This window comes from Xenorhabdus sp. SGI240, from assembly GCF_040081915.1.
Lineage (GTDB): Bacteria > Pseudomonadota > Gammaproteobacteria > Enterobacterales > Enterobacteriaceae > Xenorhabdus > Xenorhabdus bakwenae.
In genome coordinates this window covers 1-57,671 of the sequence record NZ_JBEBMB010000006.1, presented here as the reverse complement: position 1 = coordinate 57,671, position 57,671 = coordinate 1, and the positions used below count along the sequence as shown (strand labels likewise).

Sequence of the window (57,671 nt, the reverse complement as noted above, 5' to 3'; positions counted from 1 at the left end):
TTATGACATGACCGGTAGCAGCATAGTTGAAATTAGGTGTTGCATTTTGTTCATCTTTATAACGGGAAATTGTTGCGCCTAATAGTAAATTATTCGTCAGTTGATAATCGCTGCCCAATGAGAGGGTATTATTGCGATTGCCTGTATAACCCCCGAATATGCCAACTTTACCTTTGGCCTGATGATGATTGCGAAGTTGTTGCAGGTGACCATCAAGTGAGCTTAGTGCGGTAGTCGTTGGGACTCGGTTAATATGATTCAATGCCATCACTTGTAAAGGTGCGTTGTAGATAGACGTGATGTACTGGCCGATGACTTTGTGTGCGTAAGGGGTCGGGTGGAAGCTATCGGAAAATAAATAGGGTTGGCTTTTATCAAAGCCGGGATCGGAAGAAGAACAAACAAGCGCCATCTCACCTTGTGGACAGGCATAACCAAGGGTATTAGAAACACCATAAATGGTCGGGTTATCAATGACTTCATGTAAGAGATGCTTGACGTCGGCAAACAGGATATTGCCGTCAATGAGTTGATTTTCTTCGTTTTGGTTAAATTTGTTGGAAAATTGGGAAGCAGTTTTGCTGGTATTATTATAAGCATCAAGCAATTGATGATAAATTTCGTTTGCTTTGTCTGGATCCTGGGGAGAAGCACCTTCAGCAATTTTTTTAAACACCCCCTGAATGATTCCATTTCTGATTTTCGTATTCGGTGTCGGGTACTTGTTGATAGCTTCATGAGCCTGTTTCAGAATGTTGTCGATTTCGTCCTTGGGTATTTTGCTTTTTTCTAATGCGCCTTTAAGCACGGCTTCCATAATTTTAGGGGTCGCACCAATATCGGGAACATTAGGTACAATAATTAACCCCGCTCCAGCCTTAATGAGTCGATTAATCTGCGCTGCGGCGGATGCAGAACTGTCATTGATACGCTGTTGTGCTGTTTTTTCGTCACCTTGCGCCGAATCTTGCAGAGCCTGAGCTATATCATTGCCTCCCACCCAATGTATGTATAAACCGTTCGGATCAGCCCGTCCTGAGTGCGCTTGCAAATAGTCATCAAGCTGTTGTTGTGTTGAGTGGATAAAAAATATATCAGAATCGTTAGCTTTTGCTCCTCCATACGCATAATTGGTCCCGCCATTTTCAGAGGGGGTCAGTTTTTTGCCAGTGAGATTTCGGGCTATATATTCATCATAGAGTTCAGCGTCTTTTCCATCGGTTGTAAATCTTCCAATATTCCCGCCATCACTCAAACTATCCCCAAAAACATACACATTGTTATAGGCGTAAGCATTTGTGATGAGGTTAACTAGCAGTGTGGTCGTGGCTGATACTAAAAAGAGTGCTTTTTTCATATCGTTCTCCTGAAAAAACAGCGCATTATTTTCATGCCAGCCAAAACACATTGATTTAAAAGGGTATTTACCCATTTTACTCCGATTGATGGCTGATTTTCTGATTGTTTCAGTCCGATACTACTTCCCTTTGCATATACGAAAATTAAATGAAATGTTAACTAAGGTATGCAAATGTTGAACGATAATGAAATAAAAACGCGGGGCCATAATATTTATAGCCCTGCGCCCCTGAGTCAGTACTTTCTTAGAAACTCGCGTTGATACCTAAGCTGAAATGGTAGCTAGGATCTTGGCTATTGCCGTCATTACGGGTGACGGAAGCAAATCCGCGCAGGTTCTTGTTCAGGTTTGCGTTCAAACCCACCGTATATTGACGCCAGTTAGTACTCTGTTTGCCACCTTCCTGTACAAAAGACGTTTTGGTGGAATTAATGGCACTGCTCAGTTTGTAGCGTGTATCACTAAATTGGTGATTAAACTGAACAGAAGCGTAAGGATTGAAATGGCCCAGTTTAGTATCTACGCGCCAACCCAGGGTGCCAACGTTAGAGGTATAATCCTGATCACTAAAATGCATGGAAGTACTATTGTTGCCGGATTCACGGTAGCCATCAACTTCACCTTTATCCCAGGCATACTGGATGATTGGGCTGGTGGTCAGATAGTGAGTAACAGGAATATCCCAACCAGCGGTAATGCGTGCTCCCCATTGTTTACCCGTGGTAGAACCGGTTTCCCTGCGTGTCGCTTCTCCAAGCTGGATGGCACGGGTCAGGCTGTCATAATCGGTGCGCGAATAATGGAAGTCACCGCTTAACCAACCATTGTTGTAATAGTTCCACAATGTATACGCTGTCAAAACATGACCACGGCCTGCATAAGAAAAGTCGGCAATAGGTGAGCGCTCCTCTTTATAGTTAGAGTACATGGCACCCAACAGCAGGTTATCTATCAGCTGATAATCGCTACCCAGTGTAAAGGTTTTATCCCGGTTGCCCGTGTAGCCGCCAAAGACACCGACTTTGCCCTGTTCGTTGCCACCGTTACGCAGTTGTTGCAGGTGACCATCAAGGGAGGAGAGGGCGCTTTTAACGGAGGTACGGTTAACTTGCGTCAGGATCATTACCTGTGATGGGGCAATATAGATAGAGGTTATGTATTGGCCCATTATTTTATGTCCCAACGGAGTTGGGTGGAAAGAATCAGAGAATAAAAATTCTTTGTCTTTAGTAAACCCTGGATCGTTGACGGAGCATTTATTGGCACCTACATTTAATGCGCAGGAATAACCTAATGTATTTTGGATGCCATAAATCAGAGGATTGGCAATGACTTCATTCAGCAAGCCATTGATATCGGCACGCAAGATATTGGCCTTTTTTTGGCTGATCTTCTCATCTATGAGTTTGTTATAGAGATTTGTGGAGTCTGTGGCATCCTTGCTGGCTTTTTCATATTTCTCCGTAAGCTCTTTTTCAATTTGTTCCGCAGAAGCCCCTGGAATTATTTCTGTACCTTTTTGTGCTAAGGTGTGAAACACTGTTTTTAGGGCAATATCACGAGCCTGATCATTGGGAATTTCATGTTTATTAAGTCCTACATGAACATCTTGTAAAATAGCATTACTGGTGTTTTCGGAAACGCCTTTCTCTTCCAACCCTGTTTTTATTAAGCCACCCAAAAGAGTAGGCGTCGTTCCTATATCAGGGACTGTGGGTGCGACAATCAGCCCTGCACCTGCATCGATGAGTTCATCAATTTGATTAGCGGCTTCGGTAGCACTGGTATTGATCATTTTATAAGCCTCAGAAGGATTTTTCAGTCCAACAACTAAGGCTTCGGCGAGATCGTTACCACCTACCCAATGAATGAATATGCCATTGGAATCTGCCTGATTATTGTTTTGACTGAGATAATCGCTAACCTGTTTTTTTGTAGTAGGATTTAAGGCATTCAATCGAGGATCTTGACGATGAATTTCAAGAGCGGTTGCGCCTCCCTGAGCATAATTAGTTCCTTTACGGTTGGAAGGCATCAATGTCTTGCCGATTATTTGCTGGGTAAAGTATTCATCATACAATACGCTATTCTTGCCATCACTGGTAAAACGGCCCAAATTCCCGCTATCACTCAAACTATCACCAAAAACATAAACTTGGCTATAAGCATGAGCATTAGAAATAGCATTGATTGAAAGCGCTAGCAGTGCAGGTGTAAATAAAAATGCCTTTTTCATTGGCACTCTCCTTAAAAAGGTCGTTTTTGCTATTAATCAACATCTTGTCTTTGGAAAAGCTTGTTTTTGGACAAAAAGCATCCTGCAACTCTTCCTCAGCAGGTTAGAGATGTTGATATGTTTAATATTGAAATAACCCCATATAAGACAGCTGACTTATTAATAACGGCTGCCTACGATTAATTATGGTTTCTGGTTATTGAACTGCCATGTTGCTTTGCATTTTTTATGGATAATGTGAGCTTAAAAATTTCCGCTCTTAAACATGAATATAAAATAACCAGTCAAAAATTATTCTTTTCGCTTCTGGATATTGATAGCTTATATATTAAGATAATTTATTTTTTTAGATAAGAAATAATACCTGTTTTTCAATACTATTGTGTGATGCAAGGAAATAAAACCCCCGCCATTAAGCGTGCGACAGGTTAGCAGCAACTATCCAGTGACACCAGTATTGTTAGAGCATTTGGAACTGGACGTACCAGATGAGTTGGAATAATTGTGGGATATTAATATTAGATTGTATGTCAATTTAATCGTTTTATTTTATTGAATGAAATTTACAACAGCCAGGTAACTTTTTGAAAAAATTAATTATTTTCAAATAAAAACTATTGATATTGATAATTAATTCAAGACGAAAACATTAGCTAAATATATCAAATAAACAGAAAACCCCGCTGCTGCAAATGCAACAACGGGGTTTTTCAGGCAATGATTTATTTAATCACTTGAATAAGTTTTAGCTCAACATTTAAGCTAAAAACTTAAACATTAGTGCTCAAACATCGCAGAGATTGACTCTTCATTACTGATACGGCGGATAGCTTCAGCAAGCATGCCAGACAGTGTCAAAGTGCGAACTTTGTTCAACGTCTTAATCTCATCAGACAGAGGAATGGTGTCACAGACCACAAATTCATCGATCACTGAGTTCTTGATGTTTTCCACTGCATTGCCAGAGAAAATAGGGTGGGTTGCATAAGCAAATACCCGTTTCGCTCCGCGCTCTTTCAATGCTTCAGCTGCTTTGCACAGTGTGCCACCTGTATCGATCATGTCATCAACCAGAACGCAATCACGGCCAGCAACGTCACCAATAATATGCATGACCTGAGAAACGTTTGCTCGTGGGCGACGTTTATCGATGATAGCCATATCTGTATCATTCAGTAGCTTGGCAATCGCACGGGCGCGAACAACACCGCCGATATCTGGGGAGACAACAATTGGGTTTTCCAGCTCTTTCTGGAGCATATCTTCCAGAAGGATTGGGCTACCAAATACATTATCAACTGGAACATCAAAGAAACCTTGGATCTGCTCGGCGTGTAGGTCAACAGTGAGAACACGGTCTACACCAACGCTGGACAGAAAATCAGCAACAACTTTTGCAGTGATAGGTACACGTGCCGAACGGACACGGCGATCCTGACGGGCATAACCGAAGTAAGGAATAACAGCGGTAATACGACCAGCAGAAGCACGACGTAGCGCATCGACCATAACAACTAATTCCATCAGGTTATCATTGGTCGGTGCACAGGTGGACTGAATGATGAAAACATCACCACCACGTACATTTTCATTGATTTGAACACTGACTTCACCGTCGCTGAAACGACCGACAGCAGCGTCTCCCAGATTAGTGTACAGGCGGTTGGCAACACGTTGTGCTAGTTCAGGTGTGGCATTACCAGCAAAAAGCTTCATATCGGGCACGAGAAAAACCTCAGGCTTGCGTCCAGAGAGATATTGTTGACCAATCAAACAAACTCATTGGTTCAATAACACGGGTATCCCAGAGCGGAATGTATGCAATGGCGAAATGTTAACGCCACGCGCAACAAAACCCTGCATCCACTCTGGAGTTTCATTTAACACCTTACGGGCCGATGCTTCTGATTCGAACTCGCCGAAAACACATGCACCGGTTCCGGTCAGGCGTGACGGTGCGTATTCTAACAGCCATAAAAGAAGCTGTTCAACCTCACGAAAACGTTTTCTTGCGATTGGTTCACAATCATTGGCAAATGGTGCCTGTAATAATGCGGGTAGAGAGCGAATCGGAGAATTTCTTTTTAATTCAGGATCTGTGAAGATTGTCGGAGTCGATATTTCAATTCCAGGGTGGGCAATCAAAAACCATTTTTCTTCCGGTGAAGCAGGCTGGAGTTTTTCTCCAATACCTTCGGCAAAAGCGGCATGGCCTTTGACAAATACGGGAACGTCTGCCCCAAGGCAGACGCCAAGCTGCGCCAATTCATCATCGGGCAGATTGGCTTGCCAATGGTAATTCAGGGCAATCAATATCGTTGCAGCATTGGAAGAGCCGCCGCCTAAACCTCCGCCCATTGGCAGGCATTTATCAACGCAGATATCGGCGCCCAAATGTTCGGTGACAGATTGCCCGGTGCCGAATTGAGTGTTTGCATGGTGATGCTGTAATGTGCGTTTTTGTAATAGATGGTTCTGCAATAATCGGGCTGCCCGTACGATCAGGTTGTCATCATGGGCTACACCCGCAACCGGCGTCAGTAAGCGGATTTGATTATCTTGGCGCGGTGAAATAGTGATTTCATCGCCATAATCTAAAAATTGAAACAGTGTTTGCAGTTCGTGGTAGCCGTCAGGCCGCTGCCCGGTGATATACAAAAATAAATTCAATTTTGCCGGAGAAGGCCAGGTTAACGTCATTATTGAATTGTCCAGTTATCCATCTTTAATTTTATGCGGTTGTTTCCTTGTGTCAGCTCCAGTCGGGTGGGTAAGGCTGGCGTGATCGAGGTATCGTATCCTTGATAATTCACTCGCCAAACTTCACCATCATTTTTGTCACTAACGGATTTAAGCAGGTAATTTGCATCCAACTGAAAAACGTTGGCACTACCAGGCAGTCCGATGATCCAGCTTCGTAGATTATCCAGAGGAATATTCATATTGGTCAGTTGGTAAATTAAAGATTCGGGTTTATCACTGAGATATTTTTTACCATTATTATCCGTGACCTGAATCATATTCGGTTTAACGAATAATTCCAACTCTGTTGTACCCAGTGGATTGAGCAGCAATAATTTATAATTGTCAGGCGAATATTGTTGCCAGAAAAATCGGGCGTACACTTTTTTTTCATCTGCCAGATAAGCGAAAGAACCTCGGGTTTGGTAATGCCCTAATTTTTGCAATTGCTGTTCACGGGCGTGCCATTGTGGTGTATCCGCTGATCCCGTGCCCATAGGGGGTTGCGTGACTGTACAGGCAGTCAGTAAAACGCCGGAGAGAGGAAGTAAGCGAAAAAAAACAGACATTTTCATACGGTAACCCTTGGTAGTAAGAGAGCGTGGTATTTTATCGATTATAAATATGGCAATATTTATATAACAACTTAAAGTATGCTCCCCAAGCCTATAATCATATAACGTAATTTAGCGAAAGTTCGCTGAGAATTCTCAAATAAAATTATCGCATAATCACCTGATTGACTTTTATTGCACTGATGCATCAAGTAGAATGCTCGACCAATGAGAGTCCTTATGAAGGGTGTGAGTTTATGAGAATAATTATCGATATCATCATAACCTTGCCTCCTATGATAACTCAATGCAGTTAAGATGACTTTATTAGCACTCGGTATTAACCATAAAACAGCGCCTGTTTCTTTACGTGAGCGGGTGGCCTTTTCTCCTGACACGATAGGATTAGCGCTTGATGACTTGCTCCAGCAACCGCTGGTGCGAGGCGGCGTTGTGCTGTCCACCTGCAACCGTACAGAGCTTTACCTCAGTGTTGAACAACAGGGTAATTTTGAAGAACAGCTGATTAATTGGCTATGTCGATATCATCAACTTAACCCTGATGATTTGACAGGAAGCCTCTACTGGTATTCAGACAATGCGGCCGTCAGCCATTTAATGCGGGTTGCGAGTGGCCTGGATTCCCTTGTATTGGGGGAACCGCAGATTTTGGGACAGGTGAAAAAGGCTTTCGCCGAGTCGCAAAATTATCAATCTCTGTCGAGTGAACTGGAACGTTTATTCCAAAAATCTTTCTCGGTGGCGAAGCGGATCAGAACAGAAACAGAAATTGGCGCCAATGCCGTTTCCGTAGCATTTGCGGCCTGTACACTTGCGCGGCAAATTTTCGAATCTCTTTCCCAACTGAATATCCTGCTGGTGGGCGCGGGGGAAACGATCGAACTGGTTGCCCGTCATCTAAAAGAGCATGGTGTGAATCGCATGATGATCGCCAACCGGACAAAAGAACGGGCACAGATGCTTGCCAGTGAAGTCAATGCAGAAGTTATTTCCCTGCCAGATATCGATACCCGATTGGCTGAAGCGGATATTGTTATTAGCTCCACCGCCAGCCCCTTGCCGATCATCGGCAAAGGCATGGTCGAAAGAGCGTTGAAATTACGTCGTAACCAACCCATGTTGCTGATTGACATTGCCGTTCCTCGTGATATTGAACAGGATGTGGAAAAATTGAGTGATGTTTATCTGTACAGCGTGGATGATTTACAGGCTATCATTCAGCAAAATCTTGCCCAACGTAAAGCGGCGGCAGTGGTTGCGGAAGGGATTGTGCAACAAGAAAGCAGCTATTTCATGGATTGGTTGCGTTCTCAAGGCGCGGTTAATACAATTCGCGAATATCGAGAACAGGCAGAGAAAATCAGGGCTGAGATGACGGCAAAGGCATTGATGTCCATACGGCAGGGTGCTGATGCCGAACAGATCATTAACCAATTGACCCACCAATTGACGAATCGTCTGATCCATACACCGACTAAATCTCTCCAACAGGCTGCCAGTGATGGCGATTTGGAACGCCTGAATCTATTACGGGACAGCCTTGGGCTGGATCATAACTAACCTAACCCTATTCTAAATAAGGTCTGATATTACGAATGAAGCCTTCTATTGTCGCTAAATTGGAAGCATTACAAGAACGCCATGAAGAAGTTTTGGCTCACCTCGGTGATGCAGAAGTCATTTCTGATCAAGAACGTTTTCGCGCGTTATCAAAGGAATATGCCCAGCTGACCGATGTGACTAACTGTTTTAAAGCCTGGAAAAGCGTTCAGGATGATATTGAAACAGCTGAAATGATGCTTAATGATCCCGAAATGCGGGAAATGGCACAGGAAGAACTCAAAAGCGCAAAAATTCGTAATGAAGAGCTGGAACAGCAACTGCAACTGCTGTTATTGCCGAAAGATCCGGATGATGAGCGTAACTGTTTCCTTGAAGTCCGTGCCGGAACCGGTGGTGATGAAGCGGCGATATTTGCGGGCGATTTATTCCGTATGTATAGCCGTTATGCAGAATCCCGTCGTTGGAAAGTGGAGCTTATGAGTGCTAATGAGGGTGAGCATGGTGGATATAAGGAAGTGATTGCTAAAATTTCGGGCGAGCAAGTTTATGGTCACCTGAAATTTGAGTCTGGTGGTCATCGTGTTCAGCGGGTGCCGGAAACAGAGTCACAGGGGCGTATTCACACTTCTGCGTGTACCGTGGCTGTTCTGCCAGAAATTCCAGAAGCAGAATTACCGGAAATCAATCCGGGCGACCTGAAAATTGACACTTTTCGTTCTTCCGGTGCGGGTGGACAGCACGTCAACACCACGGATTCTGCAATTCGAATTACCCACTTACCAACGGGAATTGTCGTCGAGTGCCAGGATGAGCGCTCCCAGCATAAGAACAAAGCAAAAGCAATGTCGGTGCTTGGTGCGCGTATTCGTGCCGCTGAGATGCGGAAGCGTCAAGAAGCTGAAGCTTGCGAACGGCGTAATTTGCTCGGCTCCGGTGACCGTTCAGATCGCAACCGTACCTATAACTTCCCACAAGGGCGGGTTACTGATCACCGTATCAACCTGACGTTATACCGTCTTGAGGAAGTGATGGAAGGCAAACTGGATATGCTTATCCAGCCTATTGTTACTGAATATCAGGCAGACCAACTGTCTGCATTGTCAGAGCAGGATTGATGAATTATCAACACTGGCTCCAGCATGCGGCTGCGCAGTTGATTACAAGTGATAGCCCGAAGCGTGATGCAGAAATCCTGTTGCAACATGTAACAGGGCGTTCCCGTACTTATTTAATTGCATTCAATGAAACGCCTGTTTCCCCAGAGGAAGCGAGCCAGCTTGATATTTTGCTGGCTCGTCGCATTCAGGGAGAGCCGATTGCTTATATTGTGGGGGAGCGTGAATTTTGGTCGCTGCCTCTTACGGTATCACCCGCAACGTTAATCCCACGTCCTGATACGGAATGCCTGGTTGAAAAAGCCTTGGAACTATTGCCTGAATCATCGGCACAGATCCTGGATCTCGGCACGGGAACCGGAGCCATTGCACTGGCGCTGGCAAGTGAACGGCAGGATTGCGGTGTCACTGGCGTGGATATCAATTCTGATGCCGTCGCATTGGCAAAACATAATGCGGCAAGAAACACGGGAAAATTGCCTGTTCACAATGTGAATTTTCTGCAAAGTGAGTGGTTTTCTGCGGTTGGGGAAAGACAATTTGATATGATTGTCAGTAATCCTCCCTATATTGATGAGCTTGACCCTCATCTGCGCGAAGGAGATGTCAGGTTTGAACCAGCCGCTGCATTGATCGCTGCACAAAATGGTATAGCAGATTTGCAGACAATTATAGAGCAGGCTCGCCACTTCCTGTTACCAAACGGATGGCTATTATTGGAACATGGCTGGAAACAGGGAATCGTTGTCAGAAACCTATTTTTGGAAAAAGGTTATCAACAGATAGCAACTTTTCAGGATTATGGTGGTAACGAACGTATCACGGTAGGTCGATGGAATAAAGATGAAAACCATAGTTAATTATGAATTCAATAATGCTTCCCTGATAGAGGGTATTATTCTGGTAACGCGGGCCATTCGTCCTGATTTCCACCACGCAATGGTGACTGAGCAGTTAATTGTATTGATTGAAGAAGCGCGCCAAAAACTTTCCTCTATTACTGATACCAAAGCAAAATTACAAGCACTATTGACACTTTTCTATCGAGAATGGAAATTTGGCGGCGCGAATGGGGTGTATTGTTTATCTGATACCCTGTGGTTGGATAATGTATTGCGTTCACGCCAAGGCGCTCCCGTAACATTGGGAACGATATTTACCCATATTGCTCAGGCGCTGGCATTGCCCGTACAGCCTGTTATATTCCCGACACAGTTAATCTTGCGACTTGATTTGGCTGATGAGCCGACATGGTTTATTAACCCGATGAATGGCGATACGCTCAACGAACATATCCTTGATGTCTGGTTGAAAGGTAATATTGGCCCGATGATCCGTTTGGAAAATAAGGATTTACAGGAAGCCGATAATAACAGCATTGTGCGAAAAGTTACCGATATTATCAAAATTTCCTTAATGGAAGAGAAAAAGATGGAGTTGGCGTTAAAAGCCAGCGAAATCGTGCTGATGTTCGATCCCGATGATCCGTATGAAATCCGCGACCGAGGGTTGATTTATGCGCAGCTCGATTGTAATCACATTGCTGTTTCAGATTTGAGTTATTTCGTGGAGCATTGTCCTGAAGACCCTATCTCAGAAATGATAAAAATGCAGATTAACTCTATTGATCAGAGAACGCTCATCCTCCATTAAAGGCGTTATAAGGCAGCATTTCTTTGCCCTTTATTTATTTTTATAGATACAAATTTATTTGCCCTTAACAAGAGAAGGTATAAACATGCAACAGAAAGTGGTTAATATTGGTGACATCAAGGTCGCAAATGATCTGCCTTTTGTACTGTTTGGTGGTATGAATGTCCTTGAGTCACGGGATTTGGCCATGCGCATTTGTGAACACTATGTGACCGTAACGCAAAAACTGGGCATTCCTTATGTTTTTAAGGCGTCTTTTGATAAGGCTAACCGTTCTTCTATTCATTCCTATCGCGGGCCTGGTTTGGAAGAGGGCCTGAGAATTTTTCAGGATCTGAAACAGATTTTTGGCGTGAAAATCATCACTGATATACATGAACCCGCGCAAGCCCAGCCTGTTGCAGATGTGGTGGATGTTATCCAGCTTCCCGCTTTCCTTGCCCGCCAGACTGATCTGGTTGAAGCGATGGCAAAAACGGGTGCAGTGATCAATGTCAAAAAACCTCAGTTTGTTAGCCCGGGCCAGATGGGGAATATCGTTGACAAATTTCAAGAAGGCGGCAACGATCAGGTAATATTGTGTGACCGTGGCAGTAATTTTGGTTACGACAATCTGGTTGTCGATATGTTGGGCTTTGGTGTCATGAAACAGGCAACCAATGGCTCACCCGTGATTTTTGATGTCACTCACTCATTGCAATGCCGTGATCCCTTTGGTGCAGCTTCCGGGGGGCGTCGTGCGCAAGTGTCAGAACTGGCCCGTGCGGGTATGGCGGTAGGAATTGCCGGTTTGTTCCTTGAAGCCCATCCTGATCCAGAAAATGCAAAATGTGATGGTCCGTCAGCACTGCCGCTGGCAAAACTGGCGCCATTCCTGATGCAGATAAAAGCCATTGATGATGTGGTGAAAAATTTCCCAGAGCTGGATACCAGCAAATAATCATTTGAGCTTTCGAATTTTTTGAGAATGCGGTTACAGATACTTGACTCTGTAACCGCTGATTTTTTACGTATTATTTTTAATAAATAATCTCTTGCCAGGAAAATCAATTAATACTGCATATTGATTGAAGAAGTTATTGCCAATGAGTCCATCAGCATTTAACTGATTAAACTCCCCATCAACCAGTAATGAATTCAGTTTTATGGCGTTAGCGCCTGCCTCATCAAGTTGAAATGCCGATACAGTACATTCTTCATTGGCCAGATCTTCTCTTAACGCCCCGCAGGGAAGGATAACGGGAGGTGATTGCAGCCTTGTTCTCCAAAAAACCGAAGCTGACGCACCAGTATCCAGGATCATGTTGTAACTCTTGGCGTTTTGTGAAACTTTGACAGCAATGCCTTCTTGCGTGAGCCTCAGCGGTAATTCGTTCCAACCATCAGATATATTGACGCTCAATGCTTGTAAATGGTCAGAAACTGACAATCGTTGTTTTTTGTAATCAATAAGAATAACTTTGTCTTCGAATAAACCAAGGCCTATTACCATCGAAGTGGGAAGTTTCTTTTCTTTACCTAATAAGGTCACTCCCCATGGTTTTAGCGAAACGCCGGTAATATCTTTAAATATCATCCCGTTTATTGAAAGTTTTGGAATGTTAAATTGGTCATTAAAATAAACTTTGCCTGTAACGTCGGTAGAGCGTGCTTTTTCAGGATCTATCTCTAAGCCTGGTATTTCCGACATAAACTCTTTAGTTAAATGGAATCCTCGAGATGATCCCGTATCGAACATTAAATTTTGCTTTTTTCCATCAATTTCGAGATTTGCTATTGGTATAGAAAATTCATCAAACTGAAAATCTATATGTATGACTTCTTCAGCAGCCATGGAGTCTGTGACAAACCCTGGCGTAACGGAAGAGAAAACAATTAATATAATTGCCGTAAGATGTTTATTGAGTGAAAAAAGCATGAAAATTCTCCCTATCTGCATTCATAGTTATGTCAAATTCGGGGTGAAAAGTGAGTTTATTTTGAGACTGACAAGAAGAATATTAGACCAAAAAAATCATCTAATATTCTTATTCGGAGATTTAGGTTAATTTATTTCTTTCAGCGCGTTGGATAAAGTGGCATAAAAACTCAATTGCCCTTTGATCGGTTCGACTTTGGCGCGTGCCAACGTTTTCAAGGGCTGGAAGGTGATATCGCACACAACGAGATGTTTCTCTTTTCCCATCTCCCGAACAAACCCTTGAAAGGCATGTAACCCGCCTGCATCCAGAACCGGAACCGCATCCCACTGCATAATAATGGTGTGATAATCGGTTCCTTGTTCTTTCAGTTCAGCAAAAATGCGCTCCGCAGCTGCGAAAAACAGAGGACCATTAACTCGCACAACCAACAAACCCGTATCCTGATTTGTGACAGGAGAAATGCTGATTCGGGTCATATTGGCAATTTTGCGCATAAACAGCAGTGAAGCCAGCACAATGCCTATCGTGATTGCCACTACCATATCAAACAGAACAGTTAATGACATACACAGCAACATCACGATGATATCGTCTTTGGGAGCACGGCGGATGAGATCCACCACCTTATGGGTTTCGCTCATATTCCACGCCACAATCAACAAAATGGCTGACATGGCGGCAAGCGGTAAATAAGAAAGCATTGGGGCAAGAACCAGCAGCGCCAATAATACCAGTAGGGAGTGAACAACAGCGGCAATGGGTGAGGTTGCGCCTGCCCGCACATTGGCGGCTGAACGCGCAATAGCCGCAGTTGCGGTGATCCCGCCAAAGAAAGGGGCGACAATATTACCCATTCCCTGACCGATTAATTCACTGTTGGAATGATGTTTTTTTCCGGTCATGCCATCCAAAATAACAGCGCACAACAGGGATTCAATTGCCCCTAACATTGCCATCGAAAATGCAGCGGGTAGTAATGCTGATACTGTATTCCAATTCATATCAAACGGATGAGTATCAGGTAATTGCCACGGCAGGACAAATTGAGGAAGAATAGGGGGAATCCCTTGGCCTTGTGTACCTTCTTCCAGCGTATAGCTAAATGATGAACCAATCGTTGCCACATCGTGGCCTAGCAGATGCATGATCCCCATAATACCCGTACCTGCCATCAAAGCCGGTAAGTGACCCGGTAACTTTAACCCAAGCTTTGGCCAGAAAATCAATACCAGCAGGGTTGTTAAACCAATAAGGGTATCGCTGAGTTGTAATGAAGGAAACGCTTGGGAGAGGGCAATCACCTTATTAATATAATTTTCCGGCACAGGGTCTAATTTCAGGCCGAAGAAATTCTGCACTTGCATGGTAGCGATGGTAATAGCAATACCAGAAGTGAATCCAAGCGTAACAGACAGTGGAATGTACTCAATCAGTCGGCCTAATCGCGCTAATCCCATGATAAGCAGAATGATGCCTGACATGAGGGTGGCAATAAGCAAGCCACTGAGGCCAAATTGCTGTGATACAGGATAGAGTATCACCACAAAAGCCGCAGTAGGGCCGGAAACGCTATAGCGTGATCCTCCGGTCACAGCAATAATCATGCTGGCAATGGCCGCAGTATACAGGCCGTATTGTGGTGCAACACCACTGCCGATTGCCAACGCCATCGCCAGTGGGATAGCAATGATTCCCACGGTGATCCCGGCAATCAGGTCTTTAATAAAACGGTGGAAAGAGTAAGTTTCTTTCCAACAAGCGTCAATAAGCGCACTAAATGGACGTATTCCCTTAATTTTACGAGTATTCATTTAATTGAGAACCAAAAAATAAGATAGCAAATGATGAGCTGATAAAAGTGATATTAGCATATCGCTTTTATCAGCTCAGAAAAGTGTTGTATGTCAAAAAGTTAACTAATAGATTAGTGCTTGTTTTTAGTAACGTAGATAAATTCTGAGTTTGATGTTCACTTCATTAAAATAAATAGCACAAATAATCCTAATTGTAAGATCAAAAACAAAATTGCTTTTTTTAACAACATTATTACACCTTTGATGCGTTCATTCATTGTTTGTGAGCGAGGTGATTTATTAAAAATCAGTAATAACGTTTGATCGAAATCTGCATGTTTTTCGGGATATAAATTGAGAATATGAAAATAGTGGTAATCTAGCCACGTACGCCAACAATAATATTGACTGAGTAAGGCAAGGAATAACAAGATACAATAAATTATATGATTGTTTGGGTTTGTTATAAATATAGCGGTTGCTATAAGAGCTGTTAAGGCAGATATACCAGAAATAAAGCGCCAGCTTTTTAATGTGGCAATAACGATTTTACTTGTCAGGTTTTCTGGTTGCATATCATGTTCTCCTATACCGATAGATGCTTTCCCATCGTGCAAGAGCATCCCAATGTTCCTGCCTGAAAATCACTCGTGGTCTGGCCTTACGCAGGATATTTATTGCTCTGGCGATATTATATTCAGGATGTTGTTTCAATAGCCATGCTGCTACAACCATGGCACTGCGGGACAATCCGAGTGTGCAATGAATGAATACGCTTCCTTTTTGGTGTAATTTGTCCAATGTACTAACAGCGGATTGCAGTGCTTCTGGTGTTAGCGGTAATAAATCTATTTGGGGTTGGCATATATAATGTTTTTTCTGGTTATCAGGTTTTCTGTGCCACTCAGCAGTCAGATCAAACACACAGGTTATATTGGTTAACTTAATAGTGGATTGACGTGGCAAGTAACCGAGAATAATTCCTTCTGTGATCTGGTCATAAGGAGAGTTTTGGCGCCTGAACCAAAGATAAGAAAGCCAGGCTCCCAATTGGTATGGTGCCAGTAGCCAGCGTGCAGACAGTGACATGCGTCCATCAGATTGTTTTTGGAACACTGAACTACCCAATCCAGCATAACCAAGAGCGATCATCAATAATGATATAGCAGGCCATAACAGTATCCAGAAAATTTCCCCTAATCCATATGCCATCAGAGTAAAAAAGAGACTTCCCATTACATAACAGCCAAAGAGTTTTCGGGCGTGGCGATCTTGGCTTGGTTGCCATTGCCAATGATGTGAAATTGGTAACAAGTAACTAATGATTACCCCTACGGCAAAGCCTGTGATCACGTCGATAAAATGGTGCTGCCAAGTTGTAAAAACGGAGAGGGCAATGAGGATAGACCAGACATGAAGCAATCCACGCCAATAGCCTTGAACATGTGTGGAGTAACGCAGCCAGAGTAACCATAACAAGATAATATGTAAGGAAGGTGCTTGATTATAGGGCAAATCAAACAGTTCTAGTTGAGTGAATAACCATCCGAAAAGCCCTTCCGTTGCAGGGCGGGAAAACGAAAATTTCAAAGGGAGTAACAAAAATCCGATACAGGCAATCAGTGACGCTGTCACTAATCTACAGCTATGAAGCCATTGCTCACGGCGGTTGGTACAGATAAATAATGATATCCCGTAAAACAAATCAATGCTCCAGTAAGGAATAATTGTCCATGACCAAAAAGGGAGACTCCGTTCCCAACTGAAAACGACGACTTCTATATCATCTCTCTGTGAAGTGAACTGATTAATTTGCCCGTATGTCATAAAGAAAAAGGGTGCCAGAAATAAGAGCCATACACAGGCTGTCAGCCATAAATGTTGGCGACTTTCAGGGGAAAGTTGTATTGGGTATTTCATAGGCTTATTCTCGGTGCCGAATGCGTTTGGCAATCGATACAGTAAAAATCCCCCAGTTATCTGTTATTTGATACTGTTTTTCAAACCCCGCTGTTTCTACCAATGCGTCTATTTCGCCTTGGGTACGTCGTCGCATGATCCACGGCTGATTTTCGCGATGACTGGAAAGAACGCGGGCGATCATTTCAAGTTGTGGATGCCAAGGTTGTCCGGTATATATCAGATACCCATTTTCGGCGATTGCATCAGCAAGACCACGCAGGGAATTTTTAATTAGCGTATTGTCAGAAAACAGTTCATAAAGACCGGAAACTATGCCCAGAGTTGGTGTGGGGAAAATGGCTGTCATGCTTTCAGCATCAAAAGCGTCACCGATGACAAAACGGATTTTATCGGTAAGATTACGTTCTTCAATATAAGCCTGGCCTTGATTAACATTAATCTCGCTGTAATCCCTTAACAAAATCGAGTCAATTTTGCTGAAATCGTTGATCGCATCAAAAATATAGCGTCCATGTCCGGCCGCGATATCTACAATATGAATCGGTTGGTTTTGTTGATGTAGCTGGTGAATTGCTTGACGGATTAAGGTTTCCATATTGATTTTGCGCTGTCGTATGCCGCGCCAGCCAATATTGCCCCTGAGATATTGCTGATCGACTAACTGTCCCCAAATTCCTTGACCTTGTGGTTGATTGCGATAAACATAATCCAGCGTGGAACCGGAATCAAAACCTGTCTCAAGGCCGATACGGAGACCTTCAGAAGCTTTGCCCCAGCGTGTATTCATTGCGTTACGCATTAATTTATAGCTAAGATTTTTAGGGCACCAGCGGGGTAATGGATGAGATAGAGTACGAAACTCATCAGCTGTATGGCTCCAGATATCTTCATTGCTGTAATCATGTTGGTAACGTGGGATAGAAAAAATACGATCAATAAAAGTACGTATTTTGTCGAAGACCAAATGGCGATTTTTTTCGCCCAGCGTATCGTGGTAAAACCCCGCCATAACATATTTCTCTTTAATCGGGGTATTCAATTGTTGGTAGAATTGGTGTTGGGGTTTATGGTTCACCACATAATCATTACCAGAAATAAACAGTTGTGTCGGTAATGTAATGGCGCTGGCATCTTTCACCACCCGTTTTGCAGTTTGATAAAGCTCTAGCAGGATATTGACGGCAATTTCGCGGGTAATCAGGGGATCACGGTCATAAGATGCGATACGAGCTTCATCGTGAGTCAGGAATTTCGCTTTTACATAAGAATTGACGAAGAAAACTCCCCGTACTTTTTGCATCAATCGCAACCCTTGTACTGCAAAGGGAACGTATAATTTGATATCAAATGCAGGAGCGGCAAGTATCATAGCGCGGATTTTGGGCGCATAATCATGTACCCAGGCAGACACTAACACTGCACCGACACTCTGGCCAATAACCACGATATTTTCCATTGCGATGTGGTAACTGGTGGCAATAAACCTGACAAATTCATCAACATCTCGAATAGATCTACTCATTGATGGACTATAACCGCGCAGTCCTACTGTTTTTCCATGTCCACGAGCATCCCATGCAAACATTGGCACATCAGGAAGATTGAGTTCATCAACAACATGCTGAATTCTCCCCGAATGTTCATGGCCTCGGTGAAAAATAATAATCGCTTTTTCTGCCTTATCCTGCTCTTGGGGCCAATAACGATAAAACAGGGAAGCCTGATCTGATGTGGTGAAATCATGTTCTTCGGCAATGCGTTGATTTAATGCTTGCGTTTTTGAAGCTGGTGTTTTTGCCAAGAGTGTCATGTTAATGCCTTATTTGGATTATGCTGTTCAGTCGGTTTGATGTCATGCAAGGCTTTGACAACGCGCTGGTAGCAAGTTATCAGGAGTAAAGGAATCATGATGGGGAACAAATAATGGCTCCAGCTTAAGGTTGATGGAAAAAGTGCGATAATTAATCCATAAATACCGAAAATAAAAGCCCGGTCACTTTTTCCCATTGGGCCATCATAACGCCGTGATGCGCCAATCGTTAGTGCCAGAACACCGATAAACTCTGTTAGGATAGTCAGGAATAAGCACACCAATAGACTGACATTGTTGACATTCGGTAAAAAACAGAAAGGGAGATAGAGTGCAACATCGGAAATCACATCTCCAAGTTCATTATAAATAGCCCCCAAATGAGATTTCTGATGATATTCTCGTGCCAACATACCATCAATGGCATTGAGTGCCATACGAATGAAAAGAAAAATAGGCAGTAGCCAATAGAAACGGGTAGAAGGAAACAGGCTCAACAATAGGCCAACGACGATTGACAGGAACATCGCACTTAATGTGACCTGGTTGGCAGTGATCCCATATTTTTGTAGACAAATGACGAGAGGGCGTAATAGGTTTTGGAAAAGTGGTTTTAGATTATAGAGGGTCATCTTACCTAAGTCCTTTATAGGCCAAACTGATATCAATAGAATAAATAACAGAAAAGAGTGAACAAATAAAATAGATTTTGTTTAGGTGATTAATAATTTATTGAAGTAGATGATGTGTTATTGATTTTTATCCATAATTAAATGTTTTAATTATTCAATAACAGAAATTATTACGGAGATATGATGATTTCTGTTACAAATTTTAGATGAATCAATGGCTTAATTTAAGGATATGATAAATTGTCTAGGGCACAACGTTTGTTAACTCTGATGGAAATATTGCGGAGTTATCACTTTCCCGTACAGGGCAAGGTATTGGCGCAAAAGTTGAATATTAGTTTAAGAACTCTCTATCGGGATATTGTGACTTTGCAGGATCAAGGGGCAAATATCGAGGGAGAAGCGGGTATCGGTTATGTCTTACGGCCGGGATTTGTCTTACCGCCATTAATGTTGACGCAAAGTGAGATAGAAGCCCTGGCATTAGGGGCTGGTTGGGTGGCTAGACGCGCTGATTCACAATTAAAAGCCTCTGCCAATAGTGCAATCAATAAAATTGCCTCAGTTATCCCAACAGAACTCAGACAATATCTTGAGACGAACGCATTATTAATTGGGCCTGCGGCTGCGAAAATTGAACCTTCCGTTGATATTCCGCAAATACGGCAAGCGATCAGTCATCGGCATAAAATCACTTTCACTTATTTAGATCTGAAAAACAATCAATCGACAAGAACAATATGGCCATTTGCATTGGGATATTTTGAGAATATCAGTATTGTTATTGGCTGGTGTGAATTAAGAAAATCATTTCGCCATTTCAGATCGGATAGAATGAGCCATTTGAAGATAGAACAACAGTGTTATCCCCGTTCAAGGCAGTCTTTACTTAAAGAATGGCGGGAAATGGAAAAAATATCGCGTTAACTACTGACAAAAATTGTCATACGGGTTTGTTACCTTGAAGGTTCTTAATGTACTAGCCCGCTATCTGACTGTTGGAGTTTTTTTATGTTAACCCTCACTTTTTCTACATCGGTAAATGCAAAGCCATCTCATATTTGGTCCCATTATGTCGATTTTGACTTACGAAAAAAATGGGAAGTGGATCTTGAATATTTTGAATTTGAAAGTGAAGTGAAAACAGGACAATACGGCAAAATGGTATTGAGTGGTATGCCGGAAATTCGTTTCTATCTTGCAAATATTGAAATCAATAAAGAATTCACTGACCAGGTCAATCTGCCACAGATGGGAGAGTTAACTTTCTGTCACCAAATTTTGACCGACGAAAGTAACAGGGCAAATGGCATTCAGGTGCGTGTTTCTTTTGAGCCTGAAAAGCATCTTCCTGATTCCCAGGCAGTCAGTTTTTTTAAGCAAGTGACGCAAGACTTGGTAGAAACACTTTCAAGGCTTAAAGCTGTGGTTGAAAAAACCGAGACAGAAAAACTCATTTCTGTTGTTAAACCCAATCTCCAGCTGATTTATGTCTCTGATATCGAACGTTCTACGGCCTTTTATTCAACTATTTTTAATGCGGAACCGGTTTTTTCCAGCCCGCGTTATGTCGCATTTACTGTAGGTAAAGAAGCTATTTTTGCTATTTGGAGTGGAGGAGCAAAGCCAGACAACACAATGCCACGGTTTTCAGAAATTGGTATTATGTTACCCACTTGCGAAGAGGTTGATCAACTCTTTGACAAATGGCAACGAAATCCAAATATTGACATTCAGCAGGAACCCTATACTGACGTTTTTGGTCGCACTTTTCTCGCGAAAGATCCGGATGGTCATATGATTCGGGTTTGTCTTTTGGATTAAGGGAAATGAAGATACGTTGGGTGAAAATCTTTCCGACGAGGTATCCAGGCATACCTCAACCCGCTTGGCACACGCGGTAGGCGTATTCTTATATTCTTTACTATTGGCTATTCCTAAAAATGTCACCGCTTATCCTTATGTTGTGGTTAAAAGTAGAAGGTGATTATTGGGTAAGTTTTTGTTTGTCATAAGGTTACTGATAATGTAAATCAAAGTGTAATTGGTTTATATTTGATATTGTTTCCATTTGTTACTATTAGCCTTGAGTGTTATCAGTAACTGATACTGACATAACGATTTTGTCCATATCATATTAAGAATTAACCGTTTAATGATGAATAAATATGACGAATGGACTATTTTATTTAAAATGTAAAGGGCTTAATGCTCAATGTAAGAAGGGTAATTGACATGTCAATTTTAGCCATTATTAAAGGTACGCCTATCTGGGTTTGGATTTTATTTGTTTTTCTGATTAAACGGGGTATCGATGCGTTATATGACAGAGAAATGCGTATTGATAGACTGTTTTTTATGCCGGTTTTGTTTTTAATATGGGCTGTTTACAGTGTATTAAATGAAACGACATTTCCAAATTCGGCATTCCTGGCGCTTATTGCAGGTATTGTTGTGGGAGGGGGTGTCGGATGGGGCTTATGGCATAGTCAACCAAGGTTAAGAAAGGGTAATGAAGATGGCTCAATCATTCGTTCAGGAACCCCTTTGAGTTTGAGTCTGATTCTTACTGTTTTTATAGTGAAGTTTATTATTTCTGCCATGATGAGTATTAACTCTAATTTGTTATATTCTTTCAATTTTAATTTACTGTTCGGTTTTATCTGTGGACTATCGGATGGTGTCTTTTGGGGAGGAACGCTTAATTTATTTATTCCTTATTATAAAAATAATAAAAAGGAATAAGTTGAATATATTTTATATTTCATTTTAATAAAAATGGCTGTCCGATAGTAACACTCATATGATCGAATAAGGAGAAATAAATCAAGCGCCTAATAGACGTGGTGCCAATGTGATGGTTGATCTTATGGCTGGTGGTATAGGCGATTTTATTGGGTATTGGGAATGAAAAAGAGCCTGAACGGATACTCAGGCTCTTTCATAGAAAATGGCGGTGAGGGAGGGATTCGAACCCTCGATACGTTTTCACGTATACACACTTTCCAGGCGTGCTCCTTCAGCCTCTCGGACACCTCACCGAATTTTGCTTTGTTGCATTCAATAAGAATGCACTATCGTAATTGTATTACTAATGAACCCAACTAATTATGGTTAATTTGTCAGGCATTAAAAAAGCCTGACCATTCTGTTCAGGCTCTTTCGTAGAATATGGCGGTGAGGGAGGGATTCGAACCCTCGATACGTTTTCACGTATACACACTTTCCAGGCGTGCTCCTTCAGCCTCTCGGACACCTCACCATATTTATATTGCAGTGATTTCTCTTGAGTTCATCGCTGCAACGGGGCGTTACTATAGGGAAAAGCAGGGCAGGCGTCAACAGGCTTATGACGATTTTTTCAGGCTTTTTGACCGATTAGACAAATAAAAAACAATTTGTGTGGCTGGTAGCCAATTACGGGAGTAAAAATGCTTTTTTGTTGCAACGCGTCATGGCAAATTTGTTAACCAGATAACATTATCAATATTTTCATTCCTATCTTCCTAATCGGAGGCTTGCAACCTTTCAGCAATAAGTTAACCCTATTAGAAAAACAAAAAGGAATGAGATTTTATGAACATCATTTTCTTTCACTCTTCTGCTCCTCATTTTAATTGCGATAAATGGTTTCAGGGCATACAAGCTAGGCTACCTGAGGCTAACATCCGGCAATGGGTGAGGGGTGATAATGCTCCTGCTGATTATGCTTTAGTTTGGTTGCCTCCCCATGAAATGTTATCTAGCCGCCAGGATATCAAAGGGATATTTTCGCTTGGAGCTGGAGTGGATGCCATCCTTCAAAAAGAGCTAGAAAACCCGGGAACATTACCTAAAGGGATCCCGCTAATACGTCTTGAAGATACAGGTATGGCACAGCAAATGCAGGAATATGCGGTTTCCTCAGTGTTATATTATTTCCGTCGCATGGATGAATATAAACAATATCAAGCACAGCGTCTCTGGAATCCCATGCCTGCCTATAATCGAAAAGAGTTTGTTATTGGCGTCTTGGGGGCAGGCATTTTGGGGCGTAGCGTTATTGAAAAATTGAAAGAATTTGGTTTCAACGTTCGTTGCTGGAGCCGAACGCCAAAACAAATTGATCATGTCGAGAATTTCTATGGGAAAGCACAGCTAGATGACTTTCTTTCTGAATGTAAGGTATTGATTAATATCCTGCCGGATACGCCAGAAACTCGTGGTCTCTTAAATCTTTCATTATTCAGGCAGTTAAAATCTGGCTCATATGTGATCAATATTGCACGAGGTGCCCAATTGGTAGAGCAAGATCTGCTGACAGCCATTGATAAAGGTTATGTGGCTGGTGCGACCCTTGATGTATTTGTTGACGAACCACTATCAAAATTTCACCCTTTCTGGACTCACCCACGCATTAATATCACTCCACATATCGCGGCTAAGACTATTCCTGATGAAGCTATGGATATGATTTGTGACAATATCAGACGAATGGAAAAAGGCGAATCACCCATTGGTCTCGTTGATATGCGCCGTGGTTATTAACAAGTCGCTTTACAGCAAGGCAGACGATTAGGGACAATAACAGATATCTATTATTTAGGTAAGTTATTGGGAGGTAAATTAAACCATGAACGAATTTTCTATTGTCTGCCGCATATTGGGAACATTGTTTAACCGGGCACCACAAGATCCTGTTTTGCAACCTATAATCACCCTGATTGCTGAGGGAAAATTGAAACCATTGTGGCCTTTGGAACAGGATGAGTTATTGGATAGGTTACAGAAAAACAGTGAGTTATCGGTAATTGAAGTCGATTATCATGCCTTGTTTACCGGAGCGTCTGCGGGCGTTGCAGTCTGCCGTTCTGATTATACTGATCAGGATGAAAGTGAAGTACGCCAGTTTTTGGTGGAACGAGGCATGCCTTTGTCTGATACTCCTGCCGATCAATTTGGCTCCTTATTGTTGGCTGCATCATGGCTGGAAGATCAGGCCGCAGAGGATGAAGTCCAGGCCCAGATTAAGTTGTTTGATGAATATTTGTTGCCTTGGTGTGGGCAATTTCTTGGTAAAGTTGAAGCCCATGCGACCAGCGGTTTTTATCGAACACTGGCGATGATGACCCGAGAGGCATTGCAAGCGTTACGTGAAGAGCTGGAAGTAGAGTGATCACTCACACAGATAAGTCAATCTAGCGACAATAAGTAAGGACGGGTTGTTAAATGACCCGCCTTTACTATTTTATCGATAATGAAAATTATTTATCACCCAAATCAATAACCAATTTACCGGGTTGAATTTTCAAGCCCTTGGCTAATTTTAAAGCAGCGGCTTCAGACTTGCTTTTTTCTGGATTTAAGACATAAACCGGATGAGCATCAAAAAACTCACTTAAAGACACATTCAAATAAGGGAGTAACATTTTAATTGGCGTGGCGACTTTTTCTGGTGTGGTTTGGTAATCTACGATTTCCAATTCCTTAATGAAAATAGCGCCTTTTTTCGCATCGAATAGCGGTTTAGCCCTGATAGTCAGTTTCATATCAGCATGAACCGTTCCCAGCAAGGTCACTAATTGAACTTTTGCCAGAGTTGATAATTCAATTTTTTCTGGATCCTGGCGGCCGATTTGACTGGTCAATTCTCCCAGTGTGATATTGGCTTTGGTCGCTGCGGGCAGGCTAATTTGCTTTTGATAATGAACTCTTTTTAATAAATAATCATTCAGCAAACCTTCGTTAATACTGACTTCCTTGAATTGATCACAGCCACTGATTAATCCTGCCAATACCAATACAGTCCCTAAGAAAAATAGTCTCATTGTTATCTCCTTTCGTTTTCAATGGGCAGATCTTACACTAATTATGACGTAATTAGCTCATCATATGATTAATGCTTGCCAATAATGATAGGTTCAATTTTCTTCTGGTTGAATTGAGGGGGGCAGGGCATAAGTGGTAACTAAGTCCACTAATTTTAAGTAGTAAGGTAGAGGGATATATATGATATTTTTTTATCGGCGGATGGTGATTAAAAATGCCGTAATCGCTAAATTACTTGATAAATTTTCCAAGGTAAATATCAGGAGAAAACATGTTTGGTTATCGTTCTGCATCTCCCAAGATTCGTTTTATTACGCATAGAATAGTTGTTCGTGTGGTGTATGAACGGGATACCTATAAATTGGCTGAATATTATGCAGAAAATAAAGATTTTCTTAAGCCATGGGAGCCAACAAGAGAGAGTAGTTTTTATCGACCTTCTGGATGGACAAATAGGCTGAATTATATTGCGGAATTACAGCGGCAGGGATCGGCATTTAATTTTTTGTTATTAGATCTTAATGAAAATGAAGTCATGGGGATTGCTAATTTCACTAATGTTGTACGGGGAGCGTTCCATTCCTGTTATCTGGGTTATTCTTTAGGCGAAAAATGGCAAGGTCAAGGGTTAATGTATGAAGCCTTGCAACCGACAATCCGTTATATGCAACGCCACCAAAAAATGCACCGGATTATGGCTAATTACATGCCACATAATCATCGCAGTGGAAATTTACTTAAGAGGTTAGGTTTTGAACGAGAAGGTTATGCCAGGAACTATTTAATGATTGACGGAGTTTGGCAGGATCATGTGTTGACATCACTGATTGATGATTCATGGGGATAAATTTGTTGAAAAAAGAGCAATGAATTCGGATATAGACAGTGGCCGTCTTGAGGGGTTTATTGCCAGGGCAGAGTCAATGGCATGCAGAAACGGTAAGGAATATCCCGCTGGACGCAGTTTGACCAGCGGCTGATAATTATCGTCAAGATTGCGCACGATACTGACCGGAGGGGATTTACCCACAATCAAAGTATAGAGTACGGCCCCCAACGCATAGAGATCTGTCCAGGGACCATGTTGGTTTTCTTCATTGGCAGTATATTGCTCAACGGGCGTAAAGCCGGAGCGGATGGTTATTTCTGTATCATCAGACAAGCGTGTTGTTGTTTGGCGGGTAGATCCTAAATCCAGCAATATGGGTGATTGATTCTCTTGGATCAAAATATTGTCCAAGGAAATATCACAATGTAAATAATTTCTTTGATGGAGCGTATCAAGGACATTTAACAAGGGAAACAGTATCTGACGCAGCCAATGTTCATTGATGAAATGTGGATGTTTTATCCTCAATTTATTTAATGTCATTCCCTTATAGAAGGAAGCTGCTATATATGCTGTGCAGTTTTGTTGCCAAAAGCGCAGAAAACGGGGAAGACAGGGGTGTTGGAAACAGGACATCAAATGGGCTTCACGGATAAAGTCTTGCAACCCAGCACAAAATCGTTCTTCTAATTTTTTTCCTCGTAAGTTGAGTTTCATATCTTGACGACGTATAGCAAAAGAGTGGGGCGTATATTCTTTGATAGCAATAGATTGCTTGAGATGGTGATCCCAAACACGATACACAATACTGCCGCCGCTTTTGCCAATGACTTCTTCGATTTCGAATTCATTGAGGCAGTATCCGATTGGAAGAGGGGGAGTAAAGCCAATGCTACCACCGATATGTGTCCTGTGAAAATTTTGCAAATGGATGGCCTCTTGGTTATTTCTGGACACCTGCTGATAATGACATCTCAAATAACTTCATCATTCAATGGATAGTAAGGAATGACTAGTCGTATATTGAGTTAAGCATAATGTTTATTATTTGTGATCTGTGGATGTGACTCTGTTTATGGAATATATATCTGATAGGATATGAACGAGGATTTTGTGTTCACCTTTCCAGCCATTGAAATGAATGGAAATTATTAATATTCAACATTATTATCTTGATTTCTTTGGCCTAATCGCTTTACATCTTTTATGCTCATTCCATAAAAATCAATCTTAGAAGATACCATGAATTTACTGAAATCACTGGCAGCGGTCAGCTCAATGACGATGTTCTCCCGCGTTCTGGGTTTTATTCGTGATGCCATCATTGCCCGTATATTTGGTGCGGGTATGGCAACAGATGCCTTTTTCGTTGCCTTCAAACTCCCTAACTTATTGCGTCGTATTTTTGCTGAAGGCGCTTTTTCACAAGCGTTTGTTCCGATACTTGCTGAGTATAAAAATCAGCAGGGGGATGAGGCAACACGCACCTTTATTGCCTATGTATCAGGGATGTTGACGCTGATTTTGGCGATAGTTACGGTGATTGGGGTGATTGCCGCGCCTTGGGTCATCTATGTCACGGCACCGGGTTTTACCGATACACCGGATAAATTCACTTTAACCCGTGATCTACTCAGAATTACCTTCCCTTACATTTTTTTGATATCTCTGGCTTCCTTAGCGGGAGCGGTTCTCAATACGTGGAATCGCTTTTCTGTGCCTGCCTTTGCACCAACATTGCTTAATGTCAGCATGATTATTTTTTCGCTGTTTGTGGCACCTTACTGCAATCCACCTGTGATGGCATTAGGTTGGGCAGTGATCGCTGGTGGTATTTTGCAATTGGCTTATCAGCTTCCGCACCTGAAAAAAATAGGTATGCTGGTATTACCACGAATTTCCTTTCGTGACAGCAGAGTATGGCGTGTTATTCGTCAGATGGGACCGGCTATTTTGGGGGTTTCAGTCAGTCAAATTTCACTGATCATCAATACCATTTTTGCTTCATTTCTGGTTTCTGGCTCGGTTTCGTGGATGTATTACGCCGATCGTTTAATGGAATTGCCTTCGGGAGTATTGGGCGTGGCGTTAGGGACAATCCTTTTGCCTTCACTGGCAAAAAGTTTTTCCAATGGGGATCATCAGGAATATAGAAGGCTAATGGATTGGGGGTTGCGCCTTTGCTTTTTGTTGGCTTTACCTTGCGCGGTGGCGTTGGGCATTTTAGCAGAGCCATTAACCGTGTCACTCTTCCAGTACGGCAATTTTTCTGCCTTTGATGCAGAAATGACACAACGCGCATTAATTGCGTACTGCTTTGGCCTGATGGGATTGATTGTGGTTAAAGTCCTCGCTCCTGGTTTTTACTCTCGTCAGGATATTAAAACCCCAGTCAAGATTGCGATTGCAACCCTGATTTTGACTCAGTTAATGAATCTGGCTTTTATTGGTTCATTAAAACATGCGGGGTTGGCGCTTTCTATTGGTTTGGCTGCTTGCTTCAATGCCAGTATGCTTTATTGGCAATTGCGCAAGCGTGAGATTTTTAAACCGCTGGCAGGATGGGGCATTTTCCTGTTGAAACTGGTGGTGGCCATTGCGGTCATGGTCGGGGTATTGTTGACGATATTGTGGTTTATGCCTGCCTGGGATGAGGGCAATATGGCATTGCGCCTGTTACGGTTGATGGGGGTCGTGGTTGCCGGTGCGGGGAGTTATTTTGCCACATTGGCTGTCATGGGGTTTCGATTGAAGGATTTTGCTCAACGCGGATTGCAGTAACTGATTAATTAATTGCGTTTGTATTAAGTGAACTGAAACTGGCATGATTTTTCCATGCCAGTTTCAGACAAGGTGATTACATCCGTTCTACCGTCTCAATACCCAGGGTATCCAGACCTAGCTTCAACGTTTTTGCCGTCAGCAGGGCTAATTTCAGGCGGCTCTGACGCACTTCTTCGCTATCCGCATTCAGGATTGGGCAATGTTCGTAGAAACCAGAGAACAGGCCAGCCAGATCATAGAGGTAAGCACACATTACGTGAGGCGTGCCTTCACGGGCAACGATTGTGATAGTTTCTTCAAATTGTAACAGACGCGTTGCCAGCGCTTGCTCACGTTCTTCGTTCAGAAGAATAGGGGAGGTCAGACTGTTTTCATCGATTTGTGCACGTTTGAAAATAGAATTTACGCGGGTATAGGCATATTGCATATAAGGTGCGGTATTACCTTCAAAGGCGAGCATGTTATCCCAGTCAAATACATAGTCGGTAGTCCGGTTTTTGGAGAGATCGGCATACTTCACCGCGCCAATACCTACGGCGTTGACAACTTTTTTCAGTTCGTCTTCCGACATATCTGGGTTTTTCTCACGGATCAGAGCGTCTGCACGTTCGATCGCTTCATCCAGCAAATCAGACAGTCTTACTGTACCACCTGCACGGGTTTTGAATGGTTTGCCATCTTTGCCCAACATCATGCCGAACATATGGTGTTCGAGCGACATGGATTCAGGAATGTAACCTGCCTTGCGTACGATTGTCCAGGCTTGCATCAGGTGTTGGTGTTGGCGTGAATCGATGTAGTAAAGAACCCGGTCAGCATGCAGGACTTCATGACGGTACTTGGTACAAGCGATATCCGTAGTGGTATAAAGATAGCCCCCATCTTTTTTCTGGATGATAACACCCATTGGTTCGCCTTCTTTGTTCTTATACTCATCAAAGTAAACCACGATAGCACCATCACTCTCAACGGCAAGCCCACGTTGTTTCAGGTCGGCAACAACGCCGGGCAGCATATCGTTATACAGGCTTTCACCCATAACATCGTTTTTTGTCAGCGTCACATTCAGGCGATCATAGGTTTCCTGATTCTGTGACATGGTGATATCAACCAGTTTGCGCCACATAGTCCGGCAATATTCATCTCCGCCTTGCAGTTTTACGACGTAGCTACGGGCGCGAACAGCAAATTCTTCATCTTCATCGTAAGTTTTCTTCGCTTCACGATAGAAGGCTTCCAAATCGGCTAATGCCATATCACTGGCATCTTCGTTCTGGACTTTTTCCAGATAGGCAATCAGCATCCCGAACTGAGTACCCCAGTCACCAACGTGATTGGCTCGAATGACTTTGTGCCCCAAAAACTCAAGGGTACGTGCTGCGGCATCGCCAATAATCGTGGAACGAATGTGCCCAATGTGCATTTGCTTTGCCACATTCGGCGCAGAATAGTCGATAACGATGGTTTGCGGCGCGACCGGCGTGATGCCCAGTTTTTCATCTTTCAGCGCTGTTTCAACATTGGCAGCGACCCACGTTTTATCCAGAAAGATATTGATAAAGCCAGGGCCTGCAATCTCAACTTTGCTGGCAATGCCTTGCAAGTCCAGCAAACTGACGACTTTTTCTGCTAATTGTCGGGGGGGCATGCCCGCTTTTTTCGCAGCCGCCATGACACCATTTGCCTGGTAGTCACCAAACTGAGCTTTTGCAGATTGACGGACGTGAGCTTCACTGTCGGCTGGAGCACCAGCAGCAATCAGCGCATGGCTGATTTTTTCTGAAAGAATGGCCTGAATATTCACCGGGTTACCTTAAATTACGCACAAAAGCCCCTGCATCTGGACTGTGCAAATACTCTCAAGCGTGTGGGTTAGACAAAATAACGGGTTTTATACCATATTCAGCATCCTGCATGCTACCATCAGCCGCCGCTTGCGGTATGACTTTTTGTTTTCCGTTCGCCTTTCAGGCGATAGTTTTTTGCTGGGGGAAAGATGACACACTTTTCAACAATTCCTGAATTACAGGATTTGGTGGCTGATTTATATCAGTTTGAACAAAAGCTAAAGCAGTTTGGTGAACATTTGGGCCTGGAACTTACACAGTATACAGCGGATCATATTTCCCTGCGTTGTAATGCTATTTCAATCGCTGATCGCTGGCGTCAAGGTTTTCTACAATGTGGTCAATTGTTGTCTGAAAGCAGGATCAATGGCCGGCCGATCTGCTTATTTGAGTTAGAACAGCCAATCACTTTACTTGGCTGGCAAATTGATTGTGTCGAATTACCTTATCCGGGTAAAAAGCTATATATTCACGAAGGTTGGGAACATGTCGAATTTGTCCTGCCTGTGCCACCAGAACAACTGATACCCGAAGCCTATAAATTACTGCCTGATCCGTTGCCCGTTGTTTTTCGTACAAAAGAGAGCCATCCGCACGGTGACAATGAAAGGTTACCAAATCCAACGTTAGCAGTGACAAAAGATGATGTCACAATCAAATTTCACCCTTTTTCTCTCAAAGAGATTATCAAAAATTAAACATGCTGTGTTCTTTTTGTGATCTTTATCGTAGTACTGCAACTCCGCGTAGCGATAAGCTCGTTTCAGTGAGCGATATTTGAACGAATCTGGATGAGGGATTAAGACACGCCAGGAAAAGAAGGCGCTGTTTGATACGGTACGGCATCAAGATGGGAATCAGCGGCCTTTGTCATGATTGCCAGTTCAGCACGAAGGCTTAAGGAAATCACATGACAGCACGCTACATCACGATTGATTGGGGATCGACCAATTTACGCGCCTGGCTATATCAGGGTGATGAATGTCAGGAAAGCAGGCAATCCGCAGCGGGGATCACCCGTCTCAATGGAAAATCCCCACAGGTGGTGTTAGCAGAAATCACTCAAAACTGGCGGGATGACCAAACGCCGATTGTCATGGCAGGGATGATCGGTAGCAACGTGGGTTGGAAAATTGCGCCATATTTGTCGGTTCCCATTCGGTTCTCTGCGATAGGTGAGCAATTAACCCCCGTTGCAGACAATGTCTGGATTATTCCGGGATTGTGTGTTTCACGTGAAGATAACCACAACGTGATGCGAGGCGAAGAGACTCAATTATTAGGCGCTCATCAGCTTTTTCCTGCTTCTCTTTATGTCATGCCCGGCACTCACTGTAAATGGGTATTAGCTGACGACCAACAAATCCATGATTTTCGTACTGTGATGACCGGCGAACTCCACCATTTACTTTTGCATCATTCACTGGTGGGAGCAGGGTTGCCAGAACAGGTTGCCTGTCCAGAAGCTTTTAATGCGGGGCTTAAACGGGGAATAGATTCTCCTGTGCATTTGCCATTTTTATTCGAAGTTCGCGCCTCGCATGTATTGGGTGCTCTGCCGCGCGAATATGTCAGTGAATTTTTATCCGGCCTGTTGATTGGTGCAGAAGTTGCGAGCATGAGTCACTATTTTGTGGATCAACAGGCTATCACACTTGTCGCCGGACTTTCGTTAGCGGCTCGTTATAAGCAGGCGTTCAGCGCTATCGGACGAAATATCTCTCTGGCAGACGGTGATACCGTTTTTCAGGTAGGTATAAGGAGTATCGCAAATGCTGTGGCAAACCCATCTTCCACTTATCGCTATTCTTCGCGGTATTAAACCGGACGAAACGCTTGAACACATCGCGGCGGTCATTGACGCTGGGTTCGACACCGTGGAGATCCCACTTAACTCTCCGCAGTGGGAACAGAGTATTCCGGCCATGGTGAAAGCGTTTGGCAGTAAGGCATTGATTGGAGCGGGAACTGTACTCAAACCAGAACAGGTAGATGTGTTGGCGGAAATGGGTTGCAAACTGATTGTCACGCCTAATATCCGCAGTGAAGTGATCCGCAGAGCGGTTGCTTATGGTATGACAGTATGTCCAGGTTGTGCGACGGCCACAGAGGCTTTTACCGCGCTGGAAGCGGGGGCGCAGTCATTAAAAATTTTTCCCTCATCGGCATTTGGTCCGGCTTATATCAAAGCGCTGAAAGCGGTTTTACCGCCAGAGGTGCCTGTTTTCGCCGTGGGTGGTGTAACGCCGGATAATCTGTCTCAATGGATTAACGCAGGTTGCATGGGCGCCGGTTTAGGCAGTGATCTTTATCGTGCCGGTCAATCGGTTGATCGTACTGCACGGCAGGCAACCCTATTTGTTAATGCGTATCGAGAGGCGGTGCAATGAAAATAATTAAACTCACGACTTATCGTTTGCCTCCACGCTGGTTGTTCCTAAAAATTAAAACAGATGAAGGTGTTGTCGGCTGGGGGGAACCGGTGATTGAAGGCCGTGCCCGCACAGTGGAAACGGCAGTGCACGAGCTAGGTGAATATTTGGTTGGACAAGATCCTGCCCGCATTAATGACTTATGGCAGGTGATGTATCGTGCAGGCTTTTACCGTGGTGGTCCCATTCTGATGAGTGCCCTGGCGGGAATCGATCAGGCTTTATGGGATATCAAAGGCAAAGTCTTGAATGCGCCCGTGTGGCAACTGATGGGGGGATTGGTGCGCGATAAGATCAAAGCTTATAGCTGGGTGGGCGGTGATCGCCCGTCGGAGGTGATTGACGGTATTAAAACCTTACGGAAGATCGGTTTTGATACATTCAAATTAAATGGTTGTGAAGAACTGAGCATCATTGATGATTTGCGAAAAATCGACACTGCCGTCAATACGGTAGCGCAGATCCGAGCAGTGTTCGGTAATGAAATTGAATTTGGGCTTGATTTCCACGGTCGTGTTAGCGCACCCATGGCGAAGGTATTAATTAAGGCGTTAGAGCCATATCATCCTTTATTTATTGAAGAACCGGTGCTGGCGGAACAGGCAGAATATTATCCCCGTCTGGCAGCGCAAACCCATATTCCAATTGCGGCAGGTGAGCGTATGTTTTCCCGTTTTGAATTTAAACGTGTACTGGAAACGGGCGGTCTGGCAATTCTTCAGCCAGATGTATCGCATGCGGGAGGCATTACCGAATGCTACAAAATTGCGGGCATGGCTGAAGCTTATGATGTCGCACTGGCACCACATTGCCCACTAGGGCCGATTGCGCTGGCCGCTTGTTTGCACATCGATTTCATATCACGTAATGCGGTATTTCAGGAGCAGAGTATGGGCATTCATTACAATAAAGGAGCGGAATTACTTGATTTTGTGAAAAATAAAGAAGATTTCAGTATGGAAGGGGGGTTCTTTAAACCCTTAATGAAACCGGGTCTTGGTGTTGAAATTGATGAAGCACAGGTCATTGAGCGCAGCAAAAATGTACCAGACTGGCGAAATCCAATGTGGCGATATAAAGATGGCTCCGTTGCTGAATGGTAATTTTGTCTGTTATTAAATAAATAATTAAATCAATGTGTTCTTTTACACACTCTGTTAACTATAGGGCAGGGTGAACGGTTTCACTGTGCCCAAAATCTGGAGACAGATTGAGATGAATATTTCAGTAACAACTGCGAAAATTGGGCGTCGGCGCTATCTGACGTTGATAATGATCTTTATTACGGTCGTTATTTGTTATGTTGATCGGGCCAACCTTGCTGTTGCGTCAGCAAATATCCAGAAAGAGTTTGCTATCACGAAAACGGAAATGGGTTATCTCTTTTCTGCTTTCTCCTGGTTTTATACCTTATGTCAAATTCCCGGGGGGTGGTTCCTTGATCGCGTTGGCTCACGCGTGACCTATTTTATTGCCATTTTGGGCTGGTCAGTGGCGACGCTATTACAGGGCTTTGCAATCGGGCTGATGTCACTCATTGGATTACGTTCCATTATTGGTATTTTTGAAGCACCGACATTTCCCACCAATAACCGTATGGTAACAAGCTGGTTCCCTGAACATGAACGTGCCTCTGCCGTTGGTTTTTACACATCGGGGCAGTTTGTCGGGCTTGCTTTTCTGACGCCATTTCTAATATGGATCCAGGAATTAATTAGCTGGCACTGGGTTTTTTTCCTGACCGGGGGTATCGGAATTATTTGGTCATTAATCTGGATTAACGTTTATCGGCAGCCACGGTTAACAAAAAACATGCGTCATGCGGAGCTTGAATATATTCGCATGGGCGGAGGATTAGTCGATGATGACTCGCCAGCTAAGAAAATGGCACGCCAGTCTCTGACTATCGCTGACTGGAAGCTGGTATTCCACTATAAGCTGGTGGGTGTCTATCTGGGGCAATTTGCCGTCGCTTCAACGTTGTGGTTCTTTTTGACCTGGTTCCCGAGTTATTTGACTCAGGAGAAGGGGATTACTGCTCTAAAAGTCGGTTTCATGACTACCGTTCCGTTTCTGGCTGCATTTCTCGGTGTACTGCTCTCTGGCTGGTTGGCAGATAAAATGGTACGTAAAGGTTTTTCTTTGGGGGCGGCGCGTAAGACCCCGATTATTTGTGGTTTGATAATTTCCGCCTGTATTATGGGCGCCAATTACACTAACAACCCGATATGGATCATGGTGCTAATGGCACTGGCTTTCTTTGGTAACGGCTTTGCCTCCATTACCTGGTCACTGGTTTCTTCACTGGCACCGATGCATTTGATTGGTTTGACCGGCGGTATCTTTAATTTTGTCGGCGGGTTGGGGGGGATCTCTGTACCACTTGTGATTGGCTATTTGGCGCAGAGTTACGGTTTTTCTCCAGCACTGGTTTACATTTCTGTCGTCACATTGATTGGTGCACTCTCCTATATCTTTCTTGTGGGCGATGTGAAACGTGTCGGCTAATTGGGCGTTTATATCCGAGGGGCTTTGAATGATAAAGCTGGAAATTTGTTGTTATAGCGTAAACTGTGCTCTGGTTGCACAAAAGGCAGGCGCTGATCGCATTGAATTGTGTGCAAGCCCGTCGGAAGGTGGGGTAACACCCAGCATCGGAGCATTGCAGCACGCACGACAGAGTTTATCCATTGCAGTACATCCTATTGTACGGCCAAGAGGAGGAGATTTCTGTTACAGCAACATTGATTTTGAAGTGATGAAAAATGATGTTGCTCGTATCCGTGATATGGGATTTCCTGGCGTCGTTTTCGGCGTGCTAAACGAAGAAGGGCATATCGACAGGCTGCGTATGCGGCAATTGATGTCATTGTCAGGAAATATGGCAATCACTTTTCATCGCGCCTTTGATATGTGTTTTAATCCACATGTTGCGTTGGAACAACTGACAGAGCTTGGTGTGCAGCGTATTTTAACTTCGGGTCAGCAACAAAGTGCTGAGTTGGGATTACCTTTATTAAACGAGTTGTTACAGGCTAGCCAGGGACCGATTATTATGCCCGGGGCGGGAGTCAGAATGAGTAATATCAGTAAATTCCTGGAAATTGGCATAACAGAAGTCCACAGTTCAGCAGGTAAGATCGTGCCTTCTGCCATGAAATACCGGAAAGCCGGCGTAAAAATGAGTTCTGATGACAGTGATGTAGATGAATATGCTTATCACTGTGTTGATGGACAGTTAGTTGAATCGATGAAGGGCGTGATGAGTTTGGTTCAACGTAAAAAATAGCACACGCTTTATTTCATATAAACCCCCAGTGACATTGTCAAAGATGTCACTGGGGTAATCAGCCAGCAAAGTAATAATTTAAAATATAAAGTAAAAGATTATGGCTTGCGGGCAATAAGTACTGCCCGCAGTGGTGCGGGGTAGCCTTCTGTCGTTTTGCTCTGGTCAGTTGGATCAAGAAAATCGATCAGCGATTCAGTCTTCATCCATTCTGTCTGGCGCTGTTCATCCAAAGTCGTCATTGCATGATTAACAATTCGAACATCAATAAAACCACATTTTTCCAGCCAGACTTTCAGCATTTTGGCAGACGGAATAAAGTAGACATTCCGCATTTGAGCATAACGCTCACCCGGAATGAGGCATTGATGTTCGTCCCCCTCAATCACCAGGCTTTCCAAAACTAATTCCCCGCCGGAAACTAACTGGTTTTTCAGTTGCCATAAATGGTCGAAGGGGGAGCGGCGATGGTAAAGCACGCCCATTGAAAACACCGTATCAAAGGCTTTTAGTTCGGGTAATTGTTCAACGCCCAAGGGCAGAAGATGGGCACGCTGATCGTTACCCAGTAACTTTCTGGTGGCTTCAAATTGGCAAAGGAAAAGCTGGGTTGGGTCAATACCGACAACTAAATGGGCACCTTCACCCACCATGCGCCACATGTGGTAACCACTGCCACAGCCGACATCAAGGACGGTTCTGCCTGCTAAAGAAGAAATATGGGGAAGGACGCGATCCCATTTCCAGTCAGAACGCCATTCGGTATCAATCTCCACACCATACAGTGAAAAAGGTCCTTTACGCCATGGCATCAATAGCTTCAGGATATTTTGAATACGGGCTTTTTCACCGTTTGGTAGCTCGGGTTCATGGTTCGCAATGACACCATTTTTCAGATCAAGTTGGGTGGGGTTAATTTCAGGCAGGTTCTCCAGAATTTTTACCCATGAACTGAACTGACCATGCAATGAGGCTTGTTGCCAATGGCTTAATTGTGCAGGCAGGCATTCCAACCAGTGACTTAAGTGGTTTTTGGCGATCAATTGATAAAAGTTACCGAAATCAATCATTGTTCAGCTCCTTTTATTGCTAATAATGAGCCAAAGTTAAAACATTGGAACCAGACTTCCACATGCTGGAATCCTGCTTGTTTGAGGCGTGACTTGTGAGTTTCAACAGGATCTGTCCGCATGACATTTTCCAGCATACTGCGTTTTTGGCTGATCTCCAGTTCGCTGTAACCATTGGCTCGCTTGAAATCATAGTGCATGTTGAATAGCAACTCGCCAATCTGCTCATCTTCAAAATTGAATTTTTCAGATAGCACCAAAACGCCTCCGGGTTTTAGACCGGCATAGATTTTATCCAGCATTTTCTGGCGATCATCAGGGTGCAGGAACTGTAATGTGAAATTCAAAACGACCATTGATGCATTTTGAATGTCGGTATCAAGAATATCCTGTTCGATGATTTCAACGGGGATATTGGCTTTGAAAGAGTCAATATGGCGGCGGCAGCGTTCGATCATTGCCGGTGAGTTATCGACGGCAATAATACGGCAGCCCTTTGTATGGGGATGGACACTATTATCTTCGGAACGAATATCTTCGGAACTAATAGCACGACGGATTGACAGCGTGGCTGCACCAAGGGAGCAACCGAGATCGTAAATTTGACTATTTGGTGTTACAAAACGTTCTGCCAGCATACCTATCATGGAAATGATGTTGGAATAACCGGGAATTGAACGTTTCACCATATCAGGAAAGACTTCGGCAACGCGTTCATCGAAACTCCAGTTACCTAAATTGGCAATTGGGGCAGAGAACAGGCTGTCCCGTTGATTATGAGATTCTTGATTTGACATAACAGCATTGATTTTGGAAACAATAAGAAGCGGTTATTCTAACAGAATGCAGGAAAAGGCAGAAAGGGGGATAATCAATAGATAGACCCTCAGGCGGTAGCACACCGCCCTGGGTATCACTCTAATCACCTATGCTTTGCCATTGAGCAAAAACGCAAAATATGCAGCAAACTATTTATACAGGGAATAGATTATGTATAGAGAGAAAAGATCTGCTCCCACGGTAAATAGTAGATGTTGTTAAGAATCATTATGATCATTGAGATATAGGTTGCTGCCATGCCCATACGTCGCCAGCGTATTTCTCGATGACGTAAGCCAAAGTAGTGTAGTATTCTGCCTGATAGTAATACCAATCCACAAATATGCAGCATCCAAACGGGGGCACCATTCATCTCCATCACAATCAATAACAACATTGAAATTGGAATGTATTCAACTGCATTACCATGAACCCGGATGGCTGTTTGTAATTCATAAAAACCGCCATCGCCATAAGCGACCCGATATTGGGTTCTTAATTTGACGACATCCAGAGACAGCTTAATTAACAGTAGTGCGCCCAGTACGATATAAAGCGAGCTAACCATTTTTTAACTCCAATTGCCTAACCAAAAAACGGCCAAATGATGATAAACCGCAAAAAGAAAACTGTCGCTATAAATCATAGTATTTAATAATAAATTCTATGAATGTTAACGGATAGCAAAAAATTGTCTTGTCAAGAACGGCGTTATGGCCTTATCTCCGGTCAGAATTTCCAGTATAATGGCGACCTTTTTTTGTAATTCTTTCTGAAAAACAATGCCAAAATTTCCGCAGCAGAAAGCATAACGAGCTGAGTAAAAGGATATTGTATGCGTACTAATTATTGTGGGCAGTTGAACCTGACCCATGAAGGCCAGAAAGTGACTCTTTGTGGATGGGTAAATCGTCGCCGTGATTTAGGTGGTTTGATCTTTATTGATATGCGAGATCGCGAGGGTATCGTTCAGGTATTTTTTGACCCAGACCAGAAAGAGGTCTTTGCTCAGGCTTCTGAACTGCGTAATGAATTTTGTATTCAAATTATGGGGATTGCGCGCGCGCGCCCTGATAACCAAATCAATAAAGAGATGGCAACCGGCGAAATTGAAGTGTTCGCAGAAAGCCTGATGGTTTTCAACCGCTCGGAGCCATTGCCTCTGGACAGCAACCAGAATAACAGTGAAGAGCAGCGCCTGAAATTCCGCTATCTTGATCTGCGTCGCACTGAGATGTCGCAGCGTCTGAAAACCCGTGCAAAGATCACCAGTTTTGTGCGTCGTTTTATGGATACTGCGGGTTTCATTGATGTTGAAACACCAATGCTGACGAAGGCAACACCAGAAGGTGCGCGTGACTATTTAGTGCCAAGTCGCGTACATAAAGGTGAATTTTATGCACTGCCGCAGTCTCCGCAGCTTTTCAAACAGTTGTTGATGATGTCTGGCTTAGACCGTTATTACCAGATTGTGAAGTGCTTCCGCGATGAAGACCTGCGTGCCGATCGTCAACCTGAGTTTACCCAGATCGACGTTGAAACCTCGTTTATGACCGCTGAACAAGTTCGCGAAATCATGGAAAAAATGATCCGTGAACTGTGGCTGGATGTGAAAGATGTCGATTTGGGCTGCTTCCCAATGATGACATTTGAAGAAGCTATGCGCCGTTTTGGTTCAGATAAACCAGACTTGCGTAACCCTCTGGAATTGGTGGATATCGCCGATCTGGTTAAAGACGTGGAATTCTCTGTTTTTGCCGAACCGGCAAATAATCCAAAAGGTCGTGTTGCGGCTATTCGCGTGCCCGGTGGGGCAGAGCTAAGTCGCAAGCAAATTGATGAGTACGGTAAATTTGTTGGCATTTATGGCGCGAAGGGTTTGGCATGGATGAAAGTAAATAACTGTGCTGCTGGCCTGGAAGGCGTGCAAAGCCCGATAGCTAAGTTCCTGTCTGCGGAAGTGGTTGAAGCCCTGCTGTCCCGTACCAATGCGCAAGATGGTGATATCCTGTTCTTTGGCGCTGACCGGAAAAATGTTGTTACTGATGCGATGGGAGCACTGCGCCTGAAATTGGGCCGCGACTTGAACATCACCGATCTGGCAAGCTGGAAACCGCTTTGGGTTATTGATTTCCCTATGTTCGAAGACAACGGAGCTGGCGGCTTGACGGCAATGCATCATCCATTTACTTCTCCGCGTGATATGTCGACGGCTGAATTGGAAAGTAACCCAGAATCCGCTATCGCTAACGCTTACGACATGGTGATCAATGGCTATGAAGTGGGGGGAGGTTCTGTCCGTATCCATCGCAATGAAATGCAGCAGGTGGTATTCCACATTCTGGGAATCAATGAGCAGGAACAGCAGGAAAAATTTGGTTTCTTGCTGAATGCCCTGAAATACGGCACACCGCCACATGCCGGTTTGGCTTTCGGTTTGGATCGCCTCGTCATGTTGTTGACTGATACCGATAATATTCGTGATGTGATCGCTTTCCCGAAAACAACGGCTGCGGCATGTTTGATGACGGATGCACCAAGCCCAGCGAGCTCAGCAGCGTTGGAAGAACTGGCTATTTCAGTCGTTAAAAAAGAGAACGAATAATGGCTTATAAGCGCCCTGAATCTGTACTGGTTATGATTTACGCCGTTGACAGCAAAAGGGTGCTGATGCTACAGCGCCGGGACGATCCTGAATTTTGGCAATCTGTGACAGGTAGCCTTGAAGAGGACGAAAAACCGCCGGAGGCGGCGTTACGTGAAGTACAGGAAGAGACAGGCATTGATATTATCAATGAAAATCTTGAACTGAAAGATTGTCAACGCTGTCTTTATTATGAGATTTTCTCGCACCTACGGCATCGATATGCTCCGGGGATAACGCGCAATAAAGAACATTGGTTCTCTCTGGCGTTATCTGAGGAGCGAGAAATTTTGCTGACCGAACATCTGGCTTATCAATGGCTGGCTGCGGAAGAAGCGGCCAGATTGACGAAGTCGTGGAGCAATCGGCAAGCAATTGAAGAATTTGTCATTTAGTCTACAAGATGTTTTATCGGAGATATTTGCATGGCAGGTCATAGTAAATGGGCCAATACGAAACACCGCAAAGCTGCACAGGATGCAAAACGCGGTAAGATTTTCACGAAAATTATCCGTGAATTAGTCACGGCTGCGCGATTGGGCGGTGGTGATCCAGATTCCAACCCACGTCTGCGAGCTGCCGTCGATAAAGCGCTGTCCAACAATATGACTCGTGATACGTTGAATCGTGCAATTGCCCGTGGTGTTGGCAGCGACGAATCGGACAACATGGAAACCATCATTTATGAAGGCTACGGCCCTGGTGGTACGGCAGTGATGGTTGAATGCCTGAGTGATAACCGTAACCGCACGGTTTCCGAAGTTCGTCATGCGTTCACCAAAACAGGTGGTAACTTAGGAACTGACGGTTCTGTTGCTTATCTGTTCACCAAGAAAGGGGTTATTTCCTACGCACCAGGCCTGGACGAAGATGCGGTGATGGAAGCAGCATTGGAAGCGGGTGCTGACGATGTTGAAACTTATGATGATGGTGCGATTGACGTCTATACTACTCCAGAGTCTTTTGGCGAAGTTAAAGATGCACTGGATGCAGCAGGCTTCAAGGCAGATTCTGCGGAAGTTTCTATGATCCCATCGACGAAAGCGGAACTGGATGCAGAAACTGCGCCTAAATTACTGCGTCTGATCGATATGCTTGAAGATTCTGACGATGTGCAGGAAGTTTATCATAATGGTGAAATCTCTGATGAAGTTGCAGCACTGTTGTAATTAGCATTAGGATTCACAGCGTAGAGAAAGTGTTCCTCGAATCAGGGCACTTTCTCTAACGTTTTTATCCCATATCACAGGCAAACCGATTTAAGCGAATAATTCGATATGGCGATTATTCTTGGTATTGACCCTGGCTCCAGAGTCACGGGATATGGCGTTATTCGCCAGCAGGGACGACAACTTATCTATCTCGGTAGCGGTTGTATTCGAACAAAAGTAGATGACTTACCCGGTCGTTTGCAGAAGATTTACGCCGGAATTACTGAAATTATCACTCAATTCCAGCCCACAGTTTTTGCCATAGAGCAAGTTTTCATGGCAAAAAATGCAGACTCTGCCTTGAAATTAGGGCAGGCGCGAGGTGTAGCAATTGTTGCGGCTTCTAACCAATCCATACCGGTATTTGAATATGCCGCCCGTCAGGTTAAACAGACTGTAGTCGGTACGGGAGCGGCTGAAAAAAGCCAGATACAGCACATGGTTCGTTCGATGTTGAAACTGTCTGCTAATCCGCAGGCCGATGCTGCCGATGCGTTGGCTATTGCGATTACACATTGTCATCTCAGTCAAAATTTACTTCGGGTAGGTAATGCGCGGTTAAATTTAACGCGAGGCCGTCTGAAATAGATAGTGCTGGATATACATCCAGTTTTTTTTGTGCTATAAGCTAGCGGAACGATTTATTTTATTTTCAGGGGGTAAGCAGTGATAGGGCGTTTGAGAGGAACCGTGTTGGAAAAACAGCCACCGCTGGTTTTGTTGGAAACTCATGGTGTCGGTTATGAAGTTCATATGCCAATGACCTGTTTTTATGAACTGCCTGAAATTGGTCAGGAAACTATCTTATTTACACAATTTATTGTGCGTGAAGATGCCCAGCTATTATACGGTTTTAATGATAAACAAGAGCGTGCACTGTTCCGTGAACTGATTAAGGCCAATGGCGTTGGGCCTAAATTAGCGCTGGCGATCCTGTCGGGTATGTCTGCCCAGCAATTCGTTACGGCTATAGAGCAAGAAGCGATTGCTTCACTGGTTAAGTTGCCGGGTGTTGGCAAAAAAACGGCTGAAAGGCTGGTCGTAGAGATGAAAGATCGCTTTAAGGGGCTTAATGGCGATCTATTTAACCAAAGTAGTGATGTTAATTTGCCTGCTGTCAGCAAACAAGCGAATTCCGCTGCCGATATTGAAGCAGAAGCCGCAGCGGCACTGGTTTCTCTGGGATATAAACCACAGGAAGCCAGCCGGATGGTAAACAAAGTTGCTAAACCGGGTGCAGATTGTGAAACCCTTATTCGAGAAGCGCTTCGAGCGGCTCTGTAATCACAGGAGTTAAGTGATGATTGAAGCTGACCGTCTGGTTTCAGCAGAAGTTCTGCAAGATGATGAAGCCATTGATCGTGCCATTCGGCCGAAGTTTCTGTCTGAATATGTTGGGCAGCCCCATGTTTGTGAGCAGATGGAAATTTTTATTCAGGCGGCACGTCAGCGGGGTGATGCACTGGATCACTTATTGATTTTTGGTCCCCCTGGATTAGGTAAGACCACGCTGGCAAATATTGTTGCCAATGAAATGGGGGTTAATCTTCGTACCACATCTGGGCCGGTATTGGAAAAGGCAGGAGATCTTGCCGCTATGCTCACTAATCTGGAACCGCATGATGTCCTGTTTATTGATGAAATCCACCGTTTATCGCCGGTTGTGGAAGAGATCCTTTATCCGGCAATGGAAGATTATCAACTGGATATCATGATTGGTGAAGGGCCAGCCGCCCGCTCTATCAAGATTGATCTCCCCCCATTTACTTTGATTGGTGCGACCACTCGTGCAGGTTCTTTAACTTCGCCGTTGCGTGATCGATTCGGTATCGTACAGCGCCTTGAATTTTACAATGTTGATGATTTGCAAAGCATTGTCTCCCGTAGTGCACGCTATATGGGATTAGACATTTCAGATGAGGGAGCAAGGCAAATAGCGATGCGTTCCCGTGGCACTCCCCGTATTACCAATCGATTATTGCGTCGTGTCCGTGATTTTGCGCAAGTAAAAGGTGATGGCACAGTTGATAATAATATTGCCTCCCAGGCTCTGGATATGCTGAATGTGGATTCAGCCGGATTTGATTACCTTGATCGTAAGTTGCTGATTGCCATTATTGATAAATTTATGGGCGGTCCCGTTGGCTTGGATAACTTGGCAGCGGCGATTGGTGAAGAACGAGAAACTATCGAAGATGTGCTGGAACCTTTCCTGATCCAACAAGGATTTATTCAACGAACGCCACGCGGGCGTATTGCAACCCATCATGCTTATCGGCATTTTGGATTGAGCAAGGAAGGCGAATAAAGGGTTATAACTTACCTAAATTATAACCCTTGTCACTTGTATGCATTACCGCTAAAAAGCAGCAAATTGAAAGACAGAGGGAATAAATATCAGCTTCTTGCCTTGATCGTTAAACTCAATGCAAATAACACTGCCGAACAAAGTACCACGGAAGGTCCTGCGGGTGTGTTATAAAACGCCGATAACGTTAATCCTCCCGTAACAGAAAGCATACCGACAATAATTGCCAAAGCGGCCATTTGCTCAGGCGTGTGGGAGAAACGACGGGAGGTAGCGGCAGGGATAATCAGCAGGGAGGTGATAATTAACGCCCCGACGAATTTCATTGCCAGCCCAATAGTTAATGCTGTCACTAACATCAGCAGGACACGTAGACGTTGAATTTTCATTCCATCAACAAAAGCCAGATCCTGGCTGACTGTCATTGATAGCAGGGCGCGCCATTGCCATGTCAGTAATCCGGTAACAATCACAACACCGGCCGCAATCAACCAGAGATCTTCATAAGTTACGGACAATAAATCGCCGAATAAATAAGCCATTAGATCGACTCTGACATTGGTCATAAAACTAACGACGACTAAGCCCAACGACAAGGCACTGTGAGCCAGAATGCCTAATAATGTATCAACTGCCAATTGCGGGCGTTTTTCCAGCCAAACTAAAATAGTAGCCAGGATAAGTGTAACCGCAATAACCGCATAAAAGGGATTCACGTTCAGTAAGAAACCGAATGCAACACCGAGCAGTGATGCGTGTGCCAGTGTATCGCCAAAATAGGACATTCTGCGCCAGACGACAAAAGAACCAAGAGGCCCTGCGGCAATTGCCAGAAAAATACCGGCGAGCCAGCCGGGAAGCAATAATTCAATCATCGATGTGATTCCCCAACCTTTTTCAAAATAATTTTCCCTCTAAGATCATGATGATGATTGTGGTGATGGCGGTAAACTGCCAGTTGCTCTGCGCCATGATATCCAAACATTGCAATAAACTCTGGGTGCATTGACACCACTTCCGGTGTGCCAGAACAACAAATGTGTTGATTAAGGCATAAAACTTCGTCTGTTTTCGCCATCACTAAGTGCAGGTCATGGGATACCATAAGCACCGCGCAATTAAGTTCTGTTCTGATTTGATTGATCAGATCGTAAAGTGCCAGTTGTCCATTGACATCGACACCTTGTGTTGGTTCGTCAAGAACCAAAATCTGAGGTTGATTAAGTAAGGCTCTGGCAAGTAGCACCCGCTGAGTTTCGCCACCAGATAGCTTTTGCATTGGTTGCTCCAGTAAATGAGCAGCCTTGACCCGATTTAATACCGGTAAGATATCCGCTTGTTTCACGTTGGGTCTCAGCATCATAAAACGCTTAACGGTCAAGGGCAGAGTGGGATCAAGGTTTAGTTTTTGCGGAACATAACCAATTCTCAACGTAGGGTTTTGTTCGATAGTGCCCGAAGTGGGTTGGATTAATCCAAGAACGACGCGAACCAGAGTTGATTTTCCCGCACCGTTTGGGCCGATCAGGGTCAGAATTTTCCCTTGTTTGAGATTGAATGAGATATTGTTTAATACCTTGCGGTTACCAAATTCAACCGTAATGTTTTTTAGGGTGATCATAGTTGACGAGTTAAAAGTATCTTGCAGAATCATTGAAATGTTATAATATAACATAATTCAATTTTCTGCATGGAATATTCATATTATGTTACACAATTCACAGAAATACGCGCATAAACTTTTTCATAAAATCGCATTAGCTGCTGTGTTAGTGGCAGGAGTGAATGGCTCTGTGCAGGCAGATGTTGTCACATCCATTCGTCCATTGGGCTTTATTGCTGCTGCCATTGCTGATGGTGTAACAAATACTCAGGTACTTCTGCCCGATGGTGCTTCTCCACATGATTATGCGTTACGGCCTCTGGATGTACGGAAAATTAATCAAGCCGATTTGGTGGTTTGGATTGGCCCAGATATGGAAACCTTTTTGGCGAAACCGATAGCTAAAATTGAGCAGAATAAACAACTAGCACTGGCTGAATTATCTACCATTAAGCCATTTTTATTGAAAAATAGTGAAGATGGGAATGATTCCGAGACTGAATCATATCAGCATGAACATGAGGAAGATCACGAACATCATCACGGTGAATATAATATGCATCTTTGGCTTTCTCCAGAGATTGCGGGAAAAGCCGCTCAAGCAATATATGATCAGCTTATTGAGCAATATCCTCAACAAAAACAGCAATTAGAAGTAAACCTACGTAAATTCAATGGACAGCTTGCACAAACTGATAAGAATATTACTCATGTTTTAAAGCCCATACAAAATCAGGGTTATTTTGTTTTTCATGACGCGTACGGTTATTTTGAAAAACATTACCAATTGGCTCCGCTAGGTGTTTTCACGGTCAATCCTGAAATACAACCTGGTGCGCAGAGATTACACAAAATACGAACACAATTGGTTGAGCAGAAAGCAAGATGTATTTTTGCTGAACCTCAATTCAGGCCAGCCGTTATTCATGCCGTAGCAAAAGGTACTGATGTACGTATTGGAATACTTGACCCTTTAGGGAGCGGCATCGTATTGGATAAAGATAGCTACATGAAATTTATAACTCAACTATCAAAACAATACGCGAGCTGCCTGAATTAGTACAATAAGGAATTTTATTAGTGCAGCAGATAGCTAAAACTATCGTTCTGGTATACAACAATCTGCCCAAACCACACAAGATCATGCTTGGATCTCTAACGCTGGTCACTTTGGCTATCGCGATATGGCGGCCTGTTGTTTATCATGAACAAGAAGAACGGACAGGTAGTATTATTCTCAGTACTCCGGATAGCATTCCAGAAGCAACGGATGATGTCGCTGGGGATGCTAATGAACAACTCCCCAATGAGGGCATTGGGGATGATGATGGCAGTTCTGTTGATACAGCAGTAAATGTTCCGCACCAATATGTTGTCTCCAGTGGTGATACCCTGAGTTCGATTTTGACTCAGTTCGGAATTGATTCCTCTGATGTTGCTTTGTTAGCAAACCGATATAAATCATTGCGTAATCTAGGTATTGGTCAGTCATTATCGTGGACTACTGACGATAATGGGAATTTAAAAACGCTGACCTGGGATATATCACGTCGTGAAACGCGCGTTTATACTCGCGAAGGAGATATTTTTAACGAAACGCAAGAGTTCCAGAAGGGAGAATGGAAAAATAGTGTCATCACAGGTACAGTTGATGGCAGTTTTAATAGTAGTGCCCTGATTGCTGGATTAACAAGCAGCGAAGCCAGAGAAGTGACAAAAGCGTTGCAATGGCAGATAGATTTCCGCAAATTGCGTAAAGGTGATCATTTTTCTGTGCTGATGTCCCGTGAAATGCTTGATGGGAAAAGTGAGCAGAGCCAATTGTTAGGCGTTCGCTTACAGAGTGGTGGCAATGATTATTATGCCTTCCGGGCCAGTGATGGTCGTTTTTACGACAGCAATGCTTCCGGTCTTGAGCGTGGTTTCCTGCGCTTTCCTACAACTAAACAGTTCAGAGTATCTTCCTCTTTCAATCCACATCGCTTAAATCCGGTAACCGGCAGAATTACAGCTCACAAAGGAGTTGATTTTGCTATGCCAGTAGGAACTCCCGTTTTGGCAGTCGGTGATGGTGAAGTCGTTGTCGCCAAATTTGATGGTGCGGCCGGTAATTTCATTGCCATACGGCACGGTCGTCAATATACAACTCGATACATGCACTTGAGAAAAATACTGGTAAAACCGGGTCAGAAAGTGAAACGGGGTGAACGTATTGCGCTATCAGGGAATACGGGGCGTTCAACAGGCCCACACTTGCACTTTGAATTCTGGGATAACCAGAGACCGGTTAATCCGCTCACTGCAAAATTACCGCGTTCTGGTGGGTTGAGTGGTAAAGAGCGTACAGAATATGTAGCCATGGTTAAGGAAACTAAGCCTCAATTGTTGCTAGATTAAGCGCATCAACTTCCGATTATTGACAGAGATAAAAGCGGATGATGACTATCATCCGCTTTTATCTTATTTTTTGTTGTAAACTTTCGCCTTGAGAGCAAATATTGGGATCATCAGAGTTAGCTCATGAATAAAGAAAAAGATACAGATAGTAAATTGGGATATGTCCCTCGGTTTCATCGAGCTTATTTACATCCCCGTTATTGGGGCCTTTGGGCTGGCGTGGGGCTATTGGCAGGATTGTCTTATGTCCCTGTAAAATGGCGTGATCCATTTCTGGCCAGGATAGGTATTTGGGCGGGAAGAAAAGTGAAAAGTGCTCGGCGCAGGGCGAAAATCAATTTAATTTACTGCTTTCCTGAATTAACGGAACAGCAGCACGAAGAGCTGATTGATCGCATGTTTGCTACCGCCCCTCAATCGTTTGTTATGCTGGCGGAGCTTTGTCTCAGGGGAGCAAAATCGACACTTGAGCGAACCCAATGGCATGGCGAAGACATTATTCAAGCCTTAAAAGCACAAGGCAAAAATGTGATTTTTATGGTTCCACATGGTTGGTCTGTTGATATTCCCGCGATGTTGTTGGCTGCCCGTGGCCAACAAATGTCAGCGATGTTTCATCATCAAAGTAATCCCGTGGCTGATTACTTATGGAATAAAGCGCGCTGTCACTTTGGTGGTCGTTTGCATTCCCGTGATGCGGGAATTAAACCCTTTATCTCTACAGTGCGTGAAGGCTTTTGGGGATACTATTTGCCCGATCAGGATCATGGCGAAGAACACAGTGAATTTGTCGATTTTTTTGCCACTTACAAGGCTACGTTGCCTGCACTTGGGCGCTTAATGAAGGTTTGCCGCGCCGCCGTTGTTCCGTTATTTCCGGTTTATAATTGCCAAACTCATCAGTTGGACATTTATATCCGTCCACCCATGGAAGATATTGCAGGACAGGATGATACCTGTATTGCTCGCCGAATGAATGAGGAGTTGGAGGCATTGGTGAAGCCGAATCCTGAACAATATACTTGGATCTTAAAATTACTTAAGACGCGGAAAGCAGGGGATATTGAGCCTTATAAAAGGGAAGATCTGTGATGATTGGAATAATAAAATTAATCATAATAAGAGGCAGTGTACTGCCCCTTATCCTTTACCGTTTGTTTTTATGAATAGCCCATTATTCTACTTCAAGTACGCGACAGGTATTGGTACTGCCAATTGTTCCCATCTGATCACCTTGGGTCACAAGTACTAAATCCCCAGAGATGAGATAATCTTTATCGCGCAGACGATTCACTGCTTCATTTGCCGCTGCGATCCCATCAGTATGCGAGCTACAATAAACGGGTGTTACACCACGATACAGGGCGGTACGGTTTAAGGTTGATTCATGGCGAGACATAGAGAAGATAGGCAGGCCAGAACTGATGCGGGACATCATGCGAGCCGTGCGGCCAGATTCAGTCATCGCAATAATTGCCTTGACGCCTTTCAGATGGTTGGCGGCATACATGGTAGACATTGAAATCGCTTCTTCAATGCTATCAAATGTAATATCCAGGCGATGTTTGGAAACATTGACACTTGGCATTTTTTCCGCGCCAAGACAGACTTGTGCCATAGCGGCAACGGTTTCCGCAGGATACTGACCTGCGGCTGTTTCAGCAGAAAGCATAACCGCATCAGTACCATCCAGTACCGCATTGGCGACATCCATGACTTCAGCACGCGTCGGCATTGGGTTGGTGATCATAGATTCCATCATTTGTGTGGCTGTAATCACAACACGATTCAGTTGGCGAGCGCGGCGGATCAGTTTTTTCTGTACACCAACCAGTTCGGGGTCACCAATTTCAACACCGAGATCACCACGAGCGACCATGACAACATCCGATGCCAGAATAATTTCATCAATAATTTCGTCACTACTAACAGCTTCTGCCCGCTCAACTTTTGCAACGATTTGGGTTTCGCAACCAGCATCTCGTGCGAGACGGCGCGCATAATTCAAATCTTCACCTGAACGAGGGAAAGAAATCGCAAGATAATCAACACCAATTTTGGCAGCTGTGATGATATCCTCCTTATCTTTTGCTGTCAGTGCTTCGGCTGATAACCCGCCGCCCAATTTATTGATGCCTTTATTGTTGGAAAGCGGGCCTCCCACAGTCACTTCCGTGAAGATTTTCATCCCCTGAACTTCCAGGATTTTCAATTGAACACGTCCATCATCCAATAGCAGGATATCACCAGCCGTTACATCAGATGGCAAACCTTTATAGTCAATACCGACTTTTTCTTTATCTCCCTCACCCTTACTTAGATTGGCATCCAGCAGGAATTTATCCCCAATATTCAGGAAAATTTTTCCTTCTTTAAAGGTGGATATGCGTATTTTAGGCCCTTGAAGATCACCGAGGATGGCAACATGACAACCTAAACGGGCAGCAATTTCGCGTACTTTATTAGCACGTTGGATATGATCTTCCGCAGTGCCATGAGAGAAATTAAGGCGGACGACGTTGGCCCCTGCTTGGATAACTTTTTCAAGATTATCGTCACGATCTGTAGCTGGGCCAAGTGTAGTGACGATCTTTGTTCTTCTGAGCCGTCTGGACATGCATTACTCCGTTGACCTGTGAAGTATACCTTTTGTTTTTCAAGTTGCCGCATCGGTGGGTGGTCACTTGAAATCCATAGGGTATATGAGTTTTCGATTACCGTAGGATAACCATTAATTTATTGATTATTAACCCGGACTGCGAATATGCAGTGGGGAAAAGTCTACATATGCTATCAGTCTGGAGAATTGATAAATAGTGAACAAAAACACAGTCTATTTTCTGGTTTATTCAGGCTTATCAAACCGTGAATTACGCAACGCTTCTTTGACCCTCTTCAAATTATCTCTGAATTTTGAGCCGCGGCGCAGTGTAAAACCCGTTGCCAGTACATCAATGATGGTTAATTGAGCTATTCTTGAGACCATCGGCATATAGATATCTGTATCTTCGGGAACATCCAACAAAATGGGGAGGGTAGCTTCGTGCGCTAATGGGGAGCCTGTTGAGGTAATGGCGATCACTGTTGCATCGTTTTCGCGGGCCAGTTTAGCAATTTCTACAAGGCTTTTTGTTCTTCCAGTATGGGAAATTAATACGACAACATCGCCTTCGGTACTGCTAATACAGCTCATTCGTTGCATCACAATATCATCAAAATAGGTCACTGGAATATTGAAGCGAAAAAATTTGTTCATGGCATCATGGGCCACAGCGGCTGATGCTCCCAAACCAAAAAAAGAGAGTTTTCTGGCTTGTGTCAGAAGGTCGACTGCGCGGTTGATGGCGGCAATATCCAGATTACTTTTGACCGTTTCCAGATTTGCCATGACTGATTCGAAAATTTTGTTTGTATAAGAGGTGACGCTGTCACTTTCTTCCACGTTTCGGTTCACATAAGGTGTACCATTGGCGAGGCTCTGTGCCAGATGCAATTTAAAGTCAGGAAATCCTTTGGTGTTGAGGCGACGACAAAAACGATTCACCGTCGGTTCACTCACATTCGCCATTTTAGCCAGAGTGGCAATGCTTGAATGGATGGCAGTTTGTGGTGAAGCAAGAATGACCTGCGCAACCTTTTTCTCTGACTTACTCAAAACATCAAGACTATTTTGGAGCCGTTCCAGTGTGTTCATAAAACGAAGTTTAACCTCGGTTTTAACGATTTCATTAACAGGCGAAATCTATTTCATTTTCATGAAAATATACTACTTGTTATTGAAAGCTGGCAGTGGCAATAACCGGATAACATGGGATTTTTCATGAAAACATGACAGGAGTCTAACTTTCAACTTGGTAAGATTACTTCTTAATCGTTGTAAATTTTCAGTTTACAATCACTGCTCGGTATGAATTATAACCATATTGTCAGTGAATACAAAATTACCATGAATGTGAAAGGGTGTATAGAACGCGGATGTGTGGTTATTTAATAGGCTGCGCACAATGGGTTTCATTTTGTCACTAATCCAGCAGCAACGTGAAATACGAAGAGCTATATCAATAATCCATGAATAATCAGTGTTTACTGCATATAACCAAAAGAGTACATTACCCACAGATTCTGTAAAAAAATTACAATATCCCGTAATTGAGGAGATGCAACATGGCGGTGACGTCTACAGCTCAGGCTTGTAATTTGGTAATTTTTGGGGCGAAAGGAGACTTAGCACGCCGGAAATTAATGCCTTCCCTTTACCAGTTGGAAAAAGCGGGTTATATCCATCCTGATACCCGAATTATCGGCGTCGGTCGAGCTGACTGGGATAAAACAGCCTACACCAAAGTCGTTGAAGAAGCATTGGTGACATTTATGTCCGAAAAACTAGATGCAGAATTGTGGAAGAAACTCCGTTCACGTCTGGAATTTTGTAATTTGGATGTAAATGAAACGGAGCATTTCAACGAATTAGCAAAAATAATTAATAAAGATGACTTACCCGCTATTCACTATTTTGCCATGCCTCCAAGTACATTTGGTGCAGTATGCCATGGATTAGGTGCTGCGGAGCTGAATACGGAACCCAATCGTGTAGTGATGGAAAAACCGCTGGGAACCGATCTTGCTTCTTCCAGAGCGATTAATGATGAAGTTGCAAAATATTTCAATGAGAGCCAAATTTACCGTATTGACCATTATTTGGGGAAAGAAACGGTATTGAACTTGTTAGCGCTGCGTTTTGCCAACTCGCTTTTCGTCAATAATTGGGATCATCGCACGATTGATCATGTACAAATTACCGTTGCTGAAGAAGTTGGTATCGAAGGGCGCTGGGGCTATTTCGATCAGGCAGGGCAGATGCGCGATATGATCCAAAATCATCTTCTGCAAATTCTGACTATGATTGCCATGTCACCACCGGCTGACCTGACAGCAGATCGTATTCGTGATGAAAAAGTAAAAGTGTTGCGTTCATTGCGTCGGATTAATCAGACCAATGTCAGGGAAAAAACGGTTCGAGGGCAATATACCGCAGGTTTTGTGCATGGTAAGAAAGTTCCGGGTTATCTGGAAGAAGAAGGGGCGAATAAAGCCAGTAAAACAGAAACTTTTGTGTCGATTCGTGTCGATATTGATGACTGGCGCTGGTCTGGGGTGCCCTTCTACCTGAGAACCGGAAAGCGGTTGCCGGCTAAGTGTTCTGAAGTTGTCGTCTATTTCAAAGAACCTTCCCTGAATCTGTTTGCTGAATCCTACCAGCAATTACCACAAAACAAATTGACAATTCGTTTGCAGCCAGATGAAGGCATTGATATTGAAGTGCTAAATAAAGCACCGGGGCTGGAACATAAACACCGTTTGCAAACGACCAAGTTGGATCTGAGTTTCTCTGAAACATTTAATCAGACACACCTTGCTGATGCTTATGAAAGGTTATTGTTGGAAGCAATGCGCGGTATTCAGGCACTGTTTGTCCGTCGTGATGAAGTGGAAGAAGCCTGGAAATGGGTGGATTCCATTATCGATGCATGGGCGGCGGATAATGAACCACCGAAACCTTATCAGGCCGGCACGTGGGGACCCGTGGCTTCTATCGCGTTGATTACACGTGATGGTCGTTCATGGAATGAGTTTGAATAAACGGTGGTTTTTTTAAGTTTGTACTAAACGACTCATCAAAAGAATGGCCGGACTTAATGTCCGGCCGGTTTTTGTGAAAATAATTCAAAATTTGATATCTGAATGATAAAATTATAGTAAAAATAGCTATTTACTCCACTTTTTTTACTAAAAGTGAAGATTGGCTAACCAAATATAAATTATTGCTTTTTATTTGGTGCTATGATAGAAATACATCATTACATTTTAATACGAGGGTTCTTAGTATATCACGCGGTAGTTATGTGTGATGAACGAATAAAACATCATGAATAGCGCCAAAAGCGTCAACATTCAACATAGTAACAAAATTCAACGTTGTACCCATGTTTTTTTCCTTTCCACTATCTTATCCAGTGAGCACTACTGGTGCGGCGCCCTCTAGGGCCTTCTCCTGCTAACCGGTTCTTCACCGGTAATTATCACTTGCCAAAATATTTCGCTAAAAGTCAGTTTGATTCTTATGTTGCATAATCGCATTTGCCGCCGACTTTGTGGGCATTTATAGCTTGATATCTTGGCATGCTTATTAGTATGTTCAGGAGAAAAAAATGTTTTATTGGGTATTTCTTGCACTGGCGATTGTGACAGAAGTCATTGGCACTCTGTCAATGAAACAAGCCAGCGTTTCAGGTGGTTTTACAGGCATGATTGTGATGTATACCATGATCACAACTTCTTATATTTTGCTGGCAATCGCTGTGAAAAAAGTGTCATTGGGCGTGGCTTATGCACTTTGGGAAGGTATTGGGATCCTGTTTATTACCGCTTTTAGCGTAATGTGGTTTAACGAGTCGCTGTCATTGATGAAAATAAGTGGATTAACATTGTTGATAGCTGGGATTGCTTTAATCAAGGTGGGGGAGAAAAAAACCAAAGACCATGCTTCAAACAAGACATCAAAACATAATCCATCAAGCTCACTAAACGGTATTTTGAACAAGCAAATCAAGGAGGCATGATATGCTAACTCAATTTGAATGGTGGCATGGTGCGTTCCTGGTCTTGGCCGTTGTTTTGGAAATTGTGGCAAATATTTTATTGAAATTATCCAATGGATTTCAGCGCTTCTGGATGGGTATTTTGTCTCTGGTTACTGTTTTGGGCGCATTCAGTGCGTTGGCTCAGGCAGTGAAAGGGATTGAGCTTTCCATTGCTTATGCTTTATGGGGAGCATTCGGCATTATTGCTACCGTCGCCGCTGGCTGGATAATGTTTAACCAAAGACTGAATTTTAAGGGATGGAGTGGTATTGTGCTGCTGTTGATTGGCATAATTATTATTAAAATGGCCTAATTTCTACTCTCCATTCCTTAAATTTCATTTCTAACATGGCCTTGAATGAACAATAGCTCATTTAAGGCCATATTTGTTTGATAGATACAGACTATAAAGCGGCAATAATTTTGATTTCGACTTTATACTTAGGGTCCATCAATGCTGCTTGAACAGTACAGCGGACTGGCGCACTTCCGGCAACAACCCATGCGTCCCACGCGGCATTCATGCCTGCAAAATCAGCTTTATCTGCCAGAAAAATTGTAGCATCCAAAATCTTGCTTTTATCTGAACCAAGGCGATGTAACAGGGTATCAATGGCTGCCAGAGTATCGGCGGTTTGCTCTGTAATATTACCGTCCAATTGTTCTGGCACACTGGTATAATAGATAGTGTCATTGTGAACGACCGCTTCTGACCAACGGGTATCTGGGTCAATGCGTTTAATAGTCATTAAATCTCCTGTTAATTTATCCAGTTTTTTGCTGAATTGAGTAGTTATTACAACTTAGTATTGGCATAATTCCGCCACATTTTATTGAAAAATGCTTCTATATAGTCAAATTGTATCATCAACAGTCAAACATGCTCATTGATTTTGGTTTAATTAATTGATTTTATAGTATAATATTTTTATTTTTTATTTTTCATAATCATCAATAGTCATAAACATTAATTTGGTATCATGAGAAATATGTACATAGGTGCGTACATAAACTACATTAAAAGCTGTATTGTTTTTTGAGGAAAGTGATATGGCTATTACTGATTCATGGCTCCGTTCTACCAATGGCAAGCCCCAAGAGAAAATGACCACTAAGACAGATAGGGATGGCTTATCTATCCGTGTCACTCCTAAGGGGAAGATTATATTCCAATTTAGATATCGCTGGAATGGCAAAGGGGATCGCATTGATATAGGAACCTATCCGGCGACTGGCTTAAAAGATGCGCGTGACGCTGTAACTTTCTACCGTGGAGAATTAGAGCAACATCGCAACCCTAAGATAGTCAAGCGTGTTCGTAAAGAGTCTGCATTAAGCGCCGTGACTGTAGAGGGGCTTATAGGGGATTGGTGGAAAACAACAATGCAAGGTTTAAAGGTTAACGCAGATGACATATTACGTTCTTTCGAAATTCATGTTTTCCCCAAAATTGGTGAATTACCCCATGATGAGGTAACTCTGCATGTCTGGCTCTCTTTAATTGAAAGTGTTACTAAAAAAACGCCATCAATTGGTACTCGAATATTGACATATTCTAAGAGTGCTCATAGATGGGCTGTCCGACGAGGAATGACTAATTTCACTCCCTTATCTGATGTGATAACAAGTGATCTAGGAGGAAAAATCACCGATTCTGATATTGACGATTTCGACTCTGAGGTGGGTGAAAGGACACTAAGTGAAGAAGAATTGGTAGTGCTTTTCCAGCTAATTAATGCCCCCAAATATAATCCACGTAATGCACTGATAATAAAATTTTGCTTGTTATTTGGATGCCGTATCGGTGAGCTATTTAAAGCTAAAGTAAGTGATTTTGACTATGAAAAGAATGTTTGGATTATCCCTCCTAAAAACCATAAGACAGGCAGAAGATCTAAGAAGCCTCTCATTAGGCCCATTATTCCAGCAGCTAAGGAATTAATTGAGCAAGCGAAAAGATTGAACCATGGAAGTTCATATTTGTTCACAATATCCAGCGGAGAGCCTTTTGCTCGTGGATCACATGTTACAATAACTAAAATCCTTAATAAAAGAATGTCTATTTACTTGCCTGATTATGAGAACTGGTCAATCCACGACTTACGCAGAACCATGCGTACAGGGGTATCTGAATTAACACCGCCTCATGTGGCCGAAATCATGGTAGGACACAAATTACCGGGTGTATGGCAGGTGTACGATAAGCACACCTACCTAAACGAGCAAAGAGAGGCATACGAGCGCTGGTGGGATAAACTGACTAAAATTGTTTCCCGTCCTCCCAGTCAAAAATATCCTGCCGTAGAAAGTTAAGTTGGTCAGATTTAAACTTGGGCTTTGGGAAGCCTTCTCGCTTTTGCTTCCCATTGCCGCACCATAACCTTATCGTGTGTGGTTTTACGCCATATCGAGCTGCCAGTTCCTTTGTCTTGAAGTAGGGGGATTCTGCCATCATTTTTCTCCTTTCCTATACCCGTTCTCCAAAATAACCCCTGCCACTTTCGCAGGTGTCGAATTTTTATCTCCCTCCACACTGAAAATAATGTGGGCTAGCTCTCTTTCAAGAACATCATTCAAATTTTTTGGCCTTAGCGGTTTAGGGCTAACATTTATTGCATGAAAAATCAGCTCAGCGATTTCCGTTTCTCCCCGTTCTGGCTTGCGA

The 57,671-nt window shown here is 43.4% G+C and carries 53 protein-coding genes, 2 tRNA genes and 1 pseudogene (1 of these 56 running past the window's edge); 31 read left to right on the top strand and 25 right to left on the bottom strand.

The window, feature by feature from the left end; genetic code table 11:
- From ABLA76_RS02365 to lolB, 5 genes are all read right to left on the bottom strand, one after another.
- Positions 1–1,357: the 5' portion of an autotransporter domain-containing protein gene (locus ABLA76_RS02365; protein WP_348986716.1), read on the bottom strand. Its footprint begins 614 nt before the window's first position; the window shows 1,357 of its 1,971 coding nt (coding positions 1–1,357); the start codon lies at positions 1,355–1,357; its stop codon lies off the left edge, out of view.
- Positions 1,358–1,604: 247 nt separating this feature from the next.
- Positions 1,605–3,596 (bottom strand): autotransporter domain-containing protein, encoded by a 1,992-nt coding sequence (locus ABLA76_RS02360; protein WP_348986715.1) that lies wholly within the window; start codon positions 3,594–3,596, stop codon positions 1,605–1,607.
- Between the two features lie 777 nt (positions 3,597–4,373).
- Positions 4,374–5,321 carry a ribose-phosphate diphosphokinase gene (gene prs / locus ABLA76_RS02355; RefSeq protein ID WP_348986783.1) on the bottom strand — a complete coding sequence of 316 codons (948 nt, stop codon included), beginning with the start codon at positions 5,319–5,321 and terminating at the stop codon, positions 4,374–4,376.
- 54 nt (positions 5,322–5,375) lie between these two features.
- Positions 5,376–6,296 (bottom strand): 4-(cytidine 5'-diphospho)-2-C-methyl-D-erythritol kinase, encoded by a 921-nt coding sequence (ispE, locus tag ABLA76_RS02350; protein WP_348986714.1) that lies wholly within the window; start codon positions 6,294–6,296, stop codon positions 5,376–5,378.
- Positions 6,296–6,913 (bottom strand): lipoprotein insertase outer membrane protein LolB, encoded by a 618-nt coding sequence (gene lolB / locus ABLA76_RS02345; protein WP_047767160.1) that lies wholly within the window; start codon positions 6,911–6,913, stop codon positions 6,296–6,298. Before lolB ends, ispE begins: the two co-directional genes overlap by 1 nt.
- Positions 6,914–7,210: 297 nt before the next feature.
- On the opposite strand from lolB, the gene hemA reads away from it, so the two are divergent.
- From hemA to kdsA, 5 genes are all read left to right on the top strand, one after another.
- A complete protein-coding gene (hemA, locus tag ABLA76_RS02340; protein WP_348986713.1) occupies positions 7,211–8,473 on the top strand; it encodes a glutamyl-tRNA reductase in 1,263 nt (420 codons plus the stop codon).
- 35 nt (positions 8,474–8,508) lie between these two features.
- Positions 8,509–9,591, top strand: coding sequence for a peptide chain release factor 1 (prfA, locus tag ABLA76_RS02335; RefSeq protein ID WP_285810885.1), 1,083 nt, complete (start codon positions 8,509–8,511; stop codon positions 9,589–9,591).
- Positions 9,591–10,451, top strand: coding sequence for a peptide chain release factor N(5)-glutamine methyltransferase (gene prmC, locus ABLA76_RS02330; RefSeq protein ID WP_348986712.1), 861 nt, complete (start codon positions 9,591–9,593; stop codon positions 10,449–10,451). The genes prfA and prmC overlap by 1 nt, the downstream gene beginning before the upstream one ends.
- On the top strand, positions 10,435–11,244 hold the full coding sequence (sirB1, locus tag ABLA76_RS02325) for an invasion regulator SirB1 (RefSeq protein ID WP_348986711.1): 810 nt from the start codon (positions 10,435–10,437) through the stop codon (positions 11,242–11,244). The genes prmC and sirB1 overlap by 17 nt, the downstream gene beginning before the upstream one ends.
- 85 nt (positions 11,245–11,329) lie before the next feature.
- Positions 11,330–12,184, top strand: a complete 855-nt coding sequence (gene kdsA, locus ABLA76_RS02320; RefSeq protein WP_285810882.1) for a 3-deoxy-8-phosphooctulonate synthase — start codon at positions 11,330–11,332, stop codon at positions 12,182–12,184.
- A 66-nt stretch (positions 12,185–12,250) separates the two neighbouring features.
- Here kdsA and ABLA76_RS02315 read toward each other — a convergent pair whose 3' ends face one another.
- From ABLA76_RS02315 to ABLA76_RS02290, 6 genes are all read right to left on the bottom strand, one after another.
- The gene (locus tag ABLA76_RS02315) at positions 12,251–13,162 is read right to left on the bottom strand and encodes a hypothetical protein (RefSeq protein ID WP_348986710.1); all 912 of its coding nucleotides are present in this window, start codon (positions 13,160–13,162) and stop codon (positions 12,251–12,253) included.
- 126 nt (positions 13,163–13,288) lie between these two features.
- Positions 13,289–14,977, bottom strand: coding sequence for a C4-dicarboxylic acid transporter DauA (dauA, locus tag ABLA76_RS02310; RefSeq protein WP_348986709.1), 1,689 nt, complete (start codon positions 14,975–14,977; stop codon positions 13,289–13,291).
- 158 nt (positions 14,978–15,135) lie between these two features.
- Entirely contained in the window at positions 15,136–15,534 is a 399-nt protein-coding gene (locus ABLA76_RS02305; RefSeq protein WP_348986708.1) for a hypothetical protein, read from the bottom strand.
- A gap of 1 nt (position 15,535) precedes the next feature.
- The gene (locus ABLA76_RS02300; protein WP_348986707.1) at positions 15,536–16,879 is read right to left on the bottom strand and encodes a phosphatase PAP2/dual specificity phosphatase family protein; all 1,344 of its coding nucleotides are present in this window, start codon (positions 16,877–16,879) and stop codon (positions 15,536–15,538) included.
- A gap of 4 nt (positions 16,880–16,883) precedes the next feature.
- Positions 16,884–18,692, bottom strand: coding sequence for a bifunctional alpha/beta hydrolase/class I SAM-dependent methyltransferase (locus tag ABLA76_RS02295; protein ID WP_348986706.1), 1,809 nt, complete (start codon positions 18,690–18,692; stop codon positions 16,884–16,886).
- The gene (locus tag ABLA76_RS02290; protein WP_348986705.1) at positions 18,689–19,324 is read right to left on the bottom strand and encodes a CDP-alcohol phosphatidyltransferase family protein; all 636 of its coding nucleotides are present in this window, start codon (positions 19,322–19,324) and stop codon (positions 18,689–18,691) included. The genes ABLA76_RS02295 and ABLA76_RS02290 overlap by 4 nt, the downstream gene beginning before the upstream one ends.
- Before the next feature lie 240 nt (positions 19,325–19,564).
- Here ABLA76_RS02290 and ABLA76_RS02285 point away from each other — a divergent pair, with 240 nt between their 5' ends.
- The 3 genes from ABLA76_RS02285 to ABLA76_RS02275 all read left to right on the top strand — a co-directional run bounded on the left by ABLA76_RS02285 (position 19,565) and on the right by ABLA76_RS02275 (position 22,069).
- Positions 19,565–20,251: a YafY family protein gene (locus ABLA76_RS02285; RefSeq protein WP_285810862.1), complete on the top strand. Its 687-nt coding sequence runs from the start codon at positions 19,565–19,567 to the stop codon at positions 20,249–20,251.
- Positions 20,252–20,335: 84 nt separating this feature from the next.
- Positions 20,336–21,148, top strand: coding sequence for a VOC family protein (locus ABLA76_RS02280; protein WP_348986704.1), 813 nt, complete (start codon positions 20,336–20,338; stop codon positions 21,146–21,148).
- 411 nt (positions 21,149–21,559) lie between these two features.
- Complete coding sequence (locus ABLA76_RS02275; RefSeq protein WP_348986703.1) at positions 21,560–22,069, top strand: DUF6622 family protein; 510 nt, start codon at positions 21,560–21,562, stop codon at positions 22,067–22,069.
- A 206-nt stretch (positions 22,070–22,275) separates the two neighbouring features.
- On the opposite strand, the gene ABLA76_RS02270 is transcribed toward ABLA76_RS02275, so the two are convergent.
- Both ABLA76_RS02270 and ABLA76_RS02265 read right to left on the bottom strand, forming a co-directional pair.
- Positions 22,276–22,365: transfer RNA gene (locus tag ABLA76_RS02270), tRNA-Ser, on the bottom strand.
- A 131-nt stretch (positions 22,366–22,496) separates the two neighbouring features.
- Positions 22,497–22,586: transfer RNA gene (locus tag ABLA76_RS02265), tRNA-Ser, on the bottom strand.
- Between the two features lie 314 nt (positions 22,587–22,900).
- Between ABLA76_RS02265 and ghrA the strand changes: the two genes are divergently transcribed.
- Positions 22,901–23,851 carry a glyoxylate/hydroxypyruvate reductase GhrA gene (gene ghrA, locus ABLA76_RS02260; RefSeq protein ID WP_047769979.1) on the top strand — a complete coding sequence of 317 codons (951 nt, stop codon included), beginning with the start codon at positions 22,901–22,903 and terminating at the stop codon, positions 23,849–23,851.
- An 85-nt stretch (positions 23,852–23,936) separates the two neighbouring features.
- Positions 23,937–24,479 (top strand): molecular chaperone, encoded by a 543-nt coding sequence (locus ABLA76_RS02255; protein ID WP_047769981.1) that lies wholly within the window; start codon positions 23,937–23,939, stop codon positions 24,477–24,479.
- Between the two features lie 88 nt (positions 24,480–24,567).
- On the opposite strand, the gene ABLA76_RS02250 is transcribed toward ABLA76_RS02255, so the two are convergent.
- Positions 24,568–25,131 (bottom strand): lipoprotein, encoded by a 564-nt coding sequence (locus ABLA76_RS02250; protein ID WP_348986702.1) that lies wholly within the window; start codon positions 25,129–25,131, stop codon positions 24,568–24,570.
- 272 nt (positions 25,132–25,403) lie between these two features.
- Between ABLA76_RS02250 and rimJ the strand changes: the two genes are divergently transcribed.
- Complete coding sequence (gene rimJ, locus ABLA76_RS02245; protein WP_348986701.1) at positions 25,404–25,979, top strand: ribosomal protein S5-alanine N-acetyltransferase; 576 nt, start codon at positions 25,404–25,406, stop codon at positions 25,977–25,979.
- Here rimJ and ABLA76_RS02240 read toward each other — a convergent pair.
- A complete protein-coding gene (locus tag ABLA76_RS02240; RefSeq protein WP_348986700.1) occupies positions 25,968–26,888 on the bottom strand; it encodes a protein kinase in 921 nt (306 codons plus the stop codon). The genes rimJ and ABLA76_RS02240 overlap by 12 nt on opposite strands.
- Before the next feature lie 315 nt (positions 26,889–27,203).
- Between ABLA76_RS02240 and murJ the strand changes: the two genes are divergently transcribed.
- Complete coding sequence (gene murJ, locus ABLA76_RS02235; protein ID WP_047769987.1) at positions 27,204–28,742, top strand: murein biosynthesis integral membrane protein MurJ; 1,539 nt, start codon at positions 27,204–27,206, stop codon at positions 28,740–28,742.
- A 76-nt stretch (positions 28,743–28,818) separates the two neighbouring features.
- Here murJ and argS read toward each other — a convergent pair whose 3' ends face one another.
- Complete coding sequence (gene argS / locus ABLA76_RS02230; protein ID WP_348986699.1) at positions 28,819–30,549, bottom strand: arginine--tRNA ligase; 1,731 nt, start codon at positions 30,547–30,549, stop codon at positions 28,819–28,821.
- A gap of 192 nt (positions 30,550–30,741) precedes the next feature.
- Between argS and ABLA76_RS02225 the strand changes: the two genes are divergently transcribed.
- The 6 genes from ABLA76_RS02225 (at position 30,742) to cutC (ending at position 36,313) form a co-directional block, all read left to right on the top strand.
- Positions 30,742–31,290 carry a VOC family protein gene (locus tag ABLA76_RS02225; protein ID WP_348986698.1) on the top strand — a complete coding sequence of 183 codons (549 nt, stop codon included), beginning with the start codon at positions 30,742–30,744 and terminating at the stop codon, positions 31,288–31,290.
- Positions 31,291–31,502: 212 nt separating this feature from the next.
- Complete coding sequence (locus ABLA76_RS02220) at positions 31,503–32,414, top strand: 2-dehydro-3-deoxygalactonokinase (RefSeq protein WP_348986697.1); 912 nt, start codon at positions 31,503–31,505, stop codon at positions 32,412–32,414.
- Positions 32,365–32,982, top strand: coding sequence for a 2-dehydro-3-deoxy-6-phosphogalactonate aldolase (locus ABLA76_RS02215; RefSeq protein WP_348986696.1), 618 nt, complete (start codon positions 32,365–32,367; stop codon positions 32,980–32,982). Before ABLA76_RS02220 ends, ABLA76_RS02215 begins: the two co-directional genes overlap by 50 nt.
- A complete protein-coding gene (gene dgoD, locus ABLA76_RS02210; protein WP_348986695.1) occupies positions 32,979–34,127 on the top strand; it encodes a galactonate dehydratase in 1,149 nt (382 codons plus the stop codon). The genes ABLA76_RS02215 and dgoD overlap by 4 nt, the downstream gene beginning before the upstream one ends.
- A gap of 112 nt (positions 34,128–34,239) precedes the next feature.
- A complete protein-coding gene (locus ABLA76_RS02205; protein ID WP_348986694.1) occupies positions 34,240–35,532 on the top strand; it encodes an MFS transporter in 1,293 nt (430 codons plus the stop codon).
- Positions 35,533–35,560: 28 nt separating this feature from the next.
- Positions 35,561–36,313 carry a copper homeostasis protein CutC gene (gene cutC / locus ABLA76_RS02200; RefSeq protein ID WP_047770006.1) on the top strand — a complete coding sequence of 251 codons (753 nt, stop codon included), beginning with the start codon at positions 35,561–35,563 and terminating at the stop codon, positions 36,311–36,313.
- Between the two features lie 98 nt (positions 36,314–36,411).
- Here cutC and cmoB read toward each other — a convergent pair whose 3' ends face one another.
- From cmoB to ABLA76_RS02185, 3 genes are all read right to left on the bottom strand, one after another.
- Positions 36,412–37,383, bottom strand: coding sequence for a tRNA 5-methoxyuridine(34)/uridine 5-oxyacetic acid(34) synthase CmoB (gene cmoB / locus ABLA76_RS02195; protein ID WP_047770008.1), 972 nt, complete (start codon positions 37,381–37,383; stop codon positions 36,412–36,414).
- Positions 37,380–38,180, bottom strand: a complete 801-nt coding sequence (gene cmoA, locus ABLA76_RS02190; RefSeq protein WP_285810840.1) for a carboxy-S-adenosyl-L-methionine synthase CmoA — start codon at positions 38,178–38,180, stop codon at positions 37,380–37,382. Before cmoA ends, cmoB begins: the two co-directional genes overlap by 4 nt.
- Positions 38,181–38,371: 191 nt before the next feature.
- Positions 38,372–38,770 (bottom strand): MAPEG family protein, encoded by a 399-nt coding sequence (locus ABLA76_RS02185; RefSeq protein ID WP_047770012.1) that lies wholly within the window; start codon positions 38,768–38,770, stop codon positions 38,372–38,374.
- Between the two features lie 267 nt (positions 38,771–39,037).
- On the opposite strand from ABLA76_RS02185, the gene aspS reads away from it, so the two are divergent.
- The 6 genes from aspS (at position 39,038) to ruvB (ending at position 44,365) form a co-directional block, all read left to right on the top strand.
- On the top strand, positions 39,038–40,807 hold the full coding sequence (aspS, locus tag ABLA76_RS02180) for an aspartate--tRNA ligase (protein WP_348986693.1): 1,770 nt from the start codon (positions 39,038–39,040) through the stop codon (positions 40,805–40,807).
- Positions 40,807–41,241 carry a dihydroneopterin triphosphate diphosphatase gene (nudB, locus tag ABLA76_RS02175; protein ID WP_348986692.1) on the top strand — a complete coding sequence of 145 codons (435 nt, stop codon included), beginning with the start codon at positions 40,807–40,809 and terminating at the stop codon, positions 41,239–41,241. Before aspS ends, nudB begins: the two co-directional genes overlap by 1 nt.
- 30 nt (positions 41,242–41,271) lie before the next feature.
- Entirely contained in the window at positions 41,272–42,015 is a 744-nt protein-coding gene (locus ABLA76_RS02170; RefSeq protein WP_047770018.1) for a YebC/PmpR family DNA-binding transcriptional regulator, read from the top strand.
- Between the two features lie 108 nt (positions 42,016–42,123).
- On the top strand, positions 42,124–42,645 hold the full coding sequence (gene ruvC, locus ABLA76_RS02165; RefSeq protein WP_047770020.1) for a crossover junction endodeoxyribonuclease RuvC: 522 nt from the start codon (positions 42,124–42,126) through the stop codon (positions 42,643–42,645).
- Positions 42,646–42,723: 78 nt separating this feature from the next.
- On the top strand, positions 42,724–43,341 hold the full coding sequence (ruvA, locus tag ABLA76_RS02160; protein WP_348986691.1) for a Holliday junction branch migration protein RuvA: 618 nt from the start codon (positions 42,724–42,726) through the stop codon (positions 43,339–43,341).
- A gap of 16 nt (positions 43,342–43,357) precedes the next feature.
- The gene (gene ruvB / locus ABLA76_RS02155) at positions 43,358–44,365 is read left to right on the top strand and encodes a Holliday junction branch migration DNA helicase RuvB (RefSeq protein ID WP_348986690.1); all 1,008 of its coding nucleotides are present in this window, start codon (positions 43,358–43,360) and stop codon (positions 44,363–44,365) included.
- Between the two features lie 89 nt (positions 44,366–44,454).
- Here ruvB and znuB read toward each other — a convergent pair whose 3' ends face one another.
- Complete coding sequence (gene znuB, locus ABLA76_RS02150; RefSeq protein WP_285810834.1) at positions 44,455–45,240, bottom strand: zinc ABC transporter permease subunit ZnuB; 786 nt, start codon at positions 45,238–45,240, stop codon at positions 44,455–44,457.
- Positions 45,237–46,019 (bottom strand): zinc ABC transporter ATP-binding protein ZnuC, encoded by a 783-nt coding sequence (gene znuC, locus ABLA76_RS02145; protein WP_285810833.1) that lies wholly within the window; start codon positions 46,017–46,019, stop codon positions 45,237–45,239. Before znuC ends, znuB begins: the two co-directional genes overlap by 4 nt.
- A gap of 52 nt (positions 46,020–46,071) precedes the next feature.
- Here znuC and znuA point away from each other — a divergent pair, with 52 nt between their 5' ends.
- The 3 genes from znuA to lpxM all read left to right on the top strand — a co-directional run bounded on the left by znuA (position 46,072) and on the right by lpxM (position 49,457).
- Positions 46,072–47,028 carry a zinc ABC transporter substrate-binding protein ZnuA gene (znuA, locus tag ABLA76_RS02140; RefSeq protein ID WP_348986689.1) on the top strand — a complete coding sequence of 319 codons (957 nt, stop codon included), beginning with the start codon at positions 46,072–46,074 and terminating at the stop codon, positions 47,026–47,028.
- Between the two features lie 20 nt (positions 47,029–47,048).
- Positions 47,049–48,365, top strand: coding sequence for a murein DD-endopeptidase MepM (mepM, locus tag ABLA76_RS02135; RefSeq protein WP_348986688.1), 1,317 nt, complete (start codon positions 47,049–47,051; stop codon positions 48,363–48,365).
- Positions 48,366–48,488: 123 nt separating this feature from the next.
- Complete coding sequence (gene lpxM, locus ABLA76_RS02130) at positions 48,489–49,457, top strand: lauroyl-Kdo(2)-lipid IV(A) myristoyltransferase (protein WP_348986687.1); 969 nt, start codon at positions 48,489–48,491, stop codon at positions 49,455–49,457.
- A gap of 82 nt (positions 49,458–49,539) precedes the next feature.
- Here the strand turns inward: lpxM and pyk are convergent, their stop codons facing one another.
- Together pyk and ABLA76_RS02120 are read right to left on the bottom strand one after the other, a co-directional pair.
- Entirely contained in the window at positions 49,540–50,982 is a 1,443-nt protein-coding gene (gene pyk, locus ABLA76_RS02125; protein WP_285810827.1) for a pyruvate kinase, read from the bottom strand.
- Positions 50,983–51,210: 228 nt separating this feature from the next.
- A complete protein-coding gene (locus ABLA76_RS02120; protein ID WP_047770038.1) occupies positions 51,211–52,059 on the bottom strand; it encodes a MurR/RpiR family transcriptional regulator in 849 nt (282 codons plus the stop codon).
- Positions 52,060–52,529: 470 nt separating this feature from the next.
- Between ABLA76_RS02120 and zwf the strand changes: the two genes are divergently transcribed.
- The 3 genes from zwf (at position 52,530) to mdtI (ending at position 55,319) form a co-directional block, all read left to right on the top strand.
- Positions 52,530–54,005, top strand: coding sequence for a glucose-6-phosphate dehydrogenase (gene zwf / locus ABLA76_RS02115; protein WP_047770040.1), 1,476 nt, complete (start codon positions 52,530–52,532; stop codon positions 54,003–54,005).
- 569 nt (positions 54,006–54,574) lie between these two features.
- Positions 54,575–54,985 (top strand): multidrug/spermidine efflux SMR transporter subunit MdtJ, encoded by a 411-nt coding sequence (mdtJ, locus tag ABLA76_RS02110; RefSeq protein ID WP_348986686.1) that lies wholly within the window; start codon positions 54,575–54,577, stop codon positions 54,983–54,985.
- Position 54,986: 1 nt separating this feature from the next.
- Positions 54,987–55,319 (top strand): multidrug/spermidine efflux SMR transporter subunit MdtI, encoded by a 333-nt coding sequence (gene mdtI, locus ABLA76_RS02105; RefSeq protein WP_348986685.1) that lies wholly within the window; start codon positions 54,987–54,989, stop codon positions 55,317–55,319.
- Between the two features lie 91 nt (positions 55,320–55,410).
- Here the strand turns inward: mdtI and ABLA76_RS02100 are convergent, their stop codons facing one another.
- A complete protein-coding gene (locus tag ABLA76_RS02100) occupies positions 55,411–55,755 on the bottom strand; it encodes a RidA family protein (protein ID WP_047770044.1) in 345 nt (114 codons plus the stop codon).
- A gap of 301 nt (positions 55,756–56,056) precedes the next feature.
- Here ABLA76_RS02100 and ABLA76_RS02095 point away from each other — a divergent pair, with 301 nt between their 5' ends.
- On the top strand, positions 56,057–57,319 hold the full coding sequence (locus ABLA76_RS02095; RefSeq protein ID WP_348986684.1) for a site-specific integrase: 1,263 nt from the start codon (positions 56,057–56,059) through the stop codon (positions 57,317–57,319).
- A 138-nt stretch (positions 57,320–57,457) separates the two neighbouring features.
- Here ABLA76_RS02095 and ABLA76_RS02090 read toward each other — a convergent pair.
- A pseudogene (locus tag ABLA76_RS02090) lies at positions 57,458–57,671 on the bottom strand (hypothetical protein); the annotation flags it as partial.

Bases quoted from the DNA above. Each gene is read 5' to 3' on its own strand.
- ABLA76_RS02095 (WP_348986684.1), top strand. From the start codon at position 56,057: ATGGCTATTACTGATTCATGGCTCCGTTCTACCAATGGCAAGCCCCAA.
- ABLA76_RS02290 (WP_348986705.1), bottom strand. From the start codon at position 19,324: ATGACCCTCTATAATCTAAAACCACTTTTCCAAAACCTATTACGCCCT.
- lolB (WP_047767160.1), bottom strand. From the start codon at position 6,913: ATGAAAATGTCTGTTTTTTTTCGCTTACTTCCTCTCTCCGGCGTTTTA.
- kdsA (WP_285810882.1), top strand. From the start codon at position 11,330: ATGCAACAGAAAGTGGTTAATATTGGTGACATCAAGGTCGCAAATGAT.
- dauA (WP_348986709.1), bottom strand. From the start codon at position 14,977: ATGAATACTCGTAAAATTAAGGGAATACGTCCATTTAGTGCGCTTATT.
- cmoA (WP_285810840.1), bottom strand. From the start codon at position 38,180: ATGTCAAATCAAGAATCTCATAATCAACGGGACAGCCTGTTCTCTGCC.
- mdtI (WP_348986685.1), top strand. From the start codon at position 54,987: ATGCTAACTCAATTTGAATGGTGGCATGGTGCGTTCCTGGTCTTGGCC.
- ABLA76_RS02220 (WP_348986697.1), top strand. From the start codon at position 31,503: ATGACAGCACGCTACATCACGATTGATTGGGGATCGACCAATTTACGC.
- dgoD (WP_348986695.1), top strand. From the start codon at position 32,979: ATGAAAATAATTAAACTCACGACTTATCGTTTGCCTCCACGCTGGTTG.
- cutC (WP_047770006.1), top strand. From the start codon at position 35,561: ATGATAAAGCTGGAAATTTGTTGTTATAGCGTAAACTGTGCTCTGGTT.
- ABLA76_RS02275 (WP_348986703.1), top strand. From the start codon at position 21,560: ATGTCAATTTTAGCCATTATTAAAGGTACGCCTATCTGGGTTTGGATT.
- zwf (WP_047770040.1), top strand. From the start codon at position 52,530: ATGGCGGTGACGTCTACAGCTCAGGCTTGTAATTTGGTAATTTTTGGG.
- znuA (WP_348986689.1), top strand. From the start codon at position 46,072: ATGTTACACAATTCACAGAAATACGCGCATAAACTTTTTCATAAAATC.
- ghrA (WP_047769979.1), top strand. From the start codon at position 22,901: ATGAACATCATTTTCTTTCACTCTTCTGCTCCTCATTTTAATTGCGAT.
- ABLA76_RS02300 (WP_348986707.1), bottom strand. From the start codon at position 16,879: ATGAAATACCCAATACAACTTTCCCCTGAAAGTCGCCAACATTTATGG.
- prmC (WP_348986712.1), top strand. From the start codon at position 9,591: ATGAATTATCAACACTGGCTCCAGCATGCGGCTGCGCAGTTGATTACA.
- ruvB (WP_348986690.1), top strand. From the start codon at position 43,358: ATGATTGAAGCTGACCGTCTGGTTTCAGCAGAAGTTCTGCAAGATGAT.
- ABLA76_RS02305 (WP_348986708.1), bottom strand. From the start codon at position 15,534: ATGCAACCAGAAAACCTGACAAGTAAAATCGTTATTGCCACATTAAAA.
- lpxM (WP_348986687.1), top strand. From the start codon at position 48,489: ATGAATAAAGAAAAAGATACAGATAGTAAATTGGGATATGTCCCTCGG.
- ABLA76_RS02295 (WP_348986706.1), bottom strand. From the start codon at position 18,692: ATGACACTCTTGGCAAAAACACCAGCTTCAAAAACGCAAGCATTAAAT.
- ABLA76_RS02100 (WP_047770044.1), bottom strand. From the start codon at position 55,755: ATGACTATTAAACGCATTGACCCAGATACCCGTTGGTCAGAAGCGGTC.
- pyk (WP_285810827.1), bottom strand. From the start codon at position 50,982: ATGTCCAGACGGCTCAGAAGAACAAAGATCGTCACTACACTTGGCCCA.
- ABLA76_RS02360 (WP_348986715.1), bottom strand. From the start codon at position 3,596: ATGAAAAAGGCATTTTTATTTACACCTGCACTGCTAGCGCTTTCAATC.
- ABLA76_RS02185 (WP_047770012.1), bottom strand. From the start codon at position 38,770: ATGGTTAGCTCGCTTTATATCGTACTGGGCGCACTACTGTTAATTAAG.
- ABLA76_RS02250 (WP_348986702.1), bottom strand. From the start codon at position 25,131: ATGAGACTATTTTTCTTAGGGACTGTATTGGTATTGGCAGGATTAATC.
- ABLA76_RS02280 (WP_348986704.1), top strand. From the start codon at position 20,336: ATGTTAACCCTCACTTTTTCTACATCGGTAAATGCAAAGCCATCTCAT.
- mdtJ (WP_348986686.1), top strand. From the start codon at position 54,575: ATGTTTTATTGGGTATTTCTTGCACTGGCGATTGTGACAGAAGTCATT.
- nudB (WP_348986692.1), top strand. From the start codon at position 40,807: ATGGCTTATAAGCGCCCTGAATCTGTACTGGTTATGATTTACGCCGTT.
- ruvC (WP_047770020.1), top strand. From the start codon at position 42,124: ATGGCGATTATTCTTGGTATTGACCCTGGCTCCAGAGTCACGGGATAT.
- ispE (WP_348986714.1), bottom strand. From the start codon at position 6,296: ATGACGTTAACCTGGCCTTCTCCGGCAAAATTGAATTTATTTTTGTAT.
- prfA (WP_285810885.1), top strand. From the start codon at position 8,509: ATGAAGCCTTCTATTGTCGCTAAATTGGAAGCATTACAAGAACGCCAT.
- aspS (WP_348986693.1), top strand. From the start codon at position 39,038: ATGCGTACTAATTATTGTGGGCAGTTGAACCTGACCCATGAAGGCCAG.
- ABLA76_RS02225 (WP_348986698.1), top strand. From the start codon at position 30,742: ATGACACACTTTTCAACAATTCCTGAATTACAGGATTTGGTGGCTGAT.
- ABLA76_RS02255 (WP_047769981.1), top strand. From the start codon at position 23,937: ATGAACGAATTTTCTATTGTCTGCCGCATATTGGGAACATTGTTTAAC.
- ABLA76_RS02205 (WP_348986694.1), top strand. From the start codon at position 34,240: ATGAATATTTCAGTAACAACTGCGAAAATTGGGCGTCGGCGCTATCTG.
- sirB1 (WP_348986711.1), top strand. From the start codon at position 10,435: ATGAAAACCATAGTTAATTATGAATTCAATAATGCTTCCCTGATAGAG.
- cmoB (WP_047770008.1), bottom strand. From the start codon at position 37,383: ATGATTGATTTCGGTAACTTTTATCAATTGATCGCCAAAAACCACTTA.
- ABLA76_RS02215 (WP_348986696.1), top strand. From the start codon at position 32,365: ATGCTGTGGCAAACCCATCTTCCACTTATCGCTATTCTTCGCGGTATT.
- ABLA76_RS02120 (WP_047770038.1), bottom strand. From the start codon at position 52,059: ATGAACACACTGGAACGGCTCCAAAATAGTCTTGATGTTTTGAGTAAG.
- znuB (WP_285810834.1), bottom strand. From the start codon at position 45,240: ATGATTGAATTATTGCTTCCCGGCTGGCTCGCCGGTATTTTTCTGGCA.
- hemA (WP_348986713.1), top strand. From the start codon at position 7,211: ATGACTTTATTAGCACTCGGTATTAACCATAAAACAGCGCCTGTTTCT.
- rimJ (WP_348986701.1), top strand. From the start codon at position 25,404: ATGTTTGGTTATCGTTCTGCATCTCCCAAGATTCGTTTTATTACGCAT.
- murJ (WP_047769987.1), top strand. From the start codon at position 27,204: ATGAATTTACTGAAATCACTGGCAGCGGTCAGCTCAATGACGATGTTC.
- znuC (WP_285810833.1), bottom strand. From the start codon at position 46,019: ATGATTCTGCAAGATACTTTTAACTCGTCAACTATGATCACCCTAAAA.
- ABLA76_RS02170 (WP_047770018.1), top strand. From the start codon at position 41,272: ATGGCAGGTCATAGTAAATGGGCCAATACGAAACACCGCAAAGCTGCA.
- ABLA76_RS02315 (WP_348986710.1), bottom strand. From the start codon at position 13,162: ATGCTTTTTTCACTCAATAAACATCTTACGGCAATTATATTAATTGTT.